Annotated in this window: 40 protein-coding genes, 1 tRNA gene, 1 pseudogene and 1 riboswitch (1 of these 43 running past the window's edge); of the genes and pseudogenes, 23 read left to right on the forward strand and 19 right to left on the reverse strand. The window is 72.8% G+C overall.

Annotated features, from left to right (window positions below; translation table 11 throughout):
• The 3 genes and pseudogenes from ACFFCA_RS11595 to ACFFCA_RS11605 all read right to left on the reverse strand — a co-directional run.
• A pseudogene (locus ACFFCA_RS11595) lies at positions 1-1,198 on the reverse strand (SelB C-terminal domain-containing protein) (it extends 592 nt beyond the left edge of the window).
• The gene (gene selA / locus ACFFCA_RS11600) at positions 1,198-2,484 is read right to left on the reverse strand and encodes an L-seryl-tRNA(Sec) selenium transferase (RefSeq protein ID WP_375484910.1); all 1,287 of its coding nucleotides are present in this window, start codon (positions 2,482-2,484) and stop codon (positions 1,198-1,200) included. The pseudogene ACFFCA_RS11595 and the gene selA overlap by 1 nt, the downstream one beginning before the upstream one ends.
• Before the next feature lie 19 nt (positions 2,485-2,503).
• Positions 2,504-2,599: transfer RNA gene (locus tag ACFFCA_RS11605), tRNA-Sec, on the reverse strand.
• A 74-nt stretch (positions 2,600-2,673) separates the two neighbouring features.
• On the opposite strand from ACFFCA_RS11605, the gene selD reads away from it, so the two are divergent.
• Positions 2,674-3,663: a selenide, water dikinase SelD gene (selD, locus tag ACFFCA_RS11610; RefSeq protein WP_375484912.1), complete on the forward strand. Its 990-nt coding sequence runs from the start codon at positions 2,674-2,676 to the stop codon at positions 3,661-3,663.
• 5 nt (positions 3,664-3,668) lie between these two features.
• On the opposite strand, the gene nrfD is transcribed toward selD, so the two are convergent.
• The 3 genes from nrfD to fdh form a co-directional block, all read right to left on the reverse strand.
• On the reverse strand, positions 3,669-4,757 hold the full coding sequence (nrfD, locus tag ACFFCA_RS11615; protein WP_375484914.1) for an NrfD/PsrC family molybdoenzyme membrane anchor subunit: 1,089 nt from the start codon (positions 4,755-4,757) through the stop codon (positions 3,669-3,671).
• Entirely contained in the window at positions 4,754-5,779 is a 1,026-nt protein-coding gene (locus tag ACFFCA_RS11620; protein WP_375484982.1) for a 4Fe-4S dicluster domain-containing protein, read from the reverse strand. The genes nrfD and ACFFCA_RS11620 overlap by 4 nt, the downstream gene beginning before the upstream one ends.
• A gap of 61 nt (positions 5,780-5,840) precedes the next feature.
• On the reverse strand, positions 5,841-9,074 hold the full coding sequence (fdh, locus tag ACFFCA_RS11625) for a formate dehydrogenase (RefSeq protein ID WP_375484916.1): 3,234 nt from the start codon (positions 9,072-9,074) through the stop codon (positions 5,841-5,843).
• Between the two features lie 145 nt (positions 9,075-9,219).
• Here fdh and ACFFCA_RS11630 point away from each other — a divergent pair, with 145 nt between their 5' ends.
• Together ACFFCA_RS11630 and ACFFCA_RS11635 are read left to right on the forward strand one after the other, a co-directional pair.
• A complete protein-coding gene (locus ACFFCA_RS11630; protein ID WP_375484918.1) occupies positions 9,220-10,038 on the forward strand; it encodes a formate/nitrite transporter family protein in 819 nt (272 codons plus the stop codon).
• Positions 10,035-10,529 carry a hypothetical protein gene (locus ACFFCA_RS11635; protein WP_375484920.1) on the forward strand — a complete coding sequence of 165 codons (495 nt, stop codon included), beginning with the start codon at positions 10,035-10,037 and terminating at the stop codon, positions 10,527-10,529. Before ACFFCA_RS11630 ends, ACFFCA_RS11635 begins: the two co-directional genes overlap by 4 nt.
• Here the strand turns inward: ACFFCA_RS11635 and ACFFCA_RS11640 are convergent.
• Positions 10,526-10,681, reverse strand: coding sequence for a hypothetical protein (locus tag ACFFCA_RS11640; protein WP_375484922.1), 156 nt, complete (start codon positions 10,679-10,681; stop codon positions 10,526-10,528). The two genes, ACFFCA_RS11635 and ACFFCA_RS11640, sit on opposite strands and share 4 nt — an antisense overlap.
• A 240-nt stretch (positions 10,682-10,921) precedes the next feature.
• Between ACFFCA_RS11640 and ACFFCA_RS11645 the strand changes: the two genes are divergently transcribed.
• Positions 10,922-11,809 carry a Rieske 2Fe-2S domain-containing protein gene (locus ACFFCA_RS11645; protein WP_375484924.1) on the forward strand — a complete coding sequence of 296 codons (888 nt, stop codon included), beginning with the start codon at positions 10,922-10,924 and terminating at the stop codon, positions 11,807-11,809.
• Between the two features lie 3 nt (positions 11,810-11,812).
• Here ACFFCA_RS11645 and hrpB read toward each other — a convergent pair whose 3' ends face one another.
• On the reverse strand, positions 11,813-14,347 hold the full coding sequence (hrpB, locus tag ACFFCA_RS11650; RefSeq protein WP_375484926.1) for an ATP-dependent helicase HrpB: 2,535 nt from the start codon (positions 14,345-14,347) through the stop codon (positions 11,813-11,815).
• A gap of 282 nt (positions 14,348-14,629) precedes the next feature.
• Between hrpB and ACFFCA_RS11655 the strand changes: the two genes are divergently transcribed.
• Positions 14,630-15,907 (forward strand): DUF222 domain-containing protein, encoded by a 1,278-nt coding sequence (locus ACFFCA_RS11655; protein ID WP_375484928.1) that lies wholly within the window; start codon positions 14,630-14,632, stop codon positions 15,905-15,907.
• Between the two features lie 45 nt (positions 15,908-15,952).
• Here the strand turns inward: ACFFCA_RS11655 and ACFFCA_RS11660 are convergent, their stop codons facing one another.
• Both ACFFCA_RS11660 and ACFFCA_RS11665 read right to left on the reverse strand, forming a co-directional pair.
• On the reverse strand, positions 15,953-17,440 hold the full coding sequence (locus ACFFCA_RS11660; RefSeq protein WP_375484930.1) for a long-chain fatty acid--CoA ligase: 1,488 nt from the start codon (positions 17,438-17,440) through the stop codon (positions 15,953-15,955).
• On the reverse strand, positions 17,437-17,925 hold the full coding sequence (locus ACFFCA_RS11665; protein ID WP_375484932.1) for a DUF6314 family protein: 489 nt from the start codon (positions 17,923-17,925) through the stop codon (positions 17,437-17,439). The genes ACFFCA_RS11660 and ACFFCA_RS11665 overlap by 4 nt, the downstream gene beginning before the upstream one ends.
• 108 nt (positions 17,926-18,033) lie before the next feature.
• Between ACFFCA_RS11665 and ACFFCA_RS11670 the strand changes: the two genes are divergently transcribed.
• A complete protein-coding gene (locus tag ACFFCA_RS11670; protein WP_375484934.1) occupies positions 18,034-20,181 on the forward strand; it encodes a hypothetical protein in 2,148 nt (715 codons plus the stop codon).
• A 10-nt stretch (positions 20,182-20,191) separates the two neighbouring features.
• Here ACFFCA_RS11670 and ACFFCA_RS11675 read toward each other — a convergent pair whose 3' ends face one another.
• The gene (locus ACFFCA_RS11675) at positions 20,192-20,623 is read right to left on the reverse strand and encodes a PaaI family thioesterase (RefSeq protein WP_375484936.1); all 432 of its coding nucleotides are present in this window, start codon (positions 20,621-20,623) and stop codon (positions 20,192-20,194) included.
• Positions 20,624-20,698: 75 nt separating this feature from the next.
• Positions 20,699-22,006 (reverse strand): MFS transporter, encoded by a 1,308-nt coding sequence (locus tag ACFFCA_RS11680; RefSeq protein WP_375484938.1) that lies wholly within the window; start codon positions 22,004-22,006, stop codon positions 20,699-20,701.
• A gap of 89 nt (positions 22,007-22,095) precedes the next feature.
• Here ACFFCA_RS11680 and ACFFCA_RS11685 point away from each other — a divergent pair, with 89 nt between their 5' ends.
• The 3 genes from ACFFCA_RS11685 (at position 22,096) to ACFFCA_RS11695 (ending at position 26,437) form a co-directional block, all read left to right on the forward strand.
• Positions 22,096-22,407 (forward strand): ArsR/SmtB family transcription factor, encoded by a 312-nt coding sequence (locus ACFFCA_RS11685; RefSeq protein ID WP_375484940.1) that lies wholly within the window; start codon positions 22,096-22,098, stop codon positions 22,405-22,407.
• A gap of 168 nt (positions 22,408-22,575) precedes the next feature.
• Positions 22,576-22,793: riboswitch (cobalamin riboswitch) on the forward strand.
• Between the two features lie 229 nt (positions 22,794-23,022).
• Positions 23,023-25,377 (forward strand): ribonucleoside-diphosphate reductase subunit alpha, encoded by a 2,355-nt coding sequence (locus ACFFCA_RS11690; RefSeq protein ID WP_375484984.1) that lies wholly within the window; start codon positions 23,023-23,025, stop codon positions 25,375-25,377.
• 82 nt (positions 25,378-25,459) lie between these two features.
• Positions 25,460-26,437 (forward strand): ribonucleotide-diphosphate reductase subunit beta, encoded by a 978-nt coding sequence (locus ACFFCA_RS11695; RefSeq protein WP_375484986.1) that lies wholly within the window; start codon positions 25,460-25,462, stop codon positions 26,435-26,437.
• A gap of 11 nt (positions 26,438-26,448) precedes the next feature.
• On the opposite strand, the gene ACFFCA_RS11700 is transcribed toward ACFFCA_RS11695, so the two are convergent.
• Positions 26,449-28,554, reverse strand: coding sequence for a hypothetical protein (locus ACFFCA_RS11700; protein ID WP_375484942.1), 2,106 nt, complete (start codon positions 28,552-28,554; stop codon positions 26,449-26,451).
• 72 nt (positions 28,555-28,626) lie between these two features.
• Here ACFFCA_RS11700 and ACFFCA_RS11705 point away from each other — a divergent pair, with 72 nt between their 5' ends.
• Positions 28,627-29,478 carry an alpha/beta fold hydrolase gene (locus ACFFCA_RS11705; RefSeq protein ID WP_375484944.1) on the forward strand — a complete coding sequence of 284 codons (852 nt, stop codon included), beginning with the start codon at positions 28,627-28,629 and terminating at the stop codon, positions 29,476-29,478.
• Between the two features lie 24 nt (positions 29,479-29,502).
• On the opposite strand, the gene ACFFCA_RS11710 is transcribed toward ACFFCA_RS11705, so the two are convergent.
• A complete protein-coding gene (locus ACFFCA_RS11710; RefSeq protein WP_375484946.1) occupies positions 29,503-30,627 on the reverse strand; it encodes an AMP-binding protein in 1,125 nt (374 codons plus the stop codon).
• A 121-nt stretch (positions 30,628-30,748) separates the two neighbouring features.
• On the opposite strand from ACFFCA_RS11710, the gene ACFFCA_RS11715 reads away from it, so the two are divergent.
• From ACFFCA_RS11715 to folP, 4 genes are read left to right on the forward strand one after another with little or no spacing between them, the layout of a single operon-like run.
• Positions 30,749-32,089, forward strand: coding sequence for a chloride channel protein (locus tag ACFFCA_RS11715; RefSeq protein ID WP_375484948.1), 1,341 nt, complete (start codon positions 30,749-30,751; stop codon positions 32,087-32,089).
• Positions 32,086-33,984 carry a penicillin-binding transpeptidase domain-containing protein gene (locus ACFFCA_RS11720; RefSeq protein WP_375484950.1) on the forward strand — a complete coding sequence of 633 codons (1,899 nt, stop codon included), beginning with the start codon at positions 32,086-32,088 and terminating at the stop codon, positions 33,982-33,984. Before ACFFCA_RS11715 ends, ACFFCA_RS11720 begins: the two co-directional genes overlap by 4 nt.
• Before the next feature lie 16 nt (positions 33,985-34,000).
• Entirely contained in the window at positions 34,001-35,029 is a 1,029-nt protein-coding gene (locus ACFFCA_RS11725) for a glucosyl-3-phosphoglycerate synthase (RefSeq protein ID WP_375484952.1), read from the forward strand.
• A 7-nt stretch (positions 35,030-35,036) separates the two neighbouring features.
• A complete protein-coding gene (gene folP / locus ACFFCA_RS11730; protein WP_375484988.1) occupies positions 35,037-35,897 on the forward strand; it encodes a dihydropteroate synthase in 861 nt (286 codons plus the stop codon).
• 57 nt (positions 35,898-35,954) lie between these two features.
• Here the strand turns inward: folP and ACFFCA_RS11735 are convergent, their stop codons facing one another.
• Positions 35,955-37,220, reverse strand: a complete 1,266-nt coding sequence (locus ACFFCA_RS11735; RefSeq protein WP_375484954.1) for a competence/damage-inducible protein A — start codon at positions 37,218-37,220, stop codon at positions 35,955-35,957.
• Positions 37,221-37,273: 53 nt separating this feature from the next.
• Positions 37,274-38,311, reverse strand: a complete 1,038-nt coding sequence (locus ACFFCA_RS11740; protein WP_375484956.1) for an NAD(P)-dependent alcohol dehydrogenase — start codon at positions 38,309-38,311, stop codon at positions 37,274-37,276.
• Between the two features lie 123 nt (positions 38,312-38,434).
• Between ACFFCA_RS11740 and ACFFCA_RS11745 the strand changes: the two genes are divergently transcribed.
• Positions 38,435-39,244 carry an acyl-CoA thioesterase gene (locus ACFFCA_RS11745; protein ID WP_375484958.1) on the forward strand — a complete coding sequence of 270 codons (810 nt, stop codon included), beginning with the start codon at positions 38,435-38,437 and terminating at the stop codon, positions 39,242-39,244.
• A 3-nt stretch (positions 39,245-39,247) separates the two neighbouring features.
• On the opposite strand, the gene ACFFCA_RS11750 is transcribed toward ACFFCA_RS11745, so the two are convergent.
• Positions 39,248-39,967, reverse strand: coding sequence for a (2Fe-2S)-binding protein (locus ACFFCA_RS11750; RefSeq protein ID WP_375484960.1), 720 nt, complete (start codon positions 39,965-39,967; stop codon positions 39,248-39,250).
• A 60-nt stretch (positions 39,968-40,027) separates the two neighbouring features.
• Between ACFFCA_RS11750 and ACFFCA_RS11755 the strand changes: the two genes are divergently transcribed.
• Complete coding sequence (locus ACFFCA_RS11755) at positions 40,028-41,002, forward strand: sulfotransferase (protein WP_375484962.1); 975 nt, start codon at positions 40,028-40,030, stop codon at positions 41,000-41,002.
• Between the two features lie 141 nt (positions 41,003-41,143).
• Positions 41,144-42,133 (forward strand): helix-turn-helix domain-containing protein, encoded by a 990-nt coding sequence (locus ACFFCA_RS11760; protein WP_375484964.1) that lies wholly within the window; start codon positions 41,144-41,146, stop codon positions 42,131-42,133.
• A 42-nt stretch (positions 42,134-42,175) separates the two neighbouring features.
• Here ACFFCA_RS11760 and ACFFCA_RS11765 read toward each other — a convergent pair whose 3' ends face one another.
• Together ACFFCA_RS11765 and mftR are read right to left on the reverse strand one after the other, a co-directional pair.
• Positions 42,176-43,021 carry a hypothetical protein gene (locus tag ACFFCA_RS11765; RefSeq protein ID WP_375484966.1) on the reverse strand — a complete coding sequence of 282 codons (846 nt, stop codon included), beginning with the start codon at positions 43,019-43,021 and terminating at the stop codon, positions 42,176-42,178.
• Entirely contained in the window at positions 43,022-43,660 is a 639-nt protein-coding gene (gene mftR / locus ACFFCA_RS11770; protein WP_375484968.1) for a mycofactocin system transcriptional regulator, read from the reverse strand.
• Positions 43,661-43,784: 124 nt separating this feature from the next.
• Between mftR and mftA the strand changes: the two genes are divergently transcribed.
• The 6 genes from mftA to mftF form a co-directional block, all read left to right on the forward strand.
• Positions 43,785-43,922: a mycofactocin precursor MftA gene (mftA, locus tag ACFFCA_RS11775; protein ID WP_375484970.1), complete on the forward strand. Its 138-nt coding sequence runs from the start codon at positions 43,785-43,787 to the stop codon at positions 43,920-43,922.
• A 3-nt stretch (positions 43,923-43,925) separates the two neighbouring features.
• A complete protein-coding gene (mftB, locus tag ACFFCA_RS11780) occupies positions 43,926-44,213 on the forward strand; it encodes a mycofactocin biosynthesis chaperone MftB (protein ID WP_375484972.1) in 288 nt (95 codons plus the stop codon).
• Positions 44,210-45,469, forward strand: coding sequence for a mycofactocin radical SAM maturase (gene mftC / locus ACFFCA_RS11785; RefSeq protein ID WP_375484974.1), 1,260 nt, complete (start codon positions 44,210-44,212; stop codon positions 45,467-45,469). The genes mftB and mftC overlap by 4 nt, the downstream gene beginning before the upstream one ends.
• A 14-nt stretch (positions 45,470-45,483) precedes the next feature.
• The gene (gene mftE / locus ACFFCA_RS11790) at positions 45,484-46,191 is read left to right on the forward strand and encodes a mycofactocin biosynthesis peptidyl-dipeptidase MftE (protein ID WP_375484976.1); all 708 of its coding nucleotides are present in this window, start codon (positions 45,484-45,486) and stop codon (positions 46,189-46,191) included.
• Positions 46,188-46,994 (forward strand): mycofactocin-coupled SDR family oxidoreductase, encoded by an 807-nt coding sequence (locus ACFFCA_RS11795; protein ID WP_375484978.1) that lies wholly within the window; start codon positions 46,188-46,190, stop codon positions 46,992-46,994. Before mftE ends, ACFFCA_RS11795 begins: the two co-directional genes overlap by 4 nt.
• The coding region (gene mftF, locus ACFFCA_RS11800) for a mycofactocin biosynthesis glycosyltransferase MftF (RefSeq protein ID WP_375484980.1) at positions 46,991-48,196 on the forward strand (1,206 nt) is incomplete at its 3' end. The genes ACFFCA_RS11795 and mftF, both read left to right, overlap by 4 nt.

The raw sequence follows: 48,196 nt of genomic DNA on the forward strand, positions 1-48,196 counted from the left end.
GCCCGCCGACGTCCACGCCCAGTCGCGCCAGGTGGTCGCGACGCACCACGCCCCGGCGGGCGATCTCCGGCTCCGGGTCACGGCGCGGGCGCCCGTCGGCGAGATCACGACCGCGAGCGGCTGCCGCACCGCGGCGTCGCAACGCGGGCGGGTCGGCGTCCAGGACGAGCACACCCGCCGCCACCGAGTGCCGGCCGGGGTCGCGCAGGACGGCGCGGTCGCCGGCCCGCAGCGGCAGCGGGCGCGAGGCCGAGAGCCGGACCGCGTTGTCGGCGAGCGGGCGCAGCCGGACCGGCACCGCGGCGCTGCCGACGTGCAGGACGAGTTCGGTCGGCAGGCTCCGGACGTCGCCGTCGGACGGGTCGTCGGTGCGGACGTCCAGCTGCACGTCGACGACCTCGGTGAGGTGCCACGCACCCGGCGTCAGCAGCAGGTCGCCGCGCCCGACGTCGTCGCCGGACACGCCGCGCAGGTTCACCGCCACCCGGGCCACGCCCGCGATGCGGTTGTGGGCCTGCTCGGTGCTCTGCAGCCCACGCACGACAGCAGTGCCGGTACCGCGGCCGGTCAGCAGCGTGAGCTCGTCGCCGACCGAGACCTGCCCGGCCGGCAGGGTGCCGGTGACGACCGTTCCCGCCCCACGGACACTGAAGCTCCGGTCGAGCCACAGCCGCACCGGCGCGGCGATGTCCGGTGCCGGGAGCGTGCTTACGAGCCGGTCGAGCGCCTCGCGCAACTCGTCGAGCCCGGCGCCGGTACGTCCCGACACCGGTACCGCCTCGACCGGCCCGAGGCTGGTCGCGGCGAGTCGCGCGCGGGCGTCGGCGATCGCCGGTGCAGCATCCGCGAGGTCGCTGCGGGTGACGGCCAGCACGGCGCGCCGCACCTGCAGGGCATCGATCGCGGCGAGGTGCTCGGCCGACTGCCGGGACCACCCCTCGTCGGCGGCGACCACGAACAGCACGGCCGGGGCCGGGCCGAGGCCGGCGAGCATGTTGGCGATGAAGCGCTGGTGTCCCGGGACGTCGACGAAGGCGAGCTGCTCACCGGACGGCAGCCGGGTCCAGGCGTAGCCCAGGTCGATCGTCATGCCGCGTCGCTTCTCCTCCGCGAAGCGGTCGGGCTCCATGCCGGTGAGCGCCCGCACCAGCGTCGACTTACCGTGGTCGACGTGCCCGGCCGTGGCGAGGACGTGCATCAGGCGACGGACGCGGCCGCGGCGGCGACCGCGACACCGACCGCCGGATCGTCGGACGGCTCCACGCAGCGCAGGTCGAGCAGCAGGCGACCGCCCTCGACCCGGCCGACGACGGGAGGCGTGCCGGTACGCAGCGGCGCGGCCAATACGGGCGGCAACGCCACGGCCCAGCCGGGCAACGTGACGCCGGGTGCACCGCCGCCACCGACCGCCCCCTCGCTGGCCACGACGGTGCCACCGACCAGCGTGGCCAGCGCCTCGCACCGCGCGCGCAGGGCGTCGGGGTCGGCGGTGAGGTAGCGCGTGACGGGCGCCGGCGGCCCGGCCAGCGTGGCCTCGAGGGCGGCGATGGTCAGCTTGTCGACGCGCAGGGCCCGGGCGAGCGGGTGCCGGCGCAGTCGCTCGACGGTCTCGGCGGTGCCGAACAGCAGCCCCGCCTGCGGGCCGCCCAGCAGCTTGTCGCCGCTGCACGTGACGACCGCGGCGCCCGACCGGACGGCGGTCGTGACGTCGGGCTCGTCGGGCAGCAGCGGGTGCGGGGCGAGCAGGCCGCTGCCGACGTCGGCGATCACCGGCACCCCGAGACCGGCCAGCCCGGCCACGGGGACGGAACTGGTGAACCCCTCGACGCGGAAGTTGCTGGGATGCACCTTGAGCACCGCACCCGTGTCGGGGCCGACGGCATCGCGGTAGTCCGCGACGGTGGTGCGGTTGGTGGTGCCGACCTCGCGCAGCCGGGTGCCGGTCGAGGCGATGAGGTCGGGCAGCCGGAAGCCGTCGCCGATCTCGACCATCTCGCCGCGGCTGACTATCAGCTCGCGACCGGCGGCAAGAGCGGTCGTGGCCAGCACCAACGCCGCCGCGCCGTTGTTGACGGCGAAGGCGGCCCCGGCGTCGGGAACCGCCCGGGCCAGCGCGGCCAGCAGACCTCTACCGCGTCGGGCGCGTCGGCCGTCGGCGAGGTCGAACTCGACATCGACGTACCCCGCCGAGCCGGCGACCGCCGCCCGTGCCTGGGCGGACAGCGGCGCGCGCCCGAGGTTGGTGTGCAGCACGACCCCGGTCGCGTTGACGACGGCCCGCGCGGTCGTGGCGCCGTCGGGCAGCGCGGCAACGACGACGTCGGCGACGTCGTCTGCGGCGATGCGCCCCTCGCGCACGAGTTGCAGGGTGTCCCGCACCGCGGCCTTCACCAGGCCCGGGCCGAGCTGTTCGGTGGCGGCGACGAGCCGCGCATCGGCCAGCACCGCGTCCGTGCGCGGCACCAGTCGGCGGGGGTCGGTCATGCGTCGCTCCTGCGGGTCGTGGCGGAGACGGACGGGAATCGAACCCGCCAAGCCGAGATACTCGACTTCACCGGTTTTGAAGACCGGGAGGGCCACCAGGCACCTGTACGCCTCCGTTGCCGACAGTAGCGCCCGAGCCGGCGGTCACCGTTCCCGCTGCGTCCCGGGCGCTCCGGTTACCGTCGAAGGATGAGCACCGTCGCACCTGTCCGCCTGACCGGGTACGCCCACGGCGGAGGATGCGCCTGCAAGATCCCGCCGGGTGAGCTGGAGCAGATCGTGCAGGGTCTGGTCACCGCTACGTCACCGGACCTGCTGGTCGGGTTGGACGACGGTGACGACGCCGCGGTCGTCCGCATCGACGACCACGAGGCGCTCGTGAGCACCGCCGACTTCTTCACGCCCGTCGTGGACGACGCCTACGACTGGGGCCGGATCGCCGCGGCCAACGCGCTGTCCGACGTGTACGCGATGGGCGGCCGGCCGGTGGTCGCCGTCAACCTGGTGGGCTGGCCCCGCGACGTGCTGCCGATGGAGCTGTTGCGCGAGGTGCTGCGCGGCGGGCTCGATGTCTCCCGGCTCGCTGGGTGCCACGTCGGCGGGGGGCACAGCATCGACGACCCCGAGCCGAAGTACGGCATGGCCGTCACCGGGCTCGTCGACCCGGAGCGGTTGCTGCGCAACGACGCCGCGGTGGCTGGACTGCCGATCAGTCTCACCAAGCCGCTCGGCGTGGGCGTGCTGAACAACCGGCACAAGTCGACGGGCGAGGTGTTCCCGCAGGCCGTCGCGTCCATGGTGGCGCTCAACGCCGACGCCGGACGCGCAGCCGTCGACGGGGGCGCGAGAGCGGCCACCGACGTCACCGGCTTCGGCCTGCTCGGGCACCTGTTCAAGATGGCGCGGGCATCCGGGGTGTCGGCCACGATCGACGCGGCCGCGGTGCCGTACCTCGACGGCGCGCGCGACGCGTTGCGCGACGGGTTCGTCAGCGGCGGCACCCGGCGCAACCTCGACTGGGTGCGTCCGCACCTCGCGTCCACCGCGTTCGAGGCCGAGCTGCTCCTGCTGGCCGACGCGCAGACCAGCGGCGGACTGCTGGTCGTCGGTGAGGTGCCGGGGGCGCCGGTCGTGGGCGAGACGACGGCGCGCGGCGACGCCGTCATCACCGTCCGCTGACCCGGTCAGCGAGCGGCGCGACGGGCTTCGAGGCGCTCGCGCTGCGGCACCACCGTGTACTTCGGGTCGCGCGCCGAAGCCTGACCCGCGTCGAAGACACCGAGGCGCAGGCAGATCGAACCGCCGACGAGCGAGGCACCGCCCAGGGCCGAGGCCAGGCGGCTGCGCCGACCGGCGACGGCGGTGAGCACGGCGCCCGCCGCGGTCAGGATCTTGCTGGCCCGCATGAGCCGGCCGGGTGTGCCGTCGTGCAGCGGCTCGGCGGTGACGCCCATCGACGCCTCCATACGGTGCTCGGCGGCGAGCTCGAGAACAGCACCGGTGACGGCGAGGCGTCGCGCCGGCCCGGCCTGTGCGACGGGCGTGGTGATCATGGCCAGACCGCCCGACGCGCCCGCGGCCGAGCCGACGAACACGAACGGCAGCTCGCGATGGGCCTCGTGCCACGACGGCGTCGCCGTGTCGGACAGCAGCACGGCGGTGTACGACGCGACCGCGGGAGCGGTCAGGGCGGCGACCAGACCGGCCGGTCGGGCCAGTACCCCGAGCAGGGAGCGCGCGAACGACGGCAACGGCACGAAGTCGCGCAGCTCGGCGGCACCGGCCAGGCCGGCGAGCGGGCCGTAGGCGGTCAGGATCCAGGTGCCGACCGACATCGGGGACGTCGGCTTGGCCACCCGCAGCATGTTCACGAACCGGCTCGGCCGCCCGAGGTCGTGGACCAACGCGGCGAAGCTGACCGTGATGCCGCCGGCGGCGCTCAGCCGGGCGGCGCGACGCAGGGTCGGCCGGTCGGTGAGGTCGGCGCCCGCGGCCAGCAGCGACGAACCGCCGGCGAGGCCACCGAGGAACAAATAGATCGGGATGTCGATCTCCCACGGCGAGGCCTTGACGATCGGCCGGCCGTAGTAGGACGTGAACTCGACGTCCGGGACGACGGGGTCGCCGTCGCGGCCGCCGCCCTTACGCCGACGCTTCCCGCCGGATCGCCCGTCGCGGCGTGCGCTGCCGAACTGCGGTGCGGCGGCTCGCTCGCCCCCGATCGGGTCTACCGGCCCGTCGCGTCCGACCGCGTTGGACTCGCCCTGGGTCATCGACGGCGCCCGGCGAAGGACGCCACTGCACCGGCCAGGAGCGTCACCGCGGCCACCGCGGCCTTGCGCCACATCTCCGGCAGGTCGCGGGTGGTGACGATCGGGTCCGGCGGCAACCCGTACACCTCGGGCTCGTCGAGCAGCAGGAACAGTGCGCCCGCGCCACCGATGCCGTCGTCCGGGTCCTCGCCGTAGAGCCGCGCGTCGGTGACGCCACTGGCCTGCAGTTGCTCGACACGGGCCTGCGCGCGTTCGCGCAGCTCGTCGAGGTCGCCGAACTGGATGGACTGGGTGGGGCACGCCTGCGCGCAGGCCGGCTCCTTGCCGGCGCCCAACCGGTCGTAGCAGAGCGTGCACTTCTGGGCCACGCCGACGTTCTTGGTGACGTTCTTGTCGCCGATCCGGCGGTCGATGACGCCGTAGGGGCAGGCCGGGACGCAGTACCCGCACCCGTTGCAGATCTCGTCCTGGACGACCACGGTGCCGAACTCGGTGCGGAACAGCGAACCCGTGGGGCAGACGTCGAGGCAGGCGGCGTGCGTGCAGTGCTTGCACACGTCCGAACTCATCAGCCAGCGGAAATCGGTGCGCGACTCGGCGGGCAGCGCGTCACCCGGCAGCTGCGTCGACGGCATGCCGAGCGAGACCACGGTCGAGTCGGTGCCGAGCTGGCTGCGGTCGCCGGACAGGGCAGCGTCGCCGGCCTGGTTCAGGGCGTCCGCCGCCGGCGACCCGACCGGCATGCCCAGCACGCCGGGGTCCTGGCCGCCCAACGGTTTGGACTGCTCGATGAACGCGACGTGCCGCCACGTCGAGGCGCCCAGCGCACCGGTGTTGTCGTAGGACGACCCGAGCAGGTTGAAGCCGTCGTCCGGGACGCCGTTCCACTCCTTGCACGCGACCTCGCACGCCTTGCAGCCGATGCAGATGGAGGTGTCGGTGAAGAAGCCCTTGCGGGCCGGCGGGTCGTCCCAGCCGGCGCTCTTGGAAACCTGCGGGTCGTTACCGGAGAACTGGGTCATGCCCTCACTCCGTTCGGGCATGCAGAGACCTGATGCCCCTGGTTCGCTCCGCAAGCGTCGCTCATGCGTCCCCTTCCGGGGTTCGGTGCAGGTTGCCGGTCTCGACGGTGATACCCGCCCGGCTGCGGTACTCCTCGACGTAGCGCAGCAGGTCCGGGCCGGTGGGTCGACGGCCGGGTCGGATGTCGCAGGAGCCGACCTTGGACTCCTGGATGTGCACATTCGGGTCCAGGGTCACGCCGAACAGGTCGTTGGCCGAGTCGCCGACGGACAGTGCGTCCTTGCCGACGCCCCAGTGGTAGGGCAGCCCGATCTGGTGGACGACGCGGCCGGCGACGGGCAACGGCTTCATCCGCTCGCTGACCAGCACCCGCGCCTCGATCGCGGTACGCGCGCTGGTGATGGTGGCCCACCCGAGGTGCTCGAGGCCGCGCTCCTTCGCGAGCTCGGGGGAGACCTCGCAGAAGAACTCCGGCTGCAGCTCGGTCAGGAACGGCACCCATCGACTCATGCCGCCGGCGGTGTGGTGCTCGGTGAGCCGGTAGGTGGTGAACACGTACGGGAACACGTCCGAACCCGGCTGATGCCCCGACGGGTTCTGCAGGTTGTCCTTGCGCGGGAACACCTCGCGCGTCGGGTTGGCCTGCTGCCGGTAGAAGGCGTTGGAGACCGGTGATTCCTGCGGCTCGTAGTGCGAGGGCAACGGCCCGTCGACGACGCCGGTGGGCGTGAACAGCCAGGCCTTCCCGTCGGCCTGCATGATGAACGGCTCGTCGCCGCGCAGCGCGTCCGGGCCGGTGGCGCCCGGCTCGGGACGGTAGGACGGTGCCTTGGTCGCCACGAAGTCCGGGATGTCGTGGCCGGTCCACTTCTGCTGGTCCTCGTCCCACCAGACGTAGGCCTTGCGCTCGCTCCACGGCTTGCCGTCCGGGTCGGCGGAGGCCCGGTTGTAGAGCGTGCGGCGGTTGGCGGGCCAGGCCCAACCCCATTCCGCGGCGACCCAGTTCTGCTCGCTGCCGGGCTTCCGCCTGGCGGCCTGGTTCACCTCGTCGGCGTAGACGCCGGTGTAGATCCAGCAACCGCCTGCGGTGGAACCGTCGGTCTTCATCTCGGTGTAGGAACTGAGCACCTGGCCGGCCTTCTCGCCGGTCACGTGCGTGCCGTTCACCTCGCGCAGCACCGCGTCGGCCGACGGGTCCCCGTGCTCGTCCAAGGGGTAGTTCCACGTCAGGTCGAGGATCGGGCGGTCACGCCGCTCGGTGGAGCCGGCCAGCCGCTCGCGGATCTTGCGGCCGAGGTGGAAGAAGAAGTGCAGCTCGCTGCGGCAGTCGCCCGGTGGTTCGACGGCCTTGTGGTGCCACTGCAGCATGCGCTGCGTCTGGGTGAACGTGCCGTCCTTCTCGGTGTGCGCCGCAGCCGGGAAGAAGAAGACCTCGGTGTCGATGTCCTCGGTCTTCAGCTCGCCCGTCGCGATCTCGGGGCCGTCCTTCCAGAACGTCGCCGTCTCGATCATGTTGACGTCGCGGACGACGAGCCACTTGAGGTGGGCCATGGCCAGGCGCTGCAGCTTGCCGTGCGCCGAGCCCACCGCCGGGTTCTGCCCGAAGACGAGATAGCCCTCGATCTTGTCGTCGTGCATGTCCATGACGGTGCGGTACGTGCCGTGGTCGTCGTTGATGCGTGGCAGGTAGTCGAAGGCCCAGTCGTTCTCGGCGGTGGCCGCGTCACCCCACCAGGACTTCTGCAGGCTGACGCTGTAGCTCTCGGCGGCGGACCAGAAACCCTTCTGGTCCTTGTCGACGAGGTCCCCGAGGTAGCTCGCCATCGAGTCCTGGCCGACCGTCGGCATCGGCAGGTAGCCGGGCAGCAGGTCGAACAGGGTGGGGATGTCGGTGGAGCCCTGGATGCTGGCGTGCCCGCGCAGGGCCAGGATGCCGCCGCCGGGGCGGCCCATGTTGCCGAGCAGCAGCTGGATGATCGCCGAGCCGCGGATGTACTGGATGCCGACCGTGTGGTGCGTCCAGCCCACCGAGTACACCCAGGCCGTGGTGCGCTCACGGTTGCTGTTCGCGGTGACCGCCTCGCACACGTCGAGGAACTGCTCGACGGGCACGCCGCACACCTGCGACACCATCTCGGGCGTGTACCGGGCGTAGTGCCGCTTGAGCACCTGGAACACGCAGTTGGGGTCCTGCAGCGTCTCGTCGCGGTGCTGCGGGTCGGCAGTCAGCGGCAGGCCGTTGCCGACCTTGCGCTTGCCGGCGGCCGAGTGCAGCGTGCCGTCCTCGTACTGCCAGGTCGTGGTCTCGTACTTGCCGGTCTCCGGGTCGTAACCGGAGAAGATGCCGTCCAGGTCCTCGACGTCCTGGAAGTCCCCACGCAGGATCGTGGCCGCGTTCGTGTACGCCACGACGTAGTCACGGAAGTACTTCTCGTTGTCCAGGATGTACTTGACGATGCCGCCCAGGAACGCGATGTCGCTGCCGGCCCGCAACGGGACGTGCGTGTCGGCGACCGCCGAGGTGCGGGTGAACCGCGGGTCGATGTGAATGACCTTGGCGCCGCGCGCCTTGGCCTCCATGACCCACTGGAACCCGACCGGGTGGCACTCGGCCATGTTCGAGCCCTGAATGACGATGCAGTCGGAGTTCTGCAGGTCCTGCAGGAACGAGGTGGCACCGCCACGACCCAACGAGGCCCCCAGACTGGGGACGGTGGCGCTGTGTCAAATACGGGCCTGGTTCTCGATCTGGACGGCGCCCAGCGCGGTGAACAGCTTCTTGATCAGGTAGTTCTCTTCGTTGTCCAGGGTCGCGCCGCCGAGGCCGGCGAAGCCGAGCGTGCGCCGCACGAACTTGCCCTCGTGGTCCTGTTCCTGCCAGGTGCGCGCCCGGGTGTCAACGATCCGGTCGGCGATCATGTCCGTGGCCGTCTCGAGATCCAACGGCTCCCACTCGGTGCCGCCCGGACGGCGGTAGAGCATCGCGGTCTGCCGGCCGGGGGAGTTGACGTACTGCTCGCTGGCCGAGCCCTTGGGGCACAGCCGGCCGCGGGACACCGGCGAGTTCGGGTCGCCCTCGATCTGGATGACCTTCTCGTCCTTGACGAAGAGCTTCTGACCGCAACCGACGGCGCAGTAGGGGCAGATGCTGTCGACGACGCGGTCGGCGGTCTCGGTGCGGGCGACCTTGCGCTCGGTCGTGCCGGACTTCGCAGCCGCGCCGCGGGCGAGACGGTCGGCACCGGTCAGCTGGCGGAGAACGGGCCAGCCGAGAACCGTCTTCTGAACACCCATGCGATCACGCTACCCCGCGCCCGAGCGCGGCACGCGGGTCCGTCGGAACCCGGACGATCCATGTCGTCCGCAGCCGTCCGCGGTTGCCGCCGGTAGCAGGCCAACCGGCCTGGGTACTGCTGGCGATCGAGCAGAGGAGATTCACATGTCGTTCAACGCACCACCGCAGATTGCCGTCGAGGCCATCAGGTCCGGAGTGTCCAAGGCGGCGGCGCCGCCCGTGAAGGCACTGGTGGGCGGGTTCCTCGCCGGCGCCTACATCGCCTTCGGCGGTCTGCTGGCCATCGTCGTGTCGTCCGGCCTCGACCCCAAGACCTGGGGCGGCCTCACCACCTTGTTCACCGGCCTGGTCTTCAGCCTCGGTCTGATCCTGGTCGTCGTCGGCGGCGCGGACCTGCTCACCGGCAACATGGCGACCATCCCGCTCGCGGTGCTGGACCGGAAGGTCACCGTCGTCAGGATGCTGCTGAACTGGTTCTGGGTGACCATCGGCAACCTCGCCGGCGCGCTGTTCGTTGCGTACGTGCTGGCCGACAAGACCGGCGTGATCAAGAAGGGTGCCGACGGCACCGCCGGCGCCAGCTGGACCCGCCTCGGCGCGATCACGATGGGCAAGGCCGTGACCGAGACGCACACCGAGCAGTTCCTCCGCGCCGTCGGCTGCAACTGGCTGGTGTGCCTCGCGGTCTGGCTTGCCTTCGCGGCCACCAGCGTGTCGGGCAAGATCCTGGCCATCATCTTCCCGATCACCGCGTTCGTGGCCCTCGGGTTCGACCACGTCGTGGCCAACATGTTCTTCCTGCCGCTCGCCGTGTTCGAGAACGCGGGCAGCGTCACCACCGCGAACACCGTCGAGAACCTGATCTTCGCGTTCCTCGGCAACGCGGTCGGAGCCGGCGTCTTCGTCGCCGGGGCCTACTACTACCTCTACGCGAAGGACCGCCCCGAGGCCGACAAGGTATGACGGCGCTGCTCGTCGTCGATCCGATCACCGGCCGCACCTTCGCTCGCTTTGTCCTGGACGAGGCAGAGGACGAAGTCTCGGTCGTGGGTTCGTTCAACGACTGGTCGCCGGGTGTGCACCCACTGACCTCGCAGGACGACGGCACCCTCGGCGTCCTGGCCGAGGTCCGACATCCCGGTGACGTCTACTTCCGCTACCTCGCCGTGGGAGGGCGCTGGTTCGACGACCCGACCGCGCACCGCATCGACGAGAACGGGTCGATGCTGCTCCGTGGCTCGGCCCGAGCGGTTGACGCGGCTGTCTCCGGGCCTGCGAAGGCCGACACGACGAGTGCGAAGCGGACGACGAAGGCTGACAAGAAGAAGAGTGCGAAGCGGAAGGCGAAAGCTGACAAGAAGAGCGCAGAGCAGAAGGTGAAGGCCGGCAAGGCGAAGGCTGGCAAGGGGGCCGGTACGAAGGCCAGAAAGGGCGCGGGCTCGAAGAAGGGCTAGGAGGCCTGCCGGGGCTGGGCCCGGTGGTTCTCGAACGCGTCGAGGACGGCGCTGCGGGACACGTCGGCGGGCACGGTGTGGCCCTCCGGGCAGGAGAACGTGAGCTCGGCGGCCGAGACCTCGGCACCGTTGGCACCGAACAGGGTCACCATGGCGTCTGCGCCGCACCGTGGGCACGGGATCGAACTGCTGAGCATCTGCATGCAGAAGGCACTTCCACGTCCGACGGGCCCTGACCCCGGATCTTCGAGGGTGCCGGCCCGACCTCCATTCTCGAAGCCTCATCGGGCCTCGTCAACCGAGCCTGTGGTGCAATGTGTCGCTCCGAGCCGTTAGCCGGGCGGCCGGGCACGGTATTTCCAGCGCAACGCACCAGACCTTCGGAGACCGCTATGCGCACCCTGCGATTCATGGAGAACCTGATCACCCGCCTGGAGGGCGCGACCGTGCTGGACAAGCCGGGCGCCGCTCTGAACACAGCACTGCGGACCGTGGTGCGCCCCGGCCCGGTCGAGGACACGCTGAGCGGCGTCCCGTTGGGTCACCCGCTGCACCCACTGCTGGTGTCCGTGCCCATCGGGGCCTGGACGTCCTCGCTGGTTCTCGACGCGGTCGGCGACACCGACGGCGCCCAGAAGCTCGTCGGGCTCGGCCTCATCGCGGCGGCCCCGACTGCGGCCTCCGGCGCGTCCGACTGGTTGACGACCGGCGGTGCGGAGCGCCGCGTCGGGCTGGCCCACGCACTGCTGAACTACGCAGCGATCGGCGCCTACGCCGGCAGCTGGTTCGCCCGCCGCGCAGACCGGCACCGCGCCGGCGTCGGTCTGTCGCTCGTCGGCGCGTCGCTGCTGGGCGCAGCCGGGTGGCTCGGTGGCCACCTGTCCTACGCCCAGGGCGTCGGGGTCGACACGACCGCGTTCCAGCAGTTCCCCGCGGACTGGGTGGACGCCGTAGCCGTCGACGATCTGCCCACCGGCGACACGCTCACCGCCGTCGAGGTGGCCGGCATCCCGGTGCTGGTGGCCGTACGCGACGGGCAGCCGGTGGCCCTGGCCGACCGGTGCACGCACCGCGGTGCACCGCTGCACGAGGGTGAGGTCGTCGACGGGTGCGTCGTGTGCCCGTGGCACGGCGGCACCTTCAGTCTCGACGACGGCTCGGTGCAGTCGGGTCCGGCCACCCGGCCCCAGGCGGTGTTCGAGACGCGGGTGCGTGAGGGACGGCTGCAGGTGCGTCGGCCCGAGGACCGTGCGCTGCGGTCCAACCCGACCGGGTACTGAGGGTCACTGTCCGGTCCGCGAACGGCGCTGGGTACGCGCTGTCGGCTGGGTAGCTAAAGGGTCTTCGGGCCAGGGGTGCTTGGGGTAGCGCGCGCGGAGCTCGGCCCGTACCTGCGGGTATCCCTGCCGCCAGAACGACGCCAGGTCGGCGGTGACGGCGACCGTCCGCCCTGCGGGTGAGAGCAGGTGCAGCACGACCGGTGCGCGGCCGTCGGCGAGCGCCGGCGTAGTCGTCCACCCGAACGTCTCCTGCAGCTTGACCGCCACGACGGGCGGTTCGGCCCCGTCGTAGGCGACCGTCACCCGTGATCCGGACGGCACCACGATCCGCTCGGGCGCGAGCTCGTCGAAGCGGGTCGCGGCCGGCCAGGGGAGCAGCCTGCGCAGTGCGGTCGTCACGTCGATCCGGGCCAGGTCGCGGCTGCGCCGTACCCGCGCAAGATCCGGGCCGAGCCAGCTGTCCGCCGCCGTGAGCAGCGCCGCCTCGTCGACGGGTGGCCAGGGGTCGCCGAGATGGGCGCGGCAGAAGGCCATCCTGCGACGCAGCGACACGGCGCGGTCGGTCCAGGTCAGCACCTGCAGTCCGGTGCGGGCCAGGCCGTCGCGTACCGCGGCCAGGACCAGGGTCGGGTCCGGATCACGCAGGGGTGCCTCGGAGAGCGTCAGTGCGCCCAGTGACTCGACGCGGCGAGCGACCAGGCCGCCGCCGTCCCACGCCACCTCGTCGCGGGTCCTGACCAGGTCGGGGGCGACGAGCCGTGCCGTCGCCTCGTCGATCGGGGCGGCCGCCCGGATGCGGGCCTCGGTGCGGCCGGGCGGGCGGTCGGCGGTCGCCACGGCCAGCCACGGCGAACCCCGCAGCCCCGACCCGTCGGCGAGCGCGGCGCCCGTACCACCGGAGGTCAGGTAGGACGGGGAGTCGCCCTGCCTGGCCCGGGCCAGCCGGTCGGGGTAGGCGAGCCCGACAACCGTCCCCACCGCCTGGTCGTCGTCCATCCGGCCGGGCGCCTTGGGACGGTGGTCGACCGCGCGCTCGAGGCGCCGCATCTCCTCCCGCCAACGGGCGGCGGCGGCACGGTCGCGCCCGGCGTGCAGCTCACGCAAACGGGCCGGGAGGTCGTCGCCGCGGCCGGACGGCGAGTCGTCGGAGAGCAGCGCCACCGTTTCGGTCGCACGCTGCGCGCCGACGAGCGCCGCGCCGTCGAGCAGGGCGCGGGCCAGCCGGGGATGGATGCCGACCGCGGCGAGGCGGCGACCGCGTTCGGTGATCCGGCCCATCCCGTCCACCGCCTCGAGGTCGCGGAGCAGCGTGACGGCAGCGTCGAGCGCGGCCGCCGGCGGGGCGTCGAGCAACGCGAGTCCCGCGCCGGACGGTGCACCCCAGGCCGCGACGGCCAGGGCGAAGCCGGCGAGGTCGGTCGTCGCGATCTCGGGGGCGGTCTGGGCGGTGAGGTGCGCGTGATCGGTCTCGGACCAGGACCGGTAGACCCGGCCCGGTCCCTCGCGACCGGCGCGACCGGCCCGCTGGTCGGCGGAGGCGCGGGATACCCGGGTGGTCACCAGCGCGGTCAGCCCACGAGCGGGGTCGAGGCGCGGTTGGCGGGCCAGCCCGGAGTCGACGACGGTGCGCACACCCGGGACGGTCAGCGAGCTCTCGGCGACCGCCGTCGTCACGATCACGCGTCGGCGCGACGACGGCGCGAACACCCGTTGCTGCTCCGCGCGTGACTGCCGTCCGTACAGGGGCAGGACCTCGCCCGCGTCGCCCAGTGCTGCGACCACGGCGGCCACCTCGGCCTCCCCGGGCACGAAGACCAGCACGTTGCCCGCGGTCTCGGCCAGCGCGCGACGGGCCAGGCCGGCGACGTGGGTCAGCAACCGGCGGTCGACCCGCGAGCCCGGCAGCAGGGGCGTGCTCACGGGCGGCGGCGCCCAGACGATCTCGACGTCGTAGCTGCGCGTGGCCGCCGACACGACCGGGGTCGCCCCGCCCCCGGCGGACAACGCCGCGGTCAGGGCAGCGATGTCCGGTGTCGCCGACGTCGCGACGAGCGCGAGGTCGGGGCGCAGGGTGGCCCGCACGTCGACGCCGAAGGCGAGCGCGAGGTCGGCGTCGAGATGGCGTTCGTGGCACTCGTCGATCAGCAGGGCGGCCACGCCGGGTAGGTCCGGGTCGCGCTGCAGGCGCTGGACGAGCAGGCCGGTGGTGACGACCTCGACGCGGGTCGCGCGGCCGCCGACCCGTTCGCCCCGCATCGCGTAGCCGACGGACTCGCCGGGTGATTCACCGACGAGGGCGGCCAGGCGGTGCGCAGCCGCGCGGGTGGCCAGGCGGCGCGGCTCGGCCACCACGACGCGGCCGTCGAACGCGTCGGCCAGGGCGAGCGGCAGCAGCGAGGTCTTGCCCGACCCCGGCGGGGCGACGAGGACGGCCGTACCGCTGTCGTGGGCAGCGGCGATGACCTCGTCGAGGGCCGGGCGGACGGGGAGGTCGGCACCGGGTGCGGACGCGACGGGGAGTAACCGCCGCGGTGTCACGACTTGACGGTAACCAAGACGGTCGGCGGCAGTCACAAGCGCAGCGACGAGGGTGTTCCGCGTTCGGTCACAAGCGCAGCGACGCGCGCTTTCCGCGTTCGGTCACAAGCGCAGCGACGCGCGCTTTCCGCGTTCGGTCACAAGCGCAGCGACGCAGGGGTTTCGCGTTCGATTGCGCTGCGTTGTCGGCTCGCGTTGCGCGCTGAACGATCTTGTTGCCGGGCCCGGTTTCACTGGGATAAACCGTTGTCGACCGGGTTGCGTTGCGGTAGAATAGAACGCATGAGCGATACGTTGACGCGGGGCGATCTGGCCTTGCTGCTCGTGGACGCTCACCAGGTTGTGGACGCGCTGCAAGCAGTGGAGTTGTCGGTGTGTACCGACGACGAGGTAGTCGCGGCGGTGCGCTCGTTCGAGTCGCTACGGCGGCGGCTCGAGCCGGTCGACCACGCCCTGATCCTCGAGGTGGAAGCCCGAGGTGTCCCGGCGCGGGCGATGGCCCGGGCCACCGGCTACTGGCTGCGGCAGACGCTCACGATCGACATCAGCGAGGCCAACGCCCGGGTGCGGGCCGCGCACGCCACCGGGCCACGCCGGTCCCTGTCGGGTGAGCCGATGCCCGCGCGCTACCCGGCGGTTGCCGCGGCGCAGGCCGCCGGTGAGCTGGCCGCGCGACAGGCGCGGGCGATCACCGCCACCCTGGACAAACTGCCCGTCGAGGTCTGTGAGCACATCCCGGCGGCGGAGGCGCGGCTGGTCGGGTTCGCGCGCACCTTCGAGGCCGCCACGCTGCAGCAGCTCGCCACCCGGGAAGCCGAGTGGCTCGACCCCGACGCGGGTTACCGCGATGTCGAACGCCGCCGCAAAGACCGGGACCTGCGCCTGCACGTGCGCCCCGACGGGTCCTGTGTCGGATCGTTCCAGGGCACCGCGGAGCTGGGTGAGTTCCTGCAGGTCACCTTCGACTCCCTCGCCAAACCCCAGCCCGAAGCGAATGGCATCAAGGACCCCCGCACCGCCGGACAACGCCGCCACGACGCCCTGCTCGACGCCCTCAAGATCACGGTCGGCTCCGGGCGGCTACCCACGGCCGGTGGGGTGCTGGCCACCGTCGTGCTCACCATCGACGCCGACACGTACCTCACCGGCGACGGGTTCGCGCTGACCGGCCACGGCGCCCAGGTCCCCGTCAAGGAGGCACTGGGCTGGGCCGGTGGAGACTACCGGCTCATGATCACCGCCCTGAACTCACTCAAGGCGGTCGAGGCGTACTCCTCGACCCACCGGCTGTTCACCGAAGGACAGCGGCTGGCGTTGATCGCCCGAGACCAGGGCTGCGCCTTCCCCGGCTGCCTGGCCCCACCCGGCTGGTGCCAGATCCACCACATCCTCGAACACATCCTCGGCGGACCCACCACCCTGGACAACGCCGTCATGCTCTGCGGCCACCACCACCGCACCTTCGAACAACACAACTGGACCGTCGACATCCACCACGGCCGACCAACCTGGACCCCACCCAGAACCGTCGACCCCGACCGGACACCCATTCCCGTCTGAGCCGGAACGGGTGTGACCGGGTGACCGGGCGACCGGGCGATCGAACTACGTGCTCGTGGGTTTGACCTCGCGGCGCAGGATCTTGCCGGTCGGGCCCTTGGGCAGCTCATCGACCAGCCAGATCTCGCGCGGGTACTTGTAGGCCGCGACGCGTTCCTTCACGAACGCCTGCAGCTCCTCGACAGTCGCGGACTCGCCGGGCTTGAACGCGACCGCAGCGCCGACGTCTTCACCCAGCTCGTCGTGCGGGATGCCGACGACGGCCGCCTCGGCTACGGCGGGGTGCTCGTACAGCACCTCCTCGATCTCGCGCGGGTAGACGTTGTAGCCGCCGCGGATGATCAGGTCCTTCTTGCGGTCGACGATCGTGTAGTAACCGTCGTCGTCCCTCGTCGCGACGTCGCCCGTGCGGAACCAGCCGTCCGGGATCGACTCGGCCGTCGCGTCTGGGCGACCCCAGTAGCCCTTCATGACGTTCTCGCCGCGGATGGCGATCTCGCCCGGGTCGCCGTCCTCGACGTCCGCACCCTCGTCGTCGACGACGCGCATCTCGCAGCCGGGCACCGGGAAACCGATCGTGCCGGGCTTGCGCTCGTGCCCGGGCTGGTTGAACGAGGCGACCGGCGAGGTCTCCGACAGCCCGTAACCCTCAAACACCTCGCAGCCGAACGTGTCCTCGAACGAGCGCAGGATCTCGACGGGCATGGCGGAACCGCCGGTGATGCAGGTGCGCAGCGAACTCATGTCGGCCTCGCCGGCGTGCGGGTGCTGCAGCAGGCCGGCGTACATCGTGGGGACGCCCTCGAAGACGGTCACCTTGTCGCGTCCCACGACCTCGAGCGCCTTCCCGGCGTCGAAGCGCGGGATCAGCGTGAGGCACGAGCCGCCGACCACCGCGGCGTTGAGACCGCAGGTCAGGCCGAAGACGTGGAACAGCGGAAGGCAGCCCATGACGACGTCCTCGGGCCCGATCTGGATCAGCGCGCTGACGCTCGTACGCGCATTGCTGTTGAGGTTGTGGTGGGTCAGCTCGGCGCCTTTGGGCTGGCCGGTCGTGCCTGACGTGTAGAGGATGACCGCGGTGTCGTCATCCGCCCGGTCGACCGGCTCGTCGACCGGCTCGCCCTGCGAGCTCTCGGGGCCGAGCGCGCCGACCATGACCGACGGTATGCCGACCGCCTCGGCGCCGGTGGGCACGGCGTCGCCGCCACCGTCCCAGCCGAACACCAGCGACATGCCCGAGTCCTTCAGGTAGTACTCGATCTCGCGTGCCTTGAGCAGCGGGTTCATCGGCACGACCACCGCACCCGCGTACAGCGCTCCGTAGAAAAGGATCGGGTAGGCCGGCACGTTCGGCAGCACCAGGCCGACGCGGTCGCCGGGCGCGATGCCCTGCGCGACGAGGTCACCGGCCACCCTCGTCGCGGCCGCGTGCAGCTCGGCGTAGGTGAGGGTCGCGTCGTCGAGCCGGATCGCGGTCCGGTCGGCGTGCTCGGTCGCGGCCTTGACGAGGTTGGCGGCGAGAGTGGTCATCGGTCCTCCTGGTGGGACGTTTCGCTCTGCATACCCGACCGCGCCGGTTCTGTCCGGTCGGACCGCGTCAGTCGGCTGAGGATGCGTTGGTGCTTGGCCGGTCCGACCACGTCCCACGCGATGCGCCAGTATGCAGCGGTATCGACGCGGACCAGGCCGCGGTACAGGTCGGCGCGGCACGGGTGCTCGACGGCACGGCCCGGTGTCCACGGGTGGAACGGCCGATCGTCGTCGAAGAACACCCACCACCCCTGCTCCGCGTCGTCGCGCAGCAGGTAGCGGCGGGTCACGTCGACCTCGCGCCCGCCCCAGACGAGCACGCCGGACTCGAACCACTCGACGCCGGCGGCGTCCGGCCTCAGGGTCAGCGTGCCGGACATCGTCCCGAAGGTGCCCGTCCGCAGGTCGGCGAGCCGTCTGCGCAACCGCCACGTGCCCAGCAGGGCGAGCGGTGTGCTCGCGGGGCTGACGACGTCGAGGGGCACCGATGGACTGTAGCGACGCGGGTTCACAGCAGCGCCCGGCGCGTGCTGCCGGGCAAAGGTGCCCTCACGCCGCATGATCGACGCGACAACTGCCTGTGACCCTGGAGGATGGACGTGCCGAACGGCGGCCCGCGCACGCGTGGCACACGCGTCGGCCTGCCGGGCGTGCTGCTGGCCGTGCTGCTCGGGACGGTGCTCGTGTCGCTCGCGGGCGGTGGCCGCGCCGTCGCCGACACCCCCTGGGGAACGACCGGTGCGCAGTACCGGACCGGCATCGTGTGCGCGCTGCCCGACGGTCGACGCGTGGCCCTCGCGTCGTGGGACGTCGACGGGACCACGGCGTCCTCGACGGACGACGTGGTCGCCAAGGGCTCGTCCTACGGGCCGGCGCCACGGTCGGGACGGGCCACGGACGCGACGCCGGGCACGCGTGGTCTGAGCGGCAGCGATCTCGCCGCGCTCGCCTACCTGATCGGCCACGGGGGCGCGGGGACGGCGGCGCAGGTCGCCGAGACCAGCGCGCTCGTCGCGCAGTCCTTCGGCGGTGGCGCCGCCCAACGCGCGTGCCTCGGGCGGCAGGGGACGTCGGCGACCGGAGCCGCGGCGCTCGCGACCGCCGCGCGCCGCTACGCAGGCCCGTACACGGTGCAGGCGTCGCCGGCCGGGGCGAAACCCGGCGCGCTCGCTCCGGTGTCCGCCGTCGTCCGTTCGGCAGCAGGCGTGCCCACCCCGGGCATCACCGTGACCTTCGCAGCTGCCGGCCTGAGCACGAACGTGGTCACGGGGGTCGACGGCCGGGCGAGCGCCCGACTCACCGGCCCGTCGTCGCCGTCGGCGTACACGGTGACCGTCGCCGAACCCGTCGGCGTGCGCCTCATCGCCTCGCGCCCGGCCGCCGTCGCCCTCGCCGCCCCCAAGCAGGTGGTGGCCCGCGCCGCGTTCACGCCGGTGCTGCACCCGACGCCGCACCTCGGCGTCACCGGCGGGGGCAAGGCGCTGGTGCTCGCCGGCGGTTCGCTCACCCCGACGGTGACCGTCAGCGACACGGACGGCTACTCGGGCACCGGGTCGGTCTCGGTCCTCGGGCCGGTCGCCGCACCGTCCGGCTCGACCTGTTCGAGCGTCTCCTACGTCGGTGCGCCGGCCGCCTGGAGCCACTCGTTCACGTTCGCGGGCGACGCCGACCCCGCGGTGGGGGCGACCGGCCCGCTCAAGGCCGGGTGCTACGCATTCGCGGGCAGCCTCACCGTCACCGACTCGAGCCCGGTGGTCACCGTCAAGGCGGCACCCGACCCCGCGTCCGCGGTGGGCGTCTCGCCCCTGCAGCTGACGCAGAGCGTCGGGTCGGGGCTGGCTCGCACGGGGACGCTGACCGCCACTGTCACCGCCACCCAGGCCGCGGGCGCCACCGTCACGTCGACGCTGACGACGTACGGGCCGCTGCCGGCCGGCGCGGGCGGCCGCTGCGACACCGGTCGGACGTGGACCGGCGCCAAGGTGGTCGCGCGGTCGGGCCCGGTCACGCTGGTGCAGCAGGGCACCGACCGGTTGGCGGCCGTGGTGCGCACCCCGTCGGTGTCGACGGTCGGCTGCTACGCGCTCACGACCCGCTCGACGGTGACGCAGGACGGCCGGAGCGCCGTCGTGACCGTCGCCGCCGGGGGTCAGGGCACGACGGTCATGGTCATCTCGCCGTCGCTCGGCGTCACGAACAGCGCCTACGACGGGCGGCAGGGCGTGCCGATGACCGGGACGGTCGACGTCGCCGGCACCTACGGGCTCGCCGGACGGGTGACGATCGGGCTGGTGTCGGCGCCGGCCCCGTCGACCGGGTGTCACTCCTTGCTGTTCCCGGCGGCGTCGACGACGTCCTCGGCCGCCCCGTCCGGCAGCACGGTCGTCACGACCGCCGGGGACGGCACGTACCGCTTCCGCAGCCCGGTGCCGAAGCAGAACCGCTGCTACGGCGTCACCGCGACCCTGGCCATGGCGCAGGACGCCGCGGTGAGGGTCGAGGCACCGGCCCCCGGCCCGACGACCACGTTCCTGGCCGGCGCCGTCGTGCGCGCCCCGGCCGACATCGAGGTGCGCACCGCAGCCGCCACGCGACCGACGCGGTCGCTGGCCGTCTTCGGGGCCACCGGTGCGGTGGTGCTCGCCGTCGCTCTCGTGCTCATGATCGGTGCCGCGGTGTCCGGCGAGCACCGTCCCGACCCGCTCGCCGGCGAGCTGCTCGTGACGATCGTCGACACCTGACCCGCACGGGTCAGTGCTTGCGTCTGCCCACCGACATCGTCAGCTGCGCCGTCGCGACGACCAGGCCGTCGACGGTCGCCGCGGCCGACACGAAGGCGAGCCGCCGGCTCCGGCGGTCGAGCTGGGCGCGGGCCTCCACCCGGTCGCCCCGGCCGGCGCCGCCGAGCACCTGCAGCGCGCTGGCGTGCGTCACCGCGTGCTCGTCCTCGTCCAGGGTCGGCAGCACGACCAGGTACCCGGCGAGCTCGAGGACGGCGGCGAGCGCCGCGGGGTGCACGCCGCCGGTGCGGCTGCCGGCGAGCTGACCGGGCACGAACGCAACCCCTGCCGCGACGTCGTCCGGGTCGAGCAGGAAGCAGCCCAGCGCACCGGTCAGCGGTTGGGCGAGCGCGTCGTCGATGCGTTCGCGGTCCGACGAGCGCGCCTCGGTCCTGGTCGCCACGCATCCCCCTGACGTCTCGCACGAGGGTGCCGCGTCGATGCGGCCGGGACGTGCACGGCAGGTGTACGCGAGGTGTCACCCTCCGGCGGGGCGAGCCCGCCGGAGGGTGACCAGGCCGAGGGCGAGGCTGGTCAGGGCCAGCAACCCGACGAGCGCGCCGTAGCCGAGCGAGGTGTCGCGGATGCCGATGTGGGTGATGAGGACGCCGCCGACCACCGCGGGGATGCTGAACGCCAGGTAGCTGACGACGTAGACCGCCGACAGCAGACCGGCCCGCTGGTGAGGCTCCGCGAGCTGGGTCATCGACCGCAGCGAACCGAGGAACGCCGACCCGAACCCGGCGCCGGAGACCACGGCCGCGATCACGAACACGGTGAGGGAGGCGGCGGCCACGCCGATGAGGAACAGGACGGTCCCGGCAACCAGTGCCGCCACGCCGACGAGCGTCACGGTCTCCGGCGCGGTCGTGTTGAAGGCCAGCGCGGCGGCCGCGCCGGCCAGCGCGAACACACCGAGTACGAGCCCGATGACGGCCTCGTTGCGCTGGTCGAAGACGGAGCCGAGCAACGAGCCGCCGACCGAGAACACGAGCCCGCCCAGGGCCCAGGTCGCCAGCATGGTGGGCAACGCGGTGAGGAACGCGGTCCGGGCGGGCGCGGGCACCGCGACGGTGGGCCGCAGCGCCGCGACGCCGCCGGGCACGCGCCGCACCGTCTCGGGAAGGACGGCGGTGGCCGCCAGCAGCAGCCCGAACAGCACCAGGAGGACGACGAAGACGAGCTTGGTCGGGTGCGGGGCGTACTGCACGAGCACGCCCGTGCCGATGGCGCCGAGGCCCAGTCCCGAGGTGGGCGCGACGCTGTTGACGAGCGATCCGAGGCGGCTGCCGTCCGGCGGCTGCAGGTCGAGCAGGTACGCGCCGAGCACGCCGACCGCCGCGCCGGTGGCCAGGCCCTGCACGATGCGCGCGGCGACCAGCCAGGTGACGCTGTCGGCGCCGAGGAAGACCGCCATCGCGCCCGCCTCGACGACGAGCGCCGCCGCGAGCACGGGCCGGCGGCCGATGAAGTCGGACAGCCGCCCGACGGTCAGCAGTGCAGCCAGCAGGGCCAGCACGTACACCGCGAAGATCGACGTCAACGTGATGGCCGAGAACCCGAACTCGGCCTGGAACACCGGATACAGCGGGCTCGGGGCGCTGGACGCCGCGAGCAGCGTCGCCGCGGTGAGACCGACCAGCCAGAACGCGGCCGCCCGCGGGAGGCGCCGGAGACGCGTCCCGACCTTGCCGGCGTCGGAGGTGGCGGCGGGCTCGTCCGGCGAGGTGGCGGCGTCGGTGACGGGGCAGGTGCTGGGTTGTGACGTCGCGCTCACTGTCGGCATGCTGGGCTCCGATTCCTGGATCGTTCGAGTTGCATCAAACAGTTGCAACCCGTCCGGCTGCACGACCTTTCCAAGAAAGTCGAACTGTGATGACCGCCACGTCCCGCGAACTGGTGCACCCCGACCTCACCGACGTCGAGCTCACCGACGTGCTGTTCGCCCTGAGCGACCCGGCCCGGCTCGCGCTCGTGCGCCTGATCGCGGCCGAGGGTGCGCAGACCGTGACCAACTGCCAGGTGGTCGATCCGTTGTCGCCGAAGTCGACGTTCTCCCACCATCTGAAGACGCTGCGCGAGGCGGGCGTCATCCGCAACGAACCCCGCGGACGCCAGCGCATGGTGTCGCTGCGTCGCGACGAACTGGACGAGCGCTTCCCGGGGCTGCTCGGCTCCGTCCTCTGACCGACGCTGGTGATCGACTGCGGATTGCGGTCGCACAGCCGCCGGCAAACGCAATTGATCACCTGGCGTGCGGCGTGCGCCGCCGGGCCGTAGCGCGACCCGGCGCGGCATCGCGACACGACACGCCGCCACGACATGTAGATCCCACACTGTCCGAGCACCCCTACATATGGTGTTCCTGCAGCTGGTCCGGCGCCGTAGCCAACGGCGTCGGGGCAACAGGGAACCCCGTGCGATTCGGGGACTGCCCCGCAGCGGTGAGTGGGAACGACAGCCGTCACCAAGCACTGGGTCCGACGGGCCTGGGAAGCGACGGCCAGTAGGTGGTCGGGATCCTCCGATCGCGCCCACGAGTCCGAAGACCTGCCAGCGCACAGGCGATTGAGCCTGTTGCCAACACCGTGCACACCCGTGCGCGGTGGTCCGAGGCCGCGTGGGACGGCTGACGGCACGGTCACCGGGTCGGCCTACGCCCGGTGGACGCCCCGTCGTCGCCCCCCGTTCTCGGACCGAGCCCCAGCTCGCGAGGAGAGAGCGATGACCACCACCCCATCAGCAGTGGCACCACACACGCCGGAAGCCACCCCTGACGCACCCGCGTCACGGCGCGACCGCATGCAGGTCCGCAAGCGCAACGGCGACCGCGAACCGGTCGACGTCAACAAGATCGTGCGGGCCGTCGAACGCTGGGCCGACGACCTCACCGACGTCGACCCGATGCGCGTCGCGACCCGCACCATCAGCGGCCTGTACGACGGCGCCACCACCGCCGAGCTCGACCAGCTCTCGATCCGCACCGCGGCCGAGATGATCGGCGAGGAGCCGCAGTACTCCCGGCTGGCCGCGCGCCTGCTCGCCGGTTTCATCGACAAGGAGGTCCGCAACCAGGGCGTCGCGTCGTTCAGCCAGTCCGTCGCGCTCGGGCACGCCGAGGGCCTGATCGGCGACGACACCGCCCGCTTCGTGAAGGACAACGCGCGCAAGCTCGACTTCGCCGTCGACCACGGCGCCGACGCGCGGTTCGAGTACTTCGGCCTGCGCACCGTCTACGACCGCTACCTGCTGCGGCACCCGACCGGCCGCCTGGTCGTCGAGACGCCGCAGTACTTCCTGCTGCGCGTGGCGTGCGGGCTGTCCCGGACGCCGTCGGAGGCCATCGGGTTCTACCGGCTCATGTCGTCGCTGGCCTACCTGCCGAGCTCGCCGACCCTGTTCAACTCCGGCACCCGGCACACCCAGATGAGTTCGTGCTACCTCGTCGACTCGCCGCGCGACGAGCTCGACTCGATCTACCGCCGCTACCAGCAGGTGGCGCGGCTGTCGAAGTTCGCGGGCGGCATCGGCATCTCGTGGTCGCGGGTGCGCTCACGGGGCGCGCTGATCCGCGGTACGAACGGACAGAGCAACGGCATCGTCCCGTGGCTGCGCACGCTCGACTCGTCGGTGGCCGCCGTCAACCAGGGCGGCCGCCGCAAGGGCGCCGCGTGTGTCTACCTGGAGCCGTGGCACCCGGACGTCGAGGAGTTCCTCGAGCTGCGCGACAACACCGGCGAGGACGCGCGTCGCACGCACAACCTCAACCTGGCCAACTGGATCCCGGACGAGTTCATGCGCCGTGTCGAGGCCGACGGCGTGTGGTCGCTCATCGATCCCGACGAGGTACCGGAGCTGCCCGACCTGTGGGGCGACGCGTTCGACGAGGCGTACCGGGCGGCCGAGGCGGCGGGACGCTACGTCCGTCAGCTGCCGGCCCGCGACCTGTTCGGGCGGATGATGCGCACCCTGGCCCAGACCGGCAACGGCTGGATGACGTTCAAGGACACCTCGAACCGGTTGTGCAACCAGACGGCGGTCGCCGGCAACGTCGTGCACCTGTCGAACCTGTGCACCGAGATCGTCGAGGTCAGCTCCGACCGCGAGACCGCGGTCTGCAACCTGGGCTCGATCAACCTCGCGCAGCACCTGCGCGACGGTGCCTTCGACTGGGCGCGGCTGCGCGAGACGGTACGCACGGCGGTGCCCTTCCTGGACCGCGTCATCGACATCAACTACTACCCGTCCGACGAGGCGGCCGCGTCCAACCCGCGCTGGCGTCCCGTCGGTCTCGGGGTGATGGGCCTGCAGGACGTGTTCTTCGCGCTCGGCCTGCCCTTCGACGCCCCCGAGGCGGCCGAGCTGTCGACGCGCATCGCCGAGGAGATCTACCTGACGGCGCTGGAGGCCTCGGCCGAGCTCGCGGCAACCGACGGTGCGCACCCGAGTTTCGCGGACACGCGGGCCGCGGCCGGTGACCTGCAACCGGACCTCTGGGGCGTCACTCCGACGCAGACGCAACGCTGGTCGGCCGTCCGCGAACGGATCGCCGCGACCGGCCTGCGCAACTCGCTGCTGATCGCGATCGCGCCGACGGCGACCATCGCCTCGATCGCCGGCTGTTATGAGTGCATCGAGCCGCAGGTGTCGAACCTGTTCAAGCGCGAGACGCTGTCGGGGGAGTTCCTGCAGGTCAACGGTGCGCTCGTGCGTGAGCTGAAGACGCGCGGGCTGTGGACCTCGCAGACCCGCGACGCGATCAAGCGTGCCGACGGGTCGGTGCAGGGGCTCACCGAGCTGCCGGCCGACGTGCGTGCGGTGTACCGCACCGCGTGGGAACTGCCGCAGCGCGCGCTCATCGACCTGGCCGCGGCACGCTCGCCCTACATCGACCAGTCGCAGTCGCTGAACCTGTTCCTGGCCGCACCGTCGATCGGCAAGCTCAGCTCGATGTACCTCTACGCCTGGAAGGCGGGCTTGAAGACGACGTACTACCTGCGTTCGCGACCGGCCACGCGCATCCAGCAGGCCACCGTGACCGCCGCGCCGACCGAGGCTGCGCCGGCTCAGGTCGCGTTGGCCGAGGCGGCGCTGACCGAGGCCGAGGCGATCGCCTGCAGCCTGGAGAACCCCGAGAGCTGCGAGGCATGCCAGTGAGCGACGCCTGCGGAGCGAACGAGTGTCGTGGCGGCATCGCCGGGGCGAACGGAGTGAGGCCGTGAGCCTGTTGGACCCCGGGATGGACCTGACGCTGCGGCCGATGCGCTATCCCGACTTCTACGACCGTTTCCGTGACGCGATCAAGAACACCTGGACGGTGGAGGAGGTCGACCTGCACTCCGACCTCAAGGACCTGGCGCGGCTCTCACCGGCCGAGCAGCACCTGGTGAACCGGCTGGTGGCCTTCTTCGCCACCGGCGACACGATCGTCGCCAACAACCTGGTGCTCAACCTCTACCAGCACGTCAATTCGCCCGAGGGCCGGTTGTACCTGAGCCGGCAGTTGTTCGAGGAGGCCGTGCACGTCCAGTTCTACCTGACCCTGCTCGACACCTACGTCACCGACGAACGCGAGCGCGCCGAGGCGTTCGCGGCCGTCGAGAACATCCCGTCGATCAAGCGGAAGGCCGACTTCTGCTTCCGTTGGATCGACTCGCTCGGGTCGTTGACGCGGCTCGAGACGGCGACGGACCGGCGGGCGTTCCTGCTCAATCTCATCTGTTTCGCCGCCTGCATCGAGGGGTTGTTCTTCTACGGGGCGTTCGCCTACGTGTACTTCCTGCGTTCGCGCGGGCTGCTGAACGGGCTGGCGTCGGGCACCAACTGGGTGTTCCGTGACGAGTCGATGCACATGGCGTTCGCGTTCGACGTCGTCGAGACGGTGCGCCGCGAGGAGCCCGAGCTGTTCGACGACGACCTGGCACGCCAGGTGCGCGAGATGCTGGCCGAGGCGGTCGAGTGCGAGGTGCAGTTCGCCGAGGACCTGCTCACCCAGGGCGTGTCCGGCATGTCGTTGGCCGACATGCGCGAGTACCTGCAGCACGTGGCCGACCGACGGCTCGCGCAGCTCGGTCTCGACCCGCTCTACGGCTCCGCGAACCCGTTCGCGTTCATGGAGCTGCAGGACGTCCAGGAGCTGTCGAACTTCTTCGAGCGACGTGTGTCGGCCTACCAGGTCGGCGTCGGCGGGAGTGTCGGGTTCGACGACGACTTCTGAGGACCGTCCGATCAGGAGCGGTGGCGCATCGTCACCGTCACGCTGCGGGTCGAGGCCGACAGCGTGACGGTGCCGGTGGCCGGGTCGACGGCGCCGTGGTTCGACCGGGCGAGGTTGTGCACGAACGCCGGCAGCTGGAACAGCACCGGTCCGGCGGGACGGTGACCGGTGAGCCGCAGCGTCACCTGCCGGCCGCGCGTCGTGATCGCGATGCCGAGGTGCCGCCCACCGGTGATGGGCATGTTGGCGACCGCGATGCGCTTGCCGGTTCGGACCCAGGCGTCGGGCACGCCGCGGCCGACGATCAGCGTCCCGTCGCCGCGCTCGGCGACCAGCGAGTCGAGCAGGGTCAGGTTGGCGGTCGCCGAACCCCAGGCGTGCGGTGACGCGCCGGCGCCCGCCGACGGGTGGCTGCCCGCCCAAGGCGACGACGGGTCGGGGGCGGCGACGCTTTCCCACCACGAGTACGGGCCGCTCTGCGTGTGGTCGATCATGAACTGGTAGCCGAGGATGCCCTGGTCGCGGTGGTGGTCGCTGGCCAGGCCCCATTCGCCGTAGCCGGCGTTGTAGCCGGTGCTGTAGTTCGTCGGCGAGTACCCGCCGAGGGTGTTCGCCGGCAGGATGCCCTTGAGCCGGCCGAAGCCGTAGTCGTAGGTCGCGTCGATCAGCGACGAGCCCGGCCCGCTGATCGGGGCGTCGAACAGGTAGCCGTCCCACGCCCACCGTCCGAACAGGAACGGCGCCGCCCAGTTGGCGTCCTTCGGGTCCTTGCAGCGGTTGGCCGTGTTCGGCTCGACCATCGAGCACGGCAGGTAGTTCAGGTGGTACTTCGTGATCGTCGCGGTCAGCGTGGTGTTCACCGCGCCGAGCAGGCTGTCGTACTGCCGGTCGGCCCAGGTGTACTCGCTGCTCTTGCCGAGCTGCTTGCTCAGCCAGCGGTACGCGGCCAGGCCCATCAGGCCCGAGTAGTTGTCGATCGTCCAGTAACCGTCGGCGTCGATGTCGGGCGTGTTCTCCATGATGCCGCCGGGCCCGGTGCGGTCGGCGGCGATCTTGTGCGCGCTGTCGAGGATGCTCGGCTGCAGGGCGCTGCCCTTCGGCCCGGGCGTGGCGAAGTTGGCGAGCACGAACGCGCGGTCACCGGTCTTCTGCAGGTACAGCGCCCAGATCCAGGCGTACTTCCAGATGCCGTCGTCGTACTGGGCCTGCGTCCCGACGACCTCACGCAGCCGCAGCAGCAGGGCCTTGACCGTCGTGGTGTCGTCGCGGGTGAAACCCTGCGTCAGCAGGGTGGCCAGGATGCCGATGACGTCATGGCTGTACTCCTTGTCGTAGCCGTTGACGCCGGTCTTGAGCTCGTCGCCGCCGCGGGTGATCTGGGTGTACTCGAACCCGGTCCGGTAGGCCTCGACGAGGCGGTGGTCGGGCAGCGCCGTGATCCGTGCGAGCTTGTGCAGCTGGCCGTTCCAGTAGCTCCGCATGTGCCGGTAGTGCGCGGCGTAGGAACCGAACGCCCGCGTCGACGGGTAGGCGGCCGATGCGCCGAACCGGTCGGAGTAGACGGCGTAGTCGTGGTTGACGCTGCGGTGGGCACCCACCCGGTTCGCAGCGTGGTCGAGCGCGGTGAGCCCGGCGGTCGGCGCGGGGTCGACGGTGACCGCGCGGTCGGTGCGGTTCGTGACGCGCACGCGGCTGTAGATCGCGACGACGGTGTGGCCGCCGGAGCGGACGGTGTCGCCGAAGTTGGTGATCGACACGTCGGCGCCGCCGGTGCGGAAGCGGGTCACGAGCGCGGGCAGGTGCCCCTCGGCGTTGGTCCAGGTGGTGCGCTGGGCCTTCCAGAGGCCGTAGCCGTACGTGCGCTGGGTGTTCTTGACGACGAACGAGCCGCTGAGGCAGGCGACCACCGCCTGCGCGTTGCCCGGCCAGCCGATCGCAGCCGCGGCCGTGCCCTGCGCGTACTCGGTGTCGGTGGAGGTGTCGCACGGGCTGGTCACCGATCCCGGTGCGGCGGCGGCCGGCGGCGTCACGGCCGCCGCCGTCCCGGCGGCGAGGACCGTAACCGCGGCGACCGCGACCAGGGTGCGAGCGGGACGGGTGGTGCGGCGGGCGCTCATGGCCTCACCTCACGCTGCGCCGCCGTCGTTGTCAACGGCCGGGGTCGGAGAGGTTGCGCCTAGGTTGGGGCCATGCCCACCTCTTCGCACGACGTCAACGGGATCACGCTGTCGGTGACGCTCGAGGGGCCGGACGAGGGCCCGCCGGTACTGCTGCTGCACGGCTTCCCGGACTCGGCGCGGCTCTGGCGCCACCAGGTGCCTGCGCTGGCCGGCGCTGGGTACCGGGTCATCGCTCCGGACCTGCGCGGCTACGGCGAGAGCAGCAGACCCACCGAGGTGGGCGCATACCGCATGCGCACCCTCATCGGCGACGTCACCGGCCTGCTCGACGACCTCGGCGTCGAGCGGGCGGCGCTCGTCTCGCACGACTGGGGTGCCGGGCTGGCCTGGGCCACGGCCATGTTCGCGCCCGATCGCGTGTCGTCGTTGACCGCACTGTCGGTGGGCCACCCGTCGACGCGTGCGCATGCCGGGTGGCGGCAGGCCGAGCTGTCCTGGTACATGCTCTGGTTCCTGCTGCCCGGGGTCGCCGAATCGGTGCTGCCGCAGGACGACTGGTCGTTCCTGCGGCGTTGGGGGTGGCGCGACCCGTCGGACGGCACGGATGCGCACCGCCAGATCGACGATCTCGCGCGGCCGGGGGCATTGACCGCCGCGCTGAACTGGTACCGCGCGAACATCGACCCGAAGACGTTCGGCATGACCCCGACGGACACGCTGCCGCACGTCACGTGCCCGACGATGGGTGTGTGGTCCAGCGCCGACCCGTTCCTCACCGAGGAGCAGATGAGCGAGTCGTCGCGGTTCGTCGACGGCCCGTGGCGCTACGAGCGGGTGGACGGCGTCGACCACTGGCTGCCGGTGCGGGCACCCGGTGTAATCACCGAGCTGTTGCTCGACTTCCTGCCCGCGCCCGCCTGAGACCGCCGGCGGGCACGCCCCGCGTCATGCGTTGCCGTAGTGGTCACGCACGACCCGCCGCAGGATCTTGCCGGTGGGCATCCGCGGCAGTTGGTCGACGAAGTCGATGCGGTCGGGCAGCTTGGCATCGGGCAGGTACCGGCGTGCGGCGGCGAGCAGCTCGGCCGCGAGCTCCGGTCCGGGCGTCCACCCCGGTGCCGCCTGCACGACGGCCCGCACCGACTCCCCGCCGTGCGGGTCGGGGACCCCGATGACGCTGACGTCGTCGACCGCGGGGTGCATCGTCAGCGCGTCCTCGACCTCGCGCGGCACGACCGTCGCGCCGCCGGTGAGGATGAGGTCGGTGCGGCGGTCGGACAGGTAGGCGAACCCGTCGCCGTCGAGGTGGCCGAGGTCGGGCAGTCGGTGCCACCCCGCACCGACCGCCGAGCCGCCGTCGGGCGACTCGACGCACAGCTGACCGACCTCGCCGAGCGGTAGCTCGCGGCCGTCGTCACCGACGACGTGCGGCACGCCGGACAGGGGTCGCCCGATCGAGCCGGGATGCGCCAGCCACTCGTCGGCGTCGATGAGGAACAGGTCCGGGCCCGGGTCCGGCGGGTGGTAGGCCCGGACGATCGGGCCGAACCAGTCGAGCGCCCGGCGTTTGACCTCGGGCGGGCAGGCCGTGGCCGCGTGCAGCACGGCGACGACGCTGCTCAGGTCGGCGTCGGACCGGGTCGCGTCGGGTAGGTCGAGCAACGCCTGGAAACCACCCGGGCCCACGAGCAGGTGGGTGACACCGTGGCGGGCGATCGCGTCGAGGCAGCCCGCCGCGTCGAGGTCGCCGACCACCACGGCGGCGCCGGCGTGCTGCGCGGCGAGCGCCCACGCGAGAGCCGGCGAGGACGGGCGCCACGGTTCGGTGCCCAGCAGGACGCTGGTGGGGCCGATGCCGAACGGGGCGTCCAGCACCTCGGCGAGCGCGTGGGCCCGGTCGGCGTCGGCGTCGGTGTCGGCGTGTGCCGCCCACGCCTCGACCAGGGCGGCTGCCGCATCGGGGGAGTGCGCGCCGCTCACCGCGGCGTCGAGCTGCGCGAAGGTCATCGTGGCGGCGCCGACCACGGCGGGCGCGTCGGGCCGGGCGCGTGCGATCTGCGACAGCGACACGGCTCGACCTCCCACGGACGCCCTCCGGCGTGACGCTAGACCCCGCTGCCCGGCGAGCGCACGAGGTCCGACCGGGCGCCCTTGACATGATCGCCGGGTGAGCCGGCCCCGTGTTCCACGCATGACGGTTGCCACCGTGGCCACCGGGCTCGCGGCCGGGGTGCTCGGAGCGGCGCTGACGCTGCTGCTGCACGCGCTCCAGCACCTGCTCTTCGGCTACACCGAGGGCAACTTCCTGATCGGGGTCGAGCACGCCGGCCCGGCGCGGCGGGTGCTGGCCCTGGCCGGGACGGGCGTGGTGGTCGGGGCGGCCTGGTGGCTCACGCGGCAAATCTTCTCGCGCGAGTCGGTCTCGGTGGTCGGCACGCTGCGGCGTCCGCGACCGCAGTTGCCGGTCGTCGCGACGCTCGTCGACGCCGTCGTGCAGATCGCTGCGGTCGCCGGCGGCGCGTCGCTCGGCCGCGAGGGCGCACCCCGGCAGGCCGGCGCGCTCGCCGGTGGCCAGCTCGCGCAACGTCTGGGGCTGGACGCCGACCAGCAGCGGGTGCTGCTCGCGTGCGGCGCCGGGGCAGGCCTGGCCGCGGTGTACGACGTCCCCCTGGGCGGTGCCGCGTTCGCGCTCGAGGTGCTGCTGGCCACGCTCGGTCTGCGGGCGCTGGTGCCCGCGCTGGTGACGTCGGGCCTGGCCGCCCTCGTCGGGCAGGTCGTGCTGCGTGACGGGCCCACCTACCGCGTCCCGCATCTCGACTTCTCCGGCCGGCTGCTGGCGTGGGCGCCGCTGCTGGGCGCGGTGGCCGGGGTACTCGGCGTGGCGTTCACGAGGTTGATGACCTTCGCGCGGGAGCACGCGCCGACGGGGTGGCGGGTCGCGGTGGCCGTGCCCGTCGCGTTCGCCGCCGTCGGTGCCCTGGCCGTGGCCTACCCGCAGCTGCCGGGCAACGGCAAGGGTCCGGCCGGGCTGGCCTTCGACGCCACGATCGGGCTCGGGCTCGCGACGGTGCTGCTCGTCCTGAAGCCGCTCGTGACCGCGGCTTGTCTCGGCGCGGGGGCCATCGGCGGGGTGCTGACCCCGGCCCTGGCGACGGGCGCGCTGCTCGGTGCCGTCGCCGCGCAGGTGACCGAACGGGTGTGGCCCGGCGAACCGGCCGTCGCGTTCGCGGTCGTCGGTGCCGCCGCGGTGCTGGCCGTCACCCAGCGGGCGCCGGTGACCGCTGTGCTGCTCACGCTGGAGCTCGTCGGCGGTGGCTACGCTCCGCACGGCGCGCTGGTGCTGATCGTGCCGATGGCCGTCGCCGTGGCCGTGGCCGCCGTGGTCGGGGCCGTGCTGGGCGAACGGGGTGCGCTCGTGTCGGCGACGGCGGCCGTCCTGCACTGTGATGCGGATCCTGTCGGACCCTCCCGGCATGCTGGTCCGGAGAGTCGGACGAGCGGCCCCACGGCCGGGGAACGAGGGCGGACGTGACACGACGGGTCGTCGCTGCAGCGGTCATCGGGCTGCTGCTCGCCGGTCTGCTGTCCGCCTGCACGGGCAGCTCGGGCCCGTCGGCCCAGCAACGGGCCGCGCAACGGTGGCTCGACGCCGTCGGCGCCGGCCGGGTCGACACCGCCGCGCGGGCGACCAACGACCCGACGTCGACACGGTCGGTCCTGACCGCCAGCCGGGCGGGGCTGGGGTCGACGGCGAAGGGTTCGTTCACCGTCGGCACGGTGCGGACCAAGGGCACCAAGGCCACGGCTGCGTACGCCGCGTCCTGGGCGTTCCCCGGTGTGGCGCAGCGCTGGCGCTACCGCGGCAGCCTGACGCTGCGCCACGTGGCCAAGGCGTGGCGGGTGCAGTGGAGTCCGGAGGACCTGAACCCGGTGCTGCTGGCCGGCCAGCACCTCGCGCTCAGGCGCACCCAGCCCACCCGCGCCGCGCTGCAGGACAGCGCCGGGCGCGCGCTGTTCGCGCCCACACCGGTCGTCGCTGTCGGCCTGGAGCCGAAACTCGTCCGCGACCTGCCGCGCCTGGCGAAGCAGCTGGCGGCGGTGCCGTCCCTGCAGACCACGGCGGCCGAGATCACCGCGGCGGTCAAGGCGGCCGCGCCCACCGACTTCGTCCCCGTCATCACCCTGCGCAGGCCGGCGTACCTGGCGATCAAGACCAAGATCTACGACCTGCCCGGCACCGTGTTCCACAGCGAGACCCGGGTTCTCGCACCCACGGCCAGGTTCGGCCAGCCGCTGCTCGGCACCGTCGGCGACGCCACCGCCGCCCAGATCGCGGCGTCGAAGGGCCGCCTCGCCGCGGGCGACCAGGCCGGGCAGGGCGGCCTGCAGCAGGCGTTCGACAGCACGTTGACGGGCACGGCCGGTGTCGCCGTCGTGGCCGCGCCCGACACCGGTTCCGCGCCGTCGTCGTTCCCGCGGGTGCTCGCCACGCTGGCGCTGCCGCAACCGGGCAAACCCGTCCGGCTCACTCTCGACCGCACCGTGCAGACGGCGGCCGAGAAGGCGTTGGCGACGACCACGCCCGCTGCCTCGGTCGTCGTGGTGTCCCGTTCCACCGGGCGCATCCTGGCCGACGCCGACACCGCGGCGGCCACCTACGACTACGGCCTGCAGGGCGCGTTCCCGCCCGGCTCGACGTTCAAGACCGTGACCTACAGCGCGGCGTTCGCCACCACGCCGTCATTGACGCCGAGCACGACCGTCCGCTGCCCGGCGACGGTGACCGTCGACGGCCGCCGCTTCGAGAACGAGAACCGCTTCTCCTACCCGCCGATCCCGCTGCGCAACGCGTTCGGCTACTCCTGCAACACGACGGCCATCACCACGGCGCGGTCGCTGCCGCCCTCGGCCCTGCCCACCGCGGCCGCGTCGCTCGGGCTGGGCGCCCGGTGGACGCTGCCCGTCAAGGCGTTCTCGGGTTCGTTGCCCACTCCCGCCGGCGCCACGGAGCAGGCCGCCGACGCCATCGGCCAGGGCCGCGTGCTGGTCTCGCCGCTGCTCATGGCCCTCGTCGCCGGCAACGCCAGCACCGGCCGCCCGGTGCTGCCCTCGCTCGTGGCCGGCGCGGCCACCCCGGCCACCCCGGCAGGCACGGCACTGCCCGCGGCGCGCACCAGCGCCCTGAACTCGTTGATGCGCGCGACCGTCGACCTGCCGCAGGGCACCGGCCACGACCTCGCCACCATCGGCGGGGTCGAGGGCAAGACGGGCACGGCCGAGTACGGCACCGACACCCCGCCGAAGAGCCACTCGTGGTTCGCCGGCGTCAAGGGCGACTACGCGTTCGCGGTGTTCGTCTACGGCGGCGACACCGCCAAGGTGAAGGCGACGCCGATCGCCAAGGCCCTGCTGCGCAGCCTCACCTGACCTCGTCGTCGACGGTATGCAGACGCGCGGGCCCGGACCCGCGTGTCTGCACATCGTCACCGGCGAGGGCCCTGCGCACGGTCGACAGGGCCACGGCACCATGGTCGGGGTGGACGGGCGGGCGCAGGCGTGGTTCGAGCGTGCCACGTCCGACGGCCGCGACAACGACGTCGCCGCGCTCGTCGCGGCCAAGCGCGGCCGCCGCGTCAGCGTCGTCATCCCGGCCCGCAACGAGGAGCCGACGATCGGCGCGATCGTCGCCGGCATCCACGACGACCTCGTCCGCGCCCACCCGCTCGTCGACGAGCTGGTGGTGATCGACTCCGATTCCACCGACGCCACGTCCCAGGTCGCGGCCGACGCCGGCGCCCGGGTCCACTCCGCCCGCAGCATCCGGCCCGACCTCGACGGCTACCCCGGCAAGGGTGAGGCGATCTGGAAATCGCTGTTCGTGACGACGGGCGAGCTGATGGTCTGCATCGACGCCGACCTCACCGGCTGGGGCACACACTTCGTCCCGGGGCTGCTCGGCCCGTTGCTGAACGACGAGCGCGTGCGTCACGTCAAGGGCTTCTACGACCGCGTGCTCGACGACGGGTCCGGGCTGCACGCGCCGCAGGGCGGCCGGGTGACCGAGCTCGTCGCCCGACCCCTGCTCAACCTGTGGCGCCCCGAGCTGGCCGCCGTGGTGCAGCCGCTGGCCGGGGAGTGGGCGGTACGGCGCGACACGCTGTCGGCCCTGCCGGTGCCGACCGGGTACGGCGTCGAGATCGCGTTGCTGCTCGACGTGCACGCGCGGTGGGGGCTCGACGCCCTCGCCCAGGTGGACCTCGGCGCACGTGCCCACTCGCACCAGGCGGTGCATGATCTCGGGGTGATGGCGACCGAGATCATCGAGGTGGCGGCGCGCCGGGTCGGTGCGCCGAGCAGTGGTGCCGAGGACGCGACGCTGTGGCAGTACGTCCGCGCCGCGGCGCCACCGTGGCGCGGTCGCGACGTGCCGCTGCGCGAGCGGCCGCCCGCGGCCGGCGTGGCGGTCGCGTGACGTGCCCGTGCTGAGGCTCGGCGGCCAGGACTTCGGCGAGCATCGTCCGCTCGTCATGGCCATCGTCAACCGCACCCCCGACTCGTTCTACGACCGCGGCGAGACCTTCGCCTTCGACGCCGCGTTGCAGCGGGTCCGCGACGTCGTGCGCGACGGCGCCGAGATCGTCGACATCGGCGGGGTGAAGGCAGCGCCGGGGGACACCGTCGACGCGGCCGAGGAGATCGACCGGACAGTGCCCTTCGTGGCCGCGGTCCGGGCCGAGTTCCCCGACGTGGTCATCAGCGTCGACACGTGGCGGCACGACGTCGGCGAGGCCGTGTGCCGGGCCGGTGCCGACGTGCTCAACGACGCCTGGGGCGGCTGGGATCCCGAGCTCGTCGAGGTCGCCGGGCAGTTCGGCGTCGGGATCGTGTGCACCCACGCCGGCGGGGTCGAGCCGCGCACCCGCCCGCACCGGATCACCTACGACGACGTCATGACCGACATCCTGTCGCGCACGGTGTCGCTGGCCGAGCGTGCCGTGTCGGCCGGCGTCCCGCACGAGAGCGTGCTCATCGACCCGGGGCACGACTTCGGCAAGAACACCCGGCACTCCCTGGAGGCGACGCGCCGGCTGCCCGAGATGGTCGCGACCGGCTGGTCGGTGCTGGTGTCGCTGTCCAACAAGGACTTCGTCGGCGAGACGCTCGACCGCCCGCTCGAGCAGCGCCTCATCGGCACGCTGGCGGCGACGTCGGTCTCGGCGTGGGTGGGCGCGCGGGTGTTCCGCGCACACAACGTGCCGGAGACCCGGCAGACGCTCGACATGGTGGCCAGCATCCGTGGCGACCGGCCGCCGGCCCGTTCGGTGCGCGGCCTGGCCTGAATCGCGGATCGTGGAGCGCCGGCCCTGCCAGGCGTGGACCCGGCACGAGCGGCCGGGTTACTCGGTCAGCACGCTGCGGATCATGTGCATCGCCACCGCGACCGTGCGCAGGCGGACGTCACGCCGCGAGCCGGGCACGTTGATCCGTCGGGAGAGCGTGCGTCCGGGCGCGACCACGCACAGGTGGACGAGCCCGACCGGCTTCTCGGCGGTGCCGCCGTCCGGCCCGGCCACGCCGGTGATGCCCACGCCGACGTCGGTGCCGAGCCGCCAGCGCGCCCCCGCGGCCATGGCCTCGGCGACCTCCTCGCTCACGGCGCCGACGCGGTCGATGAGCTCCATCGGTACGCCCGCGAGCTCGTGCTTGGCCAGGTTCGAGTAGGTCACGAGCCCCCCGAGCACGTACGCCGAGGAGCCGGGCAGGTCGGTCAGCCGCCCCGCGAGCAGGCCGGCGGTGCACGACTCGGTGGTGGCGATGGTCAGCGAGCGCTCGAGCAGGGCGTCGGCGACGACCCGGTCGACGGTGCGCCCGTCGCGGGAGTACAGCGCCGCCCCGAACTCGCCGACCAGGGCGTCGCCCAACCGGTCGTACGCCTGTTCCGCATCGGGTGCGTAGCGGGTGACGATCTCGAGCTCGGCGTCCGTCATGCAGGTGGTGACCTCGAGCCCGTCGAGATCGTCGTCGTGCCGCCGCAGCGCGGCCGACAGCTCGGACTCCGGCACGCCCCAGATCCGCATGGTGCGCTGCCGCAGCTCAGCCCGGCCCGCCAGCGCCTCGCCGACAATCGGGTCGGCGAGCGCGGCGGCCCACATGCCCTGCAGCTCACGGGGCGGCCCGGGCAGGACGAGGACCGGCGGCCCGGCCCGGCCCTCTGCGGGCGGCACCACGAGACCGGGTGCCGTGCCCACCGGCGCGAGCACGGACGCACCCGTGGGGACGAACGCCTGCTTGCGGACGGCCGCTGCCGTCGCCTCGGGGTCGGTCTTCCAGCCGCGCCCCGCCATCAGGCGTTCGACGATGTCGGCGATGCGCTGCTCGAGGTCGGGATCGAGGGCGGACGGGCGGCCCTGGAAGTCGCCGACGGTGACCGCGGTCAGGTCGTCGGCCGTCGGGCCGAGCCCGCCGCTGGTGATAATCAGCTGGACGCCCGACAGGAACGCCAGCGCGTCACGCAGATCGTCCGGGCGGTCGCCGACGACCACGATGTCGGCGATGTCGACGCCCGCCTGCCTGAGCTGGTCGGCCAGCCACGGGCCGTTCCGGTCGGCGACGCGACCGGTGAGGACCTCGGTGCCCGTGACGACGACTCCCGCGCGCACCATGGATCAGATCCTAGGTGCGGCGCGGGAGCCGGTGTCGCGGTACGGGGTGACGATCAGATCGTCGCGGTGTCGATGACGAAGCGGTAGCGCACGTCGCTGTCGACGACGCGGTCCCACGCCTCGTCGATCTGGTCGGCGCTGATCGTCTCGACCTGGGCGGCCACGTCGTGCTCGGCGCAGAAGTCGAGCATCTCCTGGGTCTCCTTGATGCCGCCGATCTGCGAGCCGGCCCAGATCTTCGCGCCGCCGATGAGGCCGAACGCGGGAACCTCGAGCGGCTCCTCGGGCGCGCCGACGCTGACCAGGGCGCCGCGGGTCTTGAGCAGTGACAGGTACTTGGTCATCGGCAGGGACGCCGACACCGTATTGACGATGAGGTCGAAGGAACCCGCGAGGTCGTCGAAGGTGCTGTCGTCGCTGGTGGCGTAGTAGTGGTCGGCGCCGAACTTCTTGCCGTCCTCCTCCTTCGACAGCGTCTGGGACAGCACGGTGACCTCGGCGCCCATCGCGTGGGCGATCTGCACGCTCATGTGGCCCAGGCCGCCCATGCCCACGATGGCGACCTTCTTGCCCGGCCCGGCGCCCCAGTGGTGCAGCGGCGAGTAGAGCGTGATGCCCGCGCACAGCAGGGGAGCGGCCTGATCGAGCTCGATGCCCTCCGGGATGCCCAGCACGTAGTTCTCGTCCACGACGATGTGGGTGCTGTAGCCGCCCGCGGTGGGCTTGCCGTCCAGCATGCCGCCGTACGTGCCGACCATGCCCTTGAGGCAGAACTGCTCCTCGTCGTTCTTGCAGTTCTCGCACTCGCCGCAGGACGAGACCATGCAGCCGACGCCGACGCGGTCGCCGACCTTGTACTTCTGCACGCCGCTGCCGACCTCTTCGACGGTGCCGGCGATCTCGTGGCCGGGGACGAGGGGGTAGTTCGTCTCGCCCCACTCACCGCGACCGGTGTGGATGTCGGAGTGGCAGATCCCGGCGAAGGCGATCTTGATCAGGACGTCCTCGGGATTGAGGTCGCGACGCTCGATCTGGGTCTTCTCGAACGGGGCCTTGGCGGCGGGTGTGGCGTAGGCGTCAACAGTTTTCATGACCAGTCACCTACCCGCTGACGGGCCCGTTGATGCATCGCCACGGCCCGCTCTCAGGTGAGTTCGGCCGCACGCGACCCTCCTGCCCGCGTCGGTCCACGGCGCCGCTGCGACGATTCCGCGGTGGACACGACCAGCCCTGCAGCGGTGACGGCAGCCGGCGGCGTCGCGGACGTCGACCTGCGCGAACTGCTGACCGTGGAACGGCTGGAGGAGAACCTGTTCCGCTCGACGACCGTCGTCGACGAGGACTTCACGCTGTACGGCGGCCAGGTCGCGGCCCAGGCCGTCCAGGCCGCCGGCGCGACGGTGGACGCCGGTCGCGCACCGCACTCCCTGCACGGGTACTTCCTGCGCCCGGGTGATCCCAAGCAGCGCGTCGTCTTCACCGTCGACCGCGATCGCGACGGCCGTTCGTTCTCGGCCCGTCGCGTGGTCGCGGTCCAGCACGGCGAGGTGATCTTCAACATGGCCGCCTCGTTCCACGTCGGTCGGGAGACGTCGGTGTCGCAGGCCGATGCCATGCCCGACGTCGCCGCGCCGGAGGCCTGCCCGCCGCACGACCTGCTCCGCCTGTGCTCCTACGAGAGCCGGCTGCCGGAGCAGCCCTACGAGAGAGCCGAGTGGCCCACCCGGTTCTGGGCCCGGACGACCGTTCCGGTGCCCGAGGACCCCCTCGCGCAGGCCAGCGTGGTGACCTACCTGTCCGACATCTCCACCGGGGTCCTGCCCAGCGAGGACGGACCCGAACGGCCGGGCGCGAGCGTCGACCACGCGGTGTGGTTCCACGCCCCGGCCGACCCGAACCAGTGGCTGCTCTCGGACTACCAGCCACGCGTGGTGGGCAACGGCCGTGGCTGGTACTCGGGCTCGGTGTTCAGCGCGAGCGGGCGTCTGGTGGCGAGCATCGCCCAGGAAGTGCTGTTCCGCTGACGGTCAGGCCCGGGAGGCGGGCGCGGACCGGTGGCGCAGCACGCAGTCGCCGCACAGGCCGCCCGGCGGTACCCGGTAGAGCAGGCAGCAGGATGCCCGGACGAAGCCTGCCGCGGTGACCTCGCCGGCCCCGGCGAGTGGGGGTTCGGCGAGGGCCTCGACGGTGCGGTCACGGGCGGTGCCGGCGAGCTCCGGGCGGACGGCGGCGATGACCACCGCGGCGCCGGCCACCGCCGAGGCGATGTTGCCGACGAGAATGCGTGGCGCGACCCCGGCTGCGGCCGCCGTGGCCCGCGCCAGGGGCATGACCACCGGGGTCAGCACGCCTGCGGCCAGCGACGGTGCTACGCCGCTCGGCCGCAGCGTCACCGGGCCGGGCTCGTCCGGCACCAGCACGTCCGCGGGGTGGAGGCGGACCCAACCGGCGCCGAGCACCCGCGCGCCGACGGGGGCCGAGACCAGGCGCGCGACGAGCCCCAGGAACCACACCGAGGCCGCCACCCGGAGCTCGACCCGGGACGCGGGCACCGCCGCCCGCTCACCGAGCACCTCGCGGGTGGTGGCGACGTGCCGGCTCAGCGCGGACCGGTCGGCGCACAGGTCGCGGACCGGGACGCCGCGGGCCGCGGGACCGCCTTGGTGGACGGTGGCGAACTCGCCGAACACCGCGGCCTGCGCCAGCCCGTCGGCCGCTGCAGGCACTCCGTCCGGACCGCCGCTCATCACCCGAGCCTGCCACCCGGGGGGCCCGAGACGCCGCTCAGGGTTTGGTAGAACAACGCCGTGAACACCGTGCGACCGATCTTCGTGGTCGGCTACGCCCGATCCGGCACCACCCTGCTCAGCGTGATGCTGCACGCCCACCCGCGCATCGCCATGCCGCCGGAGACGCGCTTCCTGCTCTCCGTGTACGACAACCGTGCCTCCTTCGGCGACCTCGGCCGGGAGGACAACCGCCGCCGCCTGGCCGTCTCGATCACCGAGGACGTCCGCTTCGGCGATCTCAAGCTCGACCGGGACCGTCTCGTGGACGAGATCGTCGCCGCGCCTCCGACCGTGGGGTCGGCGGCCGGCACCGTGTGGCGGGCCTTTGCCCGCAGCCACGGCAAGGCCCGGTGGGGCGAGAAACGACCCGCCTACTGGCAGCGCATGGACGTCATCCTGCGGCTGTTCCCGAACGCGCAGTTCGTCCACCTGGTGCGGGACGGGCGGGCGTGCGTCGCCTCGCTGAAGACGGTCGACTGGTACCCGTTCGCGTCCCGGACGGCCATGACGGCCTGGTCCCTGGCCGAGGCGCGACTGACCCGTCTCGGGCGTCGCCTGCCGGCCGGCAGCTATCACCACCTGCGCTATGAGGACCTGCTCGCCGACCCGCGACGTGAGCTCGAGGCACTCTGCGGCTTCCTGGGCGAGGACTTCGACGAGGGCATGCTGCAGTACGCGCGCGCAGCCGACGCGATCGTCCCCGGCCGCAAGACCTGGCACGACCGCACCCGCGGCAGCCTCGACACGTCCCGGATCGAGGCGTGGCGTTCGACGCTCAGCGCCGCCGAGATCGGCCTGTCCGAACGCGTTCTGGCCCGCCCGTTGACCGCCAACGGCTACGCCCTGAGCGGGGCAGGCACCGACCCGCCGATCCGCGAGGTGCTCGGCTACGAGCGGGCCCGGCTGCGTCGTCGGCGCGAGATGACGCTGGAGCAGGCGCGGGACGCGATTCGCGTGCGCCGCGACGGCGTGCCGGTGGCCGACCAGGGCTGAGCCCGGCGCGGCGCCCGCATCCGGGTTGCGCACCCTGCCCGGGGTACCTACCGTGCTGGTCATGGCAGGTGCCGGTCGCAGCCGTGAACACGGTGTGTGCACGACATCCTGGCCCGTCCACAGGGCGCCGGGCAGCTCGCGATGACCGAGTCGCCAGGCCGTTTCGAGGTCCCTCCGCCGGGGGCCGTGGCCTGGCTCGACGTCTCCGCCGACAACCCCGACACCTGGACGGGCCGGTTGCGCACCGGCCCGCTCGGTCTGCAGATCGCGCCGTTGCGCCACGCGCGAGCCCCGTACTTCTTCAAGGGCGCCCGCCTGCGCGGCACGCGCTGCATCTGGTCGGCATCCACCCTCAGCGGCGCCGACCTCTACCGCGCCGCGCGCAGCGTCGTGGCGCCGTCCTTCGACCGGGGCGTGCAGATCCTGGCCCGGATGGAGGGCGGCGGGTCGGTGTTCGACCCGGTCGGGACGTCGGTGGGCACGATGCGCGTCTTCGACCCCATGGACGAGATCGCCGAGCAGTTCGTGTCCAACACCCACCTGTTCACGCTGAGCATCCCGCTCGCCGCGATCGGCATCGAACCCAACGCGGTGCGCGCGATGCGCGAACGCCTCTACGACCTCACGCCGTTCCAGAGCCAACTGTTGCGCACCGCGGTCGCGCTGCTGCTGGTGGGCGGCGACGAGCTCAACACCGCGTCGAGCCTGGTGGGCGTCGACCGTTACCTCGCGGCCATGGCCGCGCTGCTGCTGCGCACTGCGGTGCAGAAGGCCTCGCCGGACCTCGCCGCCGTCGAGCAGGTGCGTCAGCGTACCGACGCGATCATCTTCGAGCAGGCGACCGACCCGAACCTGACGCCGGCCTCCATCGCGGCGCAGCTGTCCATCTCGTTGCGGCAGCTCTACCGCGCGTTCAACGGCAGCGAGAGCCCGGCCGCCCGGATCCGTCGCCGGCGGCTGGAACGTGCCGCCGAGATCCTGGCCTCGCGCACCGGACCCGGACACGTCGAGCGGGTGGCGGTGGAATGCGGGTTCGCCTCGGCCGAGTACTTCTCCCGCGCGTTCCGGCGAGAGTTCGGGCTCAGCCCGCGCGCGTACCGCTCGGCGCACCGCGACGCCACCGCCCGCTGACCGCCGCCCGGCCGCCGGCCGGTCGGCCGCCGACGGGCCCGGTCAGCGACTGTTCTGCCGGTCGGCGCGGTCGAGGGCCGACCGCGCCTCCCGGTGCCGCTTGTGTGCCGACTTGACCTCGCGCCGGGTCCGCTCGCGGTCGTGCTTGGCCTGCTCGAGCTCGGCCTCGACCCGGGCCAGCTCGGCGGTCAGCTCGGTGAAGCGTTCGCGCGCGGTGCGCTCGGCGTCCTCGCTCGCCCGTAGGTCGGCCTCGGCCTCGTCGAACGCGGCCTGCGCCTTGTCGTGGGCGCGGCGGGCGCGGCGCCGGGCCGCGGGGTCCGGACGGGGCTCGTCCTTCGGCCGGCGGGCCGGTGGGCGCGCCGCGGCCCGGTCACGCCCGCCCCGGATGACCGTCAGCTCCGGCGTACCGGCTGGCGCGTCCATGGCCACCCCGAAGCCGGACCACCGTTCGGGCCGGGTGAGGCGCCCGAGCCGGGCGGCGATCTGCGGGTCGGCGACCGCGGCGTCGAAGGTCCCGGTGACGTCGTCGCGCAGCGCGGCCGGGGCGTCGTCGCGCTCGGAGCGCGCGAGCGCCGCGCTGGTCAGCTCGGCGACGGCCTGTCGGCGCTCGGTCGACAATTCGCGCAGGACGGTGGCGTCGAGCTGCTCGTGCGCGTCCCGCAACCGGGCGCCGAGGTCGACCAGCCGCTCGACGCCTTCGGGCTCCGCGTGCACCTGCCGGTTCACGACCCAGGCGCCGAGCGTCGGCTTGCGCTGGGCGGCGATCGTCTTCGCCAGCTCGGTGTCACCCGCCGCCTTCGCGTCGTCGGCGAGGGACCGGCGCACGGACAGGAAGTCGTCCGGCGCGGCCGTGTAGAGCTGCGCGAGCAACTCCGGGGACAGGTCCACTCAGGTCCCGCGGACGTGCGGAGGACGGTGCAGGACGTCGTCGGTGAACCCGGCGGCCAGCGCGCGCAGGGCGGCGTCGAGGTAGACGGTGAGGTCGGCGTCGGCCCGCGCCGCCCACTGCTCGTAGGCGGCGCGGCAGGCGGCCAGGGTGGCCCGGCCGACGGTGAGCGGGTACAGCGAGTCGGCGGGCTGGCCCGTGCGGGCCGCCACGAAGGTGCTGACCGCACGTCCCCAGGCGTCGTAGTGCACCGCGGCGCTGGCGCCGAGCTCGGGCACGGCGCCGATGAGGTTCATCCGGGTCCGCAACTCGGGGACGTCCTCGGCCCGGTAGTGGTTGACCTCGAGCACGGCCTGGCGCACCGCGTCCATCACCGGCTGGTCCACGGGCACCCGCGCCAGGGTCAGCCGGATGTTCTCGACCTCGGCGTCGAAAGCGCTCCACAGCACGTCGGCCTTGGAGTCGAAGTAGCGGAAGAACGTGCGCTTGCTGACACCCGCGGCGGCGGCGATCTGGTCGGTCGTGGTGGCGTCGAAACCCTGCTCGGTGAACAGCGCGAGCGCGATGACCTCGAGCGCCCGGCCGCTCGTCCCCGGCGGACGACCGCGACGGGACGGTTCGACCGCCACGGACTCACTCACCGTCCACCTGCCTGAACGACCAGTTTGTGTCGGGATCTCTTGTGGTCTGACCTGCGCGACGTTAGCGTACCGCGGTATTCGTCACCGGGTGACGAAACAATCCGACGCCCCGAGGAGCGCATCCATGGCTGCTGACCCGACACCGACCCCCGCCGTCCGCGACGACATCACCCCGGACGCCGCCCCCGACCAGCAGGACGCCGTGGTCGAGGACGTGCTGGTCGAGGAGGTCTCGATCGACGGCATGTGTGGCGTCTACTGACGCATGAGCATTCCTGACGGCTTCGACCCGGCGGGCGCCTGGGCGGTCCACGCCCAGGTGTCCATCCGGCCCGAGCGCTTCGGCGCGCTGCTCTACCACTTCGGCACGCGTCGGCTGTCGTTCCTCAAGGACCCGATGCTGCTGCGTGTGCTCGAGGAACTGCCGGCCGCGCCGGACGCCGACACGGCGTGCGAGCGGGCCGGCGTCACCGAGGCCCAGCTGCCGTCCTACCGCGCCGCGCTCACCACCCTGGCCAACTCGCAGATGATCCGACGAAGGACTGCCGCATGAGCATCGCTCCCGTCACCGCTGCACCTACGACCACCGCACCGCTGCCCCTCGTCGAGCAGTTCCAGTTCGGTCTCGACGCCCCGATCTGTCTGACGTGGGAGCTGACCTACGCGTGCAACCTGTCGTGCGTGCACTGCCTGTCCAGCTCGGGCCGCCGCGACCCGCGCGAACTGTCGACGGCCGAGTGCAAGGCGGTGATCGACGAGCTCGAGCGCATGCAGGTCTTCTACGTCAACATCGGCGGCGGCGAGCCGACGGTCCGCAGTGACTTCTGGGAGCTCGTCGACTACGCCACCGAACACCACGTCGGGGTGAAGTTCTCGACCAACGGCGTCAAGATCACGCCGGAGGTCGCGCAGCGTCTGGCGGGCAGCGACTACGTCGACGTGCAGATCTCGCTCGACGGCGCCACCGCCGAGATCAACGACCCGGTCCGCGGCCCCGGCTCGTTCGACACCGCGATGCGGGCCATGCAGAACCTGGCCGACGCGGGCTTCACGGGTTTCAAGATCTCGGTGGTGATGACTCGGCAGAACGTCGGCCAGCTCGACGCGTTCAAGGCCATCGCCGACCGCTTCGACGCCCAGCTGCGCATCACCCGGCTGCGCCCGTCCGGCCGCGGCGCCGACGTGTGGGACGAGCTGCACGTCACGAGCGAACAGCAGCGCGAGCTCTACGACTGGCTGGTCGCGCACGGCGAGAACGTGCTGACCGGCGATTCGTTCTTCCACCTCGCCGGCTACGGCGACGGCGCGATGCCCGGCCTGAACCTGTGCGGCGCGGGCCGCGTCGTGTGCCTCATCGACCCGGTCGGTAACGTCTACGCCTGCCCGTTCGCGATCCACGAGAACTTCCTGGCCGGCAACGTCCGCCGCGAGGGCGGGTTCAAGGGCGTGTGGCAGACGTCCGACCTGTTCACCGAGCTGCGCGAGCCGCAGAACGGCGGCGCGTGCACGTCGTGCTCGGCGTTCGACGCCTGCCGGGGCGGCTGCATGGCCGCCAAGTTCTTCACCGGCCTGCCGCTCGACGGCCCCGACCCCGAGTGCGTGAAGGGCCACGGCGAGCGGGCGCTGACGTTGATCGACGCGTCGTCCAATCCCAAGCCGTCGCTCGACCACTCGCACCGCACCACCCGCAAGGCGGTGGCGCTCACCCTCACCGCGCGGCCGGTCGAGGACACGATCGTCAATCGCCGCCCACCGGTGACGGCGTGCGACGAGAACCCGCTGGCCGGGCTGGTCCCGTCCGGCGGCTGACGGGGAGTCTTGACGTGCGGCACGACTCGGGGGTCCGGCTTGCCGACCTGACCTCCCCGCAGGTGCGTGCCCGCGCCGCGGACGGCGCGGTGCTGGCCGTTCCGCTCGGCTCGACCGAGCAGCACGGCGCGCACCTGCCGCTGACGACGGACACCGAGGTCGCGCAGGCCCTGTGCGACCGCCTGGCCGCGGCCCGTCCGGACGTGCTCGTCGCGCCGGCGCTGCCCTACGGCTCGAGCGGGGAGCATGCGGGGTTCGCCGGGACGGTGTCCATCGGGGCGGAGGCCCTGGAGCACCTGGTCGTCGAGCTGGGACGGTCGGCGACGGACACGTTCTCGCGGGTGGCCCTCGTCAACGGCCACGGCGGCAACTGCGCGCCGCTCGAGCGCGCGGTCGAGCTGTTGCGCTACGAGGGACGTGACGTCCGTCTGTTCCTGCCCCGCTACGCGGGCGACGCACACGCCGGTCGGTCCGAGACGTCGCTGATGCTCGCGCTGCGGCCGGATGCGGTTCGCAGCGAGCTCGCCGAGACCGGGGACACGCGTCCGCTCGCCGAGCTGCTCCCGCTGCTGCGGTCCGGCGGCATCGCCGCGGTGACGCGCACCGGCGTGCTGGGCGACCCCACCGGTGCATCCGCGGACGAGGGACAGCGCCTGCTCGACGCGATTGCCGACGCGATGCTGGCCGAGTTCGCCGCCTGGGTCGGGACGGCGGCGGCATGACGGCGGCGACCCGGGTGGCGTTGGTGACGGGGGCGGCGCGGGGCATCGGCGCGGCGACCGTGCACGCGCTGGTCGACGTGGGTTGGTCGGTGGTGGCCGTCGATCGCGGCTCGGACGACCCCGACCTGCCCTACGCGCTCGGCACCGAGGCCGAGCTCGACGCGGTCGTGCACGCCGCGAACGAGCGGGCCGGCGAGACCCGGGTCGTGGCGCGGCTCGCCGACGTCCGCGACCAGGCCGCGATCGACGCCGCCGTGGCCGACGCGGAGGAGCGGTTCGGCGGCCTGGACGCGGCCCTGGCCGTGGCGGGCGTGATCGCGGGCGGCGTGCCGCTGTGGGAGTCCCCGGTCGCCCAGCAGCAGGCCGTGCTCGACATCAACCTCGGGGGAGTGCTGACCCTGGCCCGCGCCGCGATCCCCGCGCTGATGCGGCGCCCGGCTCCGCGCAGCGGGCGCTTCGTGGCCGTCGCGTCGGCCGCGGCCACCCGCGGCCTGCCCATGCTGGCCGCGTACTGCGCGGCCAAGGCCGGCGTCGCGGGGCTCGTCCGCGCACTCGGGGCCGAGCTCGCCGACACCGGCGTGACCGCGAACGCGGTCAGTCCGGGTTCGACCCGTACGCCGATCCTGGACGAGAGCGCCCGCCTGTACGGCCTGCCCGACGCCGAGGCGTTCGCCGGCCAGCAGCCCCAGCGCCGCCTGCTCGACCCGGCCGAGGTGGCCGCGGTGCTCGCGTTCCTGGCCGGCCCCGACAGCGGCGCCATGACCGGTGCCGTCGTGCCGGTCGACGGAGGGCTGGCCTTGTGAACCAGCCGCTGCCTCCGGGCTTCCGCCTGGATCTCGACCCGAGCCTGAAGCTGCTGCGGCCCGATCTGCTCGCCGGGGGCGTCCCCAACCGGGTGCTGCGGCTCACCGGTGCGGGCGTGCAGGCGTGGGCGGCGCTCGCGGACAGGCCGGTGACGACCCGCGCCGAGGGCCTGCTGGCCCGCCGACTCACCGACGCCGGCCTGGCCCATCCCGTGCCCCCGGACGGCGCAGGGCCGGGCCACGCGGACGTCACCGTCGTCGTCCCGGTCCTGGACCGCGCGCAGGAACTGGACCGCTGCCTGGCCTCGATCGCCGGTGCGGTGCCGGTGCTGGTGGTCGACGACGGCTCGGCCGACCCGGACGCGGTGGCCAAGGTCGCGGCGGAGCACGGCGCGCGCCTCGTCCGTCGCGAGATCAACGGCGGCCCGGCGGCGGCACGCAACACCGCGCTCGACGCGCTCGGGCCGGACGACGTCGTGGCCTTCCTGGACAGCGACTGCGTGGTGCCGCCCGGTTGGCTCGCGCCTCTGCTCGCCCACCTCGCCGACCCGCTGGTCGCGGCCGTGGCGCCGCGCATCGTGGGCACGGCCGCGCCCACCTGGGCCGGGCGCTACACGGCCGCGCGGGGCAACCTGGACCTCGGCGCCGTTTCGAGCCGGGTGCGCGCCGACGCCCGGGTCGCGTACGTGCCGACGGCAGCCCTGGTCGCGCGGGTGTCCGCCCTGCGCTCGGTCGCTCGCGGCGGCTACGTGTTCGAGCCCAGCCTGCGTTACGGCGAGGACGTCGACCTCGTCTGGCGGCTGGACGCCGCGGGGCTGCGGGTGCGTTACCAACCCGAGGTCGAGGTCCGTCACCACGAGCCCGAGCGGTGGCGACCGCTGCTGGCCCGCCGCTTCCGGTACGGCACGTCTGCCGGCCCGCTGGCCTCGGCCCACCCGCAGCTGGCGGCCCCGCTGGTGCTGATGCCGTGGCCCGCGCTCGCCGTGGCGGCGCTGCTTGCCCGCCGCCCGGTGGCGGCTGTCGGCGCGACGGCGGCCACCGCCCTCACCACCCGCCGGCTGCTGCGTCGCGCGGACGTGCCGACCGCCGGCACCACCGCAGCCACCCTGCGCGGGGTGCACGCCACGTGGCTGGGCTGCGGGCGCTACGCGACCCAGTTCGCGGCGCCGCTGACCGCCGCTGCCGTGGTTGCGCCCGGGTCG

The sequence above is a fragment of the uncultured Jatrophihabitans sp. genome, from assembly GCF_964252635.1.
Lineage (GTDB): Bacteria > Actinomycetota > Actinomycetes > Mycobacteriales > Jatrophihabitantaceae > Jatrophihabitans.

Bases quoted from the DNA above. Each gene is read 5' to 3' on its own strand.
- selA (WP_375484910.1), bottom strand. From the start codon at position 2,484: ATGACCGACCCCCGCCGACTGGTGCCGCGCACGGACGCGGTGCTGGCC.
- selD (WP_375484912.1), top strand. From the start codon at position 2,674: ATGAGCACCGTCGCACCTGTCCGCCTGACCGGGTACGCCCACGGCGGA.
- nrfD (WP_375484914.1), bottom strand. From the start codon at position 4,757: ATGACCCAGGGCGAGTCCAACGCGGTCGGACGCGACGGGCCGGTAGAC.
- ACFFCA_RS11620 (WP_375484982.1), bottom strand. From the start codon at position 5,779: ATGACCCAGTTCTCCGGTAACGACCCGCAGGTTTCCAAGAGCGCCGGC.
- ACFFCA_RS11630 (WP_375484918.1), top strand. From the start codon at position 9,220: ATGTCGTTCAACGCACCACCGCAGATTGCCGTCGAGGCCATCAGGTCC.
- ACFFCA_RS11635 (WP_375484920.1), top strand. From the start codon at position 10,035: ATGACGGCGCTGCTCGTCGTCGATCCGATCACCGGCCGCACCTTCGCT.
- ACFFCA_RS11640 (WP_375484922.1), bottom strand. From the start codon at position 10,681: ATGGTGACCCTGTTCGGTGCCAACGGTGCCGAGGTCTCGGCCGCCGAG.
- ACFFCA_RS11645 (WP_375484924.1), top strand. From the start codon at position 10,922: ATGCGCACCCTGCGATTCATGGAGAACCTGATCACCCGCCTGGAGGGC.
- ACFFCA_RS11655 (WP_375484928.1), top strand. From the start codon at position 14,630: ATGAGCGATACGTTGACGCGGGGCGATCTGGCCTTGCTGCTCGTGGAC.
- ACFFCA_RS11660 (WP_375484930.1), bottom strand. From the start codon at position 17,440: ATGACCACTCTCGCCGCCAACCTCGTCAAGGCCGCGACCGAGCACGCC.
- ACFFCA_RS11670 (WP_375484934.1), top strand. From the start codon at position 18,034: ATGGACGTGCCGAACGGCGGCCCGCGCACGCGTGGCACACGCGTCGGC.
- ACFFCA_RS11680 (WP_375484938.1), bottom strand. From the start codon at position 22,006: ATGCCGACAGTGAGCGCGACGTCACAACCCAGCACCTGCCCCGTCACC.
- ACFFCA_RS11685 (WP_375484940.1), top strand. From the start codon at position 22,096: ATGACCGCCACGTCCCGCGAACTGGTGCACCCCGACCTCACCGACGTC.
- ACFFCA_RS11690 (WP_375484984.1), top strand. From the start codon at position 23,023: ATGCAGGTCCGCAAGCGCAACGGCGACCGCGAACCGGTCGACGTCAAC.
- ACFFCA_RS11695 (WP_375484986.1), top strand. From the start codon at position 25,460: ATGGACCTGACGCTGCGGCCGATGCGCTATCCCGACTTCTACGACCGT.
- ACFFCA_RS11700 (WP_375484942.1), bottom strand. From the start codon at position 28,554: ATGAGCGCCCGCCGCACCACCCGTCCCGCTCGCACCCTGGTCGCGGTC.
- ACFFCA_RS11705 (WP_375484944.1), top strand. From the start codon at position 28,627: ATGCCCACCTCTTCGCACGACGTCAACGGGATCACGCTGTCGGTGACG.
- ACFFCA_RS11715 (WP_375484948.1), top strand. From the start codon at position 30,749: ATGACGGTTGCCACCGTGGCCACCGGGCTCGCGGCCGGGGTGCTCGGA.
- ACFFCA_RS11725 (WP_375484952.1), top strand. From the start codon at position 34,001: ATGCAGACGCGCGGGCCCGGACCCGCGTGTCTGCACATCGTCACCGGC.
- ACFFCA_RS11735 (WP_375484954.1), bottom strand. From the start codon at position 37,220: ATGGTGCGCGCGGGAGTCGTCGTCACGGGCACCGAGGTCCTCACCGGT.
- ACFFCA_RS11740 (WP_375484956.1), bottom strand. From the start codon at position 38,311: ATGAAAACTGTTGACGCCTACGCCACACCCGCCGCCAAGGCCCCGTTC.
- ACFFCA_RS11750 (WP_375484960.1), bottom strand. From the start codon at position 39,967: ATGAGCGGCGGTCCGGACGGAGTGCCTGCAGCGGCCGACGGGCTGGCG.
- ACFFCA_RS11760 (WP_375484964.1), top strand. From the start codon at position 41,144: ATGACCGAGTCGCCAGGCCGTTTCGAGGTCCCTCCGCCGGGGGCCGTG.
- mftA (WP_375484970.1), top strand. From the start codon at position 43,785: ATGGCTGCTGACCCGACACCGACCCCCGCCGTCCGCGACGACATCACC.
- mftB (WP_375484972.1), top strand. From the start codon at position 43,926: ATGAGCATTCCTGACGGCTTCGACCCGGCGGGCGCCTGGGCGGTCCAC.
- mftC (WP_375484974.1), top strand. From the start codon at position 44,210: ATGAGCATCGCTCCCGTCACCGCTGCACCTACGACCACCGCACCGCTG.
- ACFFCA_RS11795 (WP_375484978.1), top strand. From the start codon at position 46,188: ATGACGGCGGCGACCCGGGTGGCGTTGGTGACGGGGGCGGCGCGGGGC.